This is a genomic window from Lysinibacillus sp. UBA5994 (genome assembly GCF_002429725.1).
GTDB classification, from domain to species: Bacteria; Bacillota; Bacilli; order Bacillales_A; family Planococcaceae; genus Lysinibacillus; species Lysinibacillus capsici.
Window position 1 is genome coordinate 57,672 of the sequence record NZ_DJAU01000038.1, and the last position, 57,671, is coordinate 115,342.

The following is a 57,671-nucleotide window of genomic DNA, read 5'->3' on the forward strand; positions in this document are numbered from 1 at the left end:
AGTATCTAATACTGCTACCTTTATACCTTGTCCTTCAATTCCTTCATTCCAAAGCTGTTCGATGCCGAGGAAAGAAATACTTGTATTCATTTGAGCCTCTAATTGATCTTCCTTAATCAGTTCTGATGATTTCATTGTATTATCTTCAGATGCGTAAACAATTGCATCAGGTTCAATTAATGTTATTCCTTCTATTGAAAGCAGCTTTGGGAGATCATTTGCTTTCACAGTTGCTGCAAAACCGTTTAAAACAGTATCAAATGTGTAGCCTTGAGTCATTTGAACATTTTTAGTAGCTAATTCTTTCTTAACTTGTGCTTGTTGAGATTTTACATTTGATCGAACTTCATTTGCTCGCGCATTAGAGAACTTTTGGCCTTTCAATTGGCTCATTCCTTGCTCTAGTGCCACAGGCTTTTCAGATAAATGTACGATGACTGCAACTTCTTGATTGCCTGATACATTTTGTAAGCTTTCGTGAAGAGTTGGACCATCTTTAGACAAGCTTAGCTGTTCAGCGATAGCCGCCTTTAATTGAAGTATACTTTCACTTTGGCTATCCTGCTTGAATGGCTTCGAATCTTCAGCATTAGCACTCGATAATGGAACCAATAGAAAAAGCACCATAACGAAAGCTATCATACTACTTAAAAACTTCGTAAACTTAAACTTTTTCAAATCTCATTTCTCCCTCCGCTCTTAATTATCACACTTTTCAGTTTAGTGTGATATTTCCAATTTATCACAGGTGAGATAATTCGAATATCGGAATATTGAAAAATCTCAAAATATTGATAATTAGTATTACTTTGTCAAAAACGGATTAATTCTATTTTCCTAGTAATTTAATAAAAAAGTAGAACTTTCAAATGAGTATTGACTTACAGTGATTCATACTTTTTATCATTTAAGAGTTTTATAAAAAATCCATTTGACGTCCTGTATTATTTTTTGTACGATATTGAAGAAAAGAATGCCCGGACTAGAACGGGAGAGGTTCATAGCTGATACCCTCTATAAAAAACTATGGAAACATGACAATATGCCATGTCCATATCGGACGTGGCTTTTTTTATCTGTTTACTTATGTTTTAAATAGAATGATTGGTGATGCCTCTCTTGAAAAGTGTTGGGAAACATTTTACAAGGAGGTTTTTTTATGTCTGGCAGAAGTCATGAAGAAGGATTAAAGGATTTGACCCTATTAGGTAATCAAGGTACAAAGTATTCCTATGATTATGCACCTGAGGTATTAGAGGCAGTGGATAATCTTCATGCTAATCGAGATTATTTTGTTAAGTTTAATTGCCCAGAGTTTACTAGTTTATGTCCGCTTACAAATCAGCCGGATTTTGCAACGATGTACATTTCATATATCCCAGATAAAAAAATTGTTGAAAGTAAATCTCTAAAGTTGTATTTATTCAGTTTTAGAAATCACGGCGATTTCCATGAAGATTGCGTGAATATCATTATGAATGATTTAATTGCATTACTTGATCCAAGATATATAGAGGTTTGGGGGAAATTTACTCCACGTGGGGGTATCTCGATTGATCCATGGTGTAACTATGGGAAGCCAGGAACTAAATACGAAGAAATCGCCAATTATCGTTTAATGAACCACGATCTTAACCCAGAAAAAATTGATAATCGATAAATGAAGCAAGACAGAGGTTTTTAGCTACCCTCTTAAAAAAACTAAGAAGAAAGCAGCACTTTTTCTTAGAGTGCTGTTTTTTCGATATAAGGGAGTCTTTATAGATGAAAAAGGAAAAAGCAATTGTAGTATTTAGTGGAGGTCAGGACAGCACAACTTGTTTGTTCTGGGCAAAAGAACGCTTTGAAGAGATTGAGGCAGTAACTTTCGATTATGGTCAAAGGCATCGTCTTGAAATTGACTGTGCGAAGGTGATAACAGAGGAGCTTGGTATCAAGCATCACATACTTGATATGTCTCTCCTGAATCAACTTGCTCCGAATGCATTGACACGACAAGACATAAAGGTGAAGGACGGAGAAAATGGTGAGCTCCCATCGACTTTTGTGCCTGGCCGCAATCTCCTTTTTCTTTCATTTGCGGGCGTTTTAGCGAGCCAAGTAGGGGCAAAGCATATTGTAACAGGTGTTTGTGAAACTGATTTTAGTGGATATCCGGATTGCCGAGATGTCTTTATTAAATCCTTAAATGTAACGTTAAATTTATCGATGGATGATTCCTTTGTGATTGATACACCCTTGATGTGGCTGAATAAGGCACAAACATGGGAATTAGCTGATCAGCTTGGGGCACTTGAGTTTGTACGGCAAAGAACGTTGACTTGCTATAACGGTGTCATAGCAGATGGATGTGGTGAATGCCCAGCATGTAAATTGCGAAATAAAGGGCTTGATGAGTATTTAAGTTATAGGAAGGAGTCTTAAGGCATGTCAGATTTTAAAATCGTTGAGAGACTCCAGAGAATTGATGTGGATATTCAAAGAAATCAATTGAAATATCATGCAAAGCGTGTTCTCATAAGCAAAGAATTTACCTTCGATGCTGCCCATCATCTACATCATTATGAAGGGAAATGTAAAAATCTACATGGGCATACCTATCGAGCTATATTAGGACTGAGTGGCTACACAGATGAACGTGGTTTGATGATTGATTTCGGCGATATAAAAGAAATATGGAAACATAAAATAGAGATTCATTTGGATCACCGTTATTTAAATGAAACGCTTCCACCCATGAATACGACGGCAGAGAACATTGTTGTTTGGATTTACGAAAAGTTGACTGAGGCCTTGCGTGATGAAGGATATAACGGTGTGCGTGTAGAGTTTATCAGGCTTTATGAGACTCCAACAAGCTATGCAGAAGCTAGACGGGAGTGGATGGAAGTTGAGTAAAGTACCTGTTATCGAGATTTTTGGGCCAACGATTCAAGGAGAGGGTATGGTCGTTGGCCAGAAGACGATGTTTGTAAGAACTGCGGGCTGCGATTATTCCTGTTCTTGGTGTGATTCATCGTTTACGTGGGATGGCAGTGGAAAGCACCTTATTGTCCAAATGACAGCGGAAGAGATTTGGTCTGAGTTGAAACGTTTAGGGGGCAATGGTTTTTCATTTGTCACAATTTCAGGCGGCAATCCTGCACTCAATCCGAATTTAGCAGAGCTTATTGCCATTTTAAAAGAAAATGACATAAAAATCGGGGTAGAAACACAGGGAAGTAGGTGGCAAAAATGGATGTATGAGATTGATGAACTGACAATATCACCAAAGCCACCTAGTTCTGGAATGACCACAGACTACTCGGTGCTCTCTTATATCTTCGAAAAACTTAAAGATCGGAACAGCAATCACCATGTATCCCTCAAAATAGTCGTTTTTAATCAAGAGGATTACGATTATGCTAAACAAATTCACCATCGATATCCAATGATTCCTTTTTATCTTCAAGTCGGTAATGATGATCTCACGGCAACTGATAATTCACAATTAATGATGAATTTATTGGATAAATATCGTGCACTGATTGATAGAGTAATGAAGGATGAGGATTTAAGAGATGTTAAAGTACTGCCACAGTTACATGCCCTTGTGTGGGGAAATAAAAGAGGTGTATAGTGTGCCATTACAAAAATTAAATTTACTTGAGGAGTAATAGTTTGAGAATATTATTTTATTTATTATCTATTGTTATTGCTAATGTGGTAACGGCAGCATTTGCACCATTCCATTTTGGTATGTTTATTGTTCCAATGGGAACGCTTTTAATTGGGGCCACCTTTATTTTTCGGGATCTAGTACAAAATAAATATGGTAGAAAAAAGACGTATTTATTTATTATTACAGCTTTAATTTTATCAGCTGTGGTGTCATTCCTACTAGGTGATACACTTTTAATTGTGGTAGCCTCAGCACTATCATTTGTTGTCGCTGAAACGGCTGATACTGAAATTTATACTCGATTAAAATTACCAATGGCTTGGCGTGTGTTCTACAGTGGTATTGTTGGAGGATTTCTAGATTCTGCAATTTTCGTAGTAATTGGCTTAAGTCCACTTGGTGCCAATATATTGCCATGGGAAGCGGTACCTGCCGCCATTTTGGGGCAAATTATTGTGAAGACGATTATACAAATGATTGGTGCAATTATTTTAAATAAAGTTGGGCCAATGAAAGAAAAATATATTATTCCAGAATAATTATTCCTTATTATGAAGATACGGATCACAAGTAAGCTTTTTAAAAACAGGCCCATTCGCTTTATTCGAATGGGTCTGTTTGATTTATATTCTTTCTAATGTACCTCTTGCATTTTTTATGCTGTTTTCTTTTGTTTAAGGTCTAAATGATAACTAAAGAAAGTTAGTAGACTTGCACCGACGGCAACTATACCACCGACCCATGTGACATTCATCAAATTTCCTTGATGATATACAATGCCGCCTAATGCAGACCCAAAAGCGATGCCTACGTTACTTGCCACTGGCATAAGAGAAGCAGCGAGTCCTTTAGCATCTGGTTTATAAATTTCGGCCAAATCTATTAAATAAAGTTGAGTAGATGTTGTTAAGAGGATGGCCATAAGTGACATTAGTCCGATGTTCGCTAATCCTAAAATAAAATGGTTTGTTGTCCAAAATAAGCTTGTCAATACAATAGCTTGTGCGAGAAAGACAAACCGAAGTCGGCCGATGGCATTGTGAGTGGCAATTTTACCGGCAAGAATGTTGCTGAAAATTGAAAGAAAGCCGTAGCCGAATAAGATTAAACTTATAGAATTATTTGGTGCACCCATTCCCTTTAAAATAGGAACAAGGTACGTAAAGACTGCATAGGTTGCACCAAAACCGAGAGCAGGAATGAAAAAGGCAATTAAAATTCGAGGCTGAATCATTAAAGAAAATTGATCCCGTATTGAGCTTCGTACTTGGCTGAGTCGAGTAGGTAAGACGAAAAAAGATGCCGCAAACGCCAACCCTCCGAGAAGAGTGGTTAACATAAAAGTGGCATTCCAGCCGTACCATTCAGCGATTACAATTCCAATGGGTACTCCAACTACATTGGCCAGTGTAAAACCACCGAAAACAAATGATATAGCAAGGCCGCGTTTATTAATCGGCATGGTTTCGCTTGCAACAATCATGGCTAGAGAGATCAATACACCTGTTACAATCGCGGTCATAACCCGAAGTATAAGGAGCATAATATAGCTCGTTGAAATTACACACAGAGCATTTAAGGCAATGAAGGAACCTATCAAAAACAACATCCATTTACGCTTTGGAAAATGGCTTGTTGCTGACATCACGAGTGGTGTAGCGATGGCAAATGTGATAGCGAACGCAGAAACGAGTGTGCCTGCTTTTGCATTTGTCATATGAAGGCTTGAAGAAATATCAGTTAAGATCCCGACAATAACAAATTCGCTTGTCCCAAGAACAAATGTTAATAATGCAAGTGTTAAGATAAGTAACCAATGTCGCTTGGATAACTGTGTATGATGCATAAATACCTCTTTCTTTGAAGAATGTAACTGTGCTACTTAGTAGACACACAATTTAAACATCATATCATAAAATGCATTTATGAGAAATTAGATTGGTTTCCTGTAAATATCAGTGTTTGTTTCCAACTTTCTACCTCTAAAGAAGGATTTTGTAAATATTACTCGAATTTTTTAATTGGAAGATTAACTTTGCAATTTTATCAATTTGATATCTATACATAATAAGGGGATAAGGGGGATTCACATGATTCAATTCCTTCAGATGGGAGCAAATACAGTTATAAGTTCCCAAAAAGGTAGTGTTACTATTAGCTACGAAATGTCTAATTCGATCGATATTTCGTTAACTACATTCCTTTTAACGGATGTAAACAAGGTACAAGGAGATAGCGGCATTATATTTTATAATCAACCAACTAGCTTATCTGGTGCAGCTACCCTGATACCATCTGAGAATGTAGGGAATATAAAAATACATAAAATGAATTTTGACATGAGTAAAATCCCTGAAGGTATTACTAAAATAGCTATAACACTTACAGAAGATAATAGCCGAGGTTTTTCAAATGTGAAAAATTTAAAGGCAGAAATACGTACTGATAACAATATTATCAATTTAGCACCAGCTAATTTTGCAAATGAAAATGGAATCGTAGTATTAGAATTATATCTAAGAAATAGTCAGACAAAGGTGAGATCTATTTGGCGGGGATTTGATTCTGGGTTAGAGGGGTTATGTAAAAATTACGGTGTTGAGGTTGAACCTGAAGAACAAAACAAGCTTTCTGAATCAACAACTATAACAAAACAAATGCTGATAGAACCTGATCAATCATTAAATGTTCCAGAAAGTACAAATAGAAAAAACATGTTGTCACCGATAAATCTTGAAAAGGTAAAGGGGAATGTCAGTCTCACCAAAGGTCAAAAGCCAGTTATCATTGATAAAACGCCTGAAATTACTGCTACGGTATCATGGCAAACTGGTACTGACTACGATATATATGCTTTAGTCTATACAAAGGATGGTCAGCAGATCGATGTAGCTATGTTTGGGGCGAAAAATACACCTCCACTTAGGAGTTTTCACAACGGGGTAGTCGAACACATGGGGGATGTTGGGAGAGATGCTGGTTCAACAAAAACTGAAGTAATCAAATTGAGATTAAATAATAATGTTTTAGCTGTTGTTCCTGTGGTTTATTCCGCCCAATCAAATGGCACAGGCTCATTCTACAGATATAAGGTGTCTATGAGTATAGATAATCATAATGGAACCTCCGTTACTATTTTTGCTAAAAATGCTAATAATAATGATAGAATTTATTCCTGTGTGCCTGGAATACTTCATAATACTCCAGATGGCGTGATTATCAGCCCATTAGAGCTTTATAGTGAACCAAATTCTGAACGTAGACCTAAGCTGAAGATGGGCTCTTCTAATATGGTAGAAGTTCTAATGGATAAAGGCCCAATAAATGATTACAAGTAAAAGCAAATAAAAAGGAGAGTGGCGAAGCCAATCTCCTCTTATTTATTCTCCTTTAGTTCGTGGGCAATATACGCAGCTAGTAATTCACGGACTTCATCCGTAGAATGTGCACCCAGTAATTGAACTCTCAATTGACTAGCCCCTTTGAAGCCACGTACATATATTTTAAAGAAACGTTGTAATGCTTTAAATGAACGTGTTTCGAATTCCTTGGAATAGTGGTTATGAAGATTAAGGTGTAAGTATAGTAAATTAAGGTATTCTTTGGCACTATGCTCTTTAGGTTCCTTTTCAAAGGCAAATGGGTTTGAAAACACCCCGCGCCCAATCATTACACCATCGATACCGTATTGTTCAACTAGTTTTAGCCCTGTTAAACGATCAGGAATATCACCGTTGATCGTCAGTAATGTGTGGGGAGCAACTTCATCACGTAGTTTTTTGATATCTCCAATTAATTCCCAATGTGCAGCGACCTTGCTCATCTCTTCCCTTGTACGGAGATGAATAGAAAGATTGGCGATATCCTGTTTTAAAATATGTGTAAGCCACTCACGCCATTCTGCTACATCCGTAAAGCCAAGTCTTGTTTTGACACTAACGGGTAAGCCTCCTGCTTTGGCTGCTTGAATAATATCTGCGGCTAGGTCAGGATGAAGAATTAATCCAGCTCCTTTACCTCTTTCTGCTACATTATCAACTGGGCAACCCATATTAATATCAATTCCCTTAAAGCCTAATTCCTTCATACCAATACTCATTTGACGAAAATGTTCAGGGTTGTCTCCCCAAATATGTGCAACAATAGGCTGTTCATCTTCTGTGAAAGCTAAGCGGTTACGTACATTATCTAACCCATCTGGATGACAATAGCTCGTCGTATTGGTGAATTCCGTAAAATATACATCGGGTCTCCCTGCTTCCTGAATGACATGACGAAATACAACATCTGTCACATCCTCCATTGGAGCTAAAATGAAGAATGGCCGTGGTAAATCAAGCCAGAAATTTTTTTGATTCATTGCTAAAAATCCTCTCTTTCCAAAATACTACCTTGCAAAAAGATATCATATTTATTTTATTTCTACATAGTTAATTGGCTTAGCTTAAGGATAGAAATGCATCATTGTAATTAGACTTTGGCTCTCTTAGATTAGAAAGTAATTAAAAATATCCAACAAAATCCTGTATTATCTATAATGATATAATATGTAATATAATGTAGAAATTTAGGAGGAGAGTTGAAGTGGGAAAATATAAATATAAAACAATCGATGTGAATGATGTACCCACAATGGCTGAATTACTCGAAAATAGACAGAGCCTTGAGGGTGAAGTATATTCATTTCTAAACAACAGCTGTCTTAATGCTGAACATATAACAAATATGCTTGAAAACTTATTTGCTCATAATACTATTAAGGGGATTGGAGCATTTATTAAAGATGACTTAGTAGGATATTTAATCGGAGTCATCAAGAATGACTCTCTAAGAGGCAGACATGTATGGGTACCCTATGAAGGGTTGGCAATCAGAAAGGATCAATCCGCTGAGCTTATTAGAAAATTATATGCAGAGATTTCAGTGGTATGGCTAGAGCAAGGTTGCTTTATGCATTACACGATAATCCCTCTTGGAAATCAGGCTTACTATGATGCCTACCAACGATTAAGCTTTTCTATACAACAAGTACATGGGGTCATGAACATTGGGGATTATAAACCATTTGAAAATATATGTAATGCAGAGATTAGGGTTGCAAAGAAAATGGATAGTGAAATGATGGGGAAAATGTCTAGGATCATTCAATCGTATCAAAATTCCGCACCTACATTTGAGCCTGTATTCCCTGAGGTTGTCATGAGCATAAAAGACTCATATAAAAGTATAGTAGAGGAGAATGATGATACATGTTTCGTTGCAGTAAAGGATGGGCAGGAATTAGGATTTCAAAAATATTATCCTATACATTCAGATTTGATGACACCGGAGCATGCAATAGAGCTAACGATTGCAGGTACTTACTCTTCTCAAATGGGAAGAGGTGTGGGAAAAAAGTTGATGAATGAAGGCTGTAGAAGGATGAAAGAGGCGGGCTATGAGAATATCATTACAGATTGGAGAATAACTAATCTTGCTGCATCGGCATTTTGGCCTAAGTGTGGTTTTAAGCCAGTAGCCTATAGAATGGTTAGGTACATTAACAGTGATATAGCCTGGGCAAACTTTAATAACCCAAGTATAGGATTATTGTAAATTTAGTTAGATTTATTAAATTCTGCTGTTATGAAGAATTCAAACAGCTGGCTAGACACTTAAAATTTAGTTTTAGATTGCTTGCCTATACTTCGTAAATATTGACATTTATTTTTTAGACAACTAAGCTTAATGGAAAAATAGTGCTGGGGGGCTGCCAGTGGAATTTATTAAATTAAATTGTCCAAATTGTAATGGGAAAATTGAATATAAAGAAGAGCAAACATTCAAATGTCCTTTTTGTGATACGGAAATCATGTTGAAAGAGAATAAAATTTATTATGTTGATCAAACGATTAATAATTATTATGGAACAGCTTCTCCTCATACAACATCCCGTCCAAAAACAAATTTAAAGCTGCTCTTTATGATACCAATTGTCATGATGTGTGTATTCCTTGGGTATTTTCTTTTAAATAGTAATCAAACAGAGGATGGAAACCGTGAAGAACTATCCGTTCGAACAGTGCCTGAAAGTGAAGTTCTTCTGTTCTTTTTAAAAGATATTTTTGATAAAGGTGGGACGATGCCAGCAAAAGAAGAGATTGCAAGTATTCGATATTTGGCTGCCTACTATTCTGACGATCAATGGCATTTTGATTATAGTCTAGAAGATCCTTTTACAAATAAGGAAGCTAAAATTTCTACTTATATCATTATGGATAAATTATTAAATACGCAAAAAATTGAACAAAAGGACTTTGAGGCTTTTACTGGATTAACGGTTTTAAAGCTCATGAATGATTATGAAATATCACAAAGTGAAAAAGTAAGCTTCCAACATCTTGAAAACTTAAAAAGTTATACAGGTAGTTTTAATGAATCATTTAGTAAAATCGCAGGATATTTTAGTGATAAGTCAAATGTTAAAGAGCTCTCTATCCAAATTAGAAGTAATGATGAACTTGCTTTATTATTAGAGTTCCCCAATCTTCAATCTCTAGAACTATCTTATGTGGCTGAAGAGGTGACAGATTTTCAAATTCTAAATAAATTATCGCTGAAATCACTTTCCTTAAAATCAATTAATGATTTAAAGTGGCTGTCTACACTAACTAATCTAGAGTCGTTAGCAATAGACATTAGTGAAGCTACAGATTTTAGCCCACTTTACTCATTGACTCAATTACAAGAATTGAAGCTTACGTCAGTAAGAAATTTAAAAACGCTTGATTTTATACAAAACATGCCTAAACTACAATCTTTAGATCTTGAAAACATGAATATCATCAATTTAGATAGACTTAGAAATATGTCATCTTTAACAAAGCTACGTTTAGCTTCTCCTGGTCAAGTGGAATTGTTGGATATGGTTAACAGTCTAACGTCATTGACAGAGTTATCGTTAACTGGCTATCATGGTGATATTTCATCGATTGTAGCGCCCCATTTGAAAAAAGCAGAGCTGAAGAGTTCATTTTTACCAAAGCTAGAAGCACCCGCTTTAAGAGATTTGACGGTTTCTATAAGTGGATCGGATTCGCAATTGAATGGTGCAGAACTACTGAAATACCCACAGCTAGAACAGCTTACAGTCATGGAGTATGGAATTCTTACAGGTATTCGTTCATTAAATGACCTACCTCATTTGCAAACAATCAATTTAAATGAGACCCTCTTTTATGAAACCAATGACTTATTCAATTTACAGCATGTAAAAATGTTAAACTGTAATGAATGTAATTTTCAAGTGAATAGCAAGCCATTTACGAACAACGTGCTGGAGCATTTAACTTTAAATGATGTTTCCATTCAAATTGGTAATGGGGAATGGGTGCAAGAAGTAGATAAGATCATGCCTTACTTTGCTGGCTTTACAAATTTACGTTCATTCACTTTACAAGATAGTTCACTACAATCGTTAAATTTCTTGGGAAATTGGCAACAAATAGAGGTGCTTCATTTAGAAAATAATGCTATTTCGAATGTAGAACCCTTAGTGAATTTGCCCAACTTAAAAAAACTATATATTTTAGGGAATCAGGTACAAAATCAATCTGTATTAGACAAGGGAATTATGATTTATTGAAATAATGTGAATTAATAGCAAACTACGAAATTAATATAGTAGAAATAAAAAGAGACAATGACAGGAATATTCTGTCATTGTCTCTCTTGGATTTGTCCTACAGTTTGGATAGTTTTATAATGAATTGATGCTTAACAAGAGGAGTTGAAAAGGATATGTTCGTACGTAATAAAGGTTTGTTTTTTATGCTATCTCTGCTAGCCATTATTGTTGTTTTGACAGGCTGTGGTACAGCTAAGGATAGTGAGAAAACTGAGGGAAAAACAGCTAAAGAAACACAAGAAACAATGGATTATGCGTCAAAAGTGAAGGAAAATCCAATTGTGACGATTACGATGAGCAATGATGAAAAAATTGTTATTGAATTGGAGCCTACTGTAGCACCAAATACAGTAGCTAACTTTATTGCTTTAGTAAAAGATGGATTCTATGATGGTTTTATTTTCCATCGAGTTATTCCTGATTTTATGATTCAGGGTGGAGATCCTAAAGGGAATGGTACTGGAGGACCTGATTATTCGATTGATGGTGAGTTTACCTCAAATGGATTTGAAAATAATATGAAGCATGAACGTGGTGTTATTTCGATGGCTCGTTCAGATGATCCAAACTCAGCAGGCTCACAATTTTTCATTATGGTAAAGGAAGCATCACATCTTGATGGAAAATATGCTGCTTTTGGCAAGGTGATTGCAGGTATGGAAACAGTTGATGCCATTGTTGGAGCAGAGCGAGATGCTACAAATAAACCACTAGAAGATCAGCAGATGAAGAAGGTAGAGGTGGATACAAAGGGCTTTGATTATCCAGCACCTAAGGTAAACAAATAGTTTTCGTCCCAATGCTATTGGTTAAAATCTATACTATAAACATTAAAAAGGCTAAATCAATTGAGATTTAGCCTTTTATATTTGTTAAAAAATTGAAATTATAAATATTTTTGAGTAATATGAGAAGAAATTTAAGATTGAGCGATGTTTTATATAAAGGATCCTTTATGTTTGTGGAAGAAAGGGTGTTTGCATGAGGGTAACAGATGAAAATTTTATAAAACATCTTAAGAAAAAACGAGAAGAAGCACTTCAATATGTCATTGATGAATATATGGGGATTATCAAAGCGATTATTTATAATGCTCTAAAATCCTATAATGATCCTCAAATAATAGAGGAATGTATTAGTGATACATTTCTAGGGGCTTATGAAAATGCTAAACAATTTAGAGGCGATAAAGAGGATTTTAGAAGATGGATTTGCACGATAGCAAAGTTTAAAGCCATTTCGAAACAAAGAAGGTTGTCTAAAACGCCATATTTTTATGAGCTAAATGAAACAGGTGAAGCCGCAATATCGGCTGAAGAGGAATACTTAATCAAGACAACAACGGAGGAAGTGCTCATCATGATGACGCAATTAGAGCAATTAGACCGTGATATTTTTACGATGAAATACTTTTTAAATATGAAAAACGAAGAAATTGCTATTCATTGTGGTTTAACAAAAGCCGCTATTGATAATCGATTATATCGTGGGAAAAAACGATTACAGCAAATTCGTTTGGGGGGAAGTATGACATGAAAAAGCTATATAAACAATTTAATGATTTAAATCTTGATATAAATATAGAGCCGATGGAAGTGAGCACGCTTGAAAAAGAGAGAGTGAAAAGAAATGTCATGATAGTCAAAAAGAAAAGGCATTTCATTAAAAATTTTATTGTTGCAGCTACTTTTTTTATTGCATCCAGTATGACATTGGGTTATACGTTTCCTACATTTGCTGCAAATTTACCGTTTATCGGAAGTATATTCGAATTGTTTATTGATGATGAAAGGTATGTATTTAACAACTATGATCAGTATTCTACAAGTGTCGGAGTGAGCCAAGAAAGTAATGAAGTTGAAGTCACTGTCACAGATGCTGTATATGATGGCGAAAATATTACTATTGCTTACACTATTAAAAGTGAAAAGGATTTAGGAGAAAGGCCAGTTTTATATGGTGACAATCGTGAACTAACTGCTAAGGAATTTGGAAATAGGTATCGATATGGCGGCTATTCAACAAATTATATGGTTCAAAAGATAAACAGCAATGAGTATGCAGTATTGTATATTTTTGAACTCATTAGAGGCTCTAAGCCCGAGGAAGTTCACATTAATTTTCAAGGAAATCAAATTGTTGATTTAAATAATGTAAATAATTCAGTAGCAGGTGACTGGGCATTTGAATTTGCTTTAGAGAAGCTTGAAAGTGAAACAATAAGGGTGGAAAAGGATAGTATGAAAACAGAAGGAAAAGGTATAAAAATTGAAGCTTTTAAAATAACGAAAACACCTATCGCTACAACATTTTATCTTTCCGAAGAAGTCTTGGTAGAAAAAGAAAATGAAGCTTGGCAAGGAGTTCTCATTGACTATATTGTGACAGATGATTTAGGGAATGATTATAATGTCATTCATTTTAGAGGAACTAGTCATAATACAGATTTCAAAGGGCGTGAAAATTTTCCTCGTATTGTTGCAAATAAATTTGATGAACAAGCTACCTCGATTATGATTACCCCTGTAGTAGGTGTATACAAAATTAAGGATAGTACAGGGGCATTAGAACCGATAAAAGAGCCATATACATTAAAGCCTATTGCTGTTCCGATAAAGTAAAAAATTAAAAGAGTATGTAAGAAGAACAACCTTACATACTCTTTTTACTTATCATCTTTCTTTGGGATCGAAATAAGCCATAAAAAATCATCTTCTATTAATATTTGAATGTCTTGCCCCTCACGGATTAGCTGCTCAGCTTTCTGCTGCTTGGCGCTTATACCCCTACGTTTATTACCAAGCACAACGAAATCAGTATGTTGTGTAACAGCTCCCTGTAAATACCCTCCATATGCTTTTACTTGTTTGGAGGCTTCGGATCGTGTCATGGTAGAAAGGGCGCCTGTGAATACAATTTGTTTCTTATAAAAGGGGTGGGTTAGATTTTCAACTGGATCAGAAAAGAAAATGATTTCTGAGTTATCCTTATTGATCATATTCGTTACTCCTTAAAAAATTAATCGATAAATAAATCCACAAAATTTTATATGTATGCTACATTAAAATTAAAAATATAAAGAGGTACATAGACATGAATTCGCAATTGACTGCTTTCATTACTCTTAGCTGCACATCAGGTGTACTAAATTTGTATTTATGTTTATACGTATTTCTAAAACGCTACAATTATACAAAAATTGCTCAATTGTTTATTAGTTATACCGCATTAATTGCGGTATATTGTTTTGCCTCTGCTTTTGGTTTAATCGCTACAACATTAAGTGCCATAAAGGTTTGGACGGCCATCCAATATGTAGGTATGGCTTTTTCAACGCCTCTCGGATTATTGTTTATCATGCAATACCTAGGCTTTCATCTGACAAGGAAAAAGATAATGGCTCTTCTTGCCATTCCATTTATTAGCTTAATCATGGTTGCTACAAATGATATACACCATTTTCATTATAGAGTATTTGAAATAGATCCTATATTAGGGGCACCTTACATTCATCAGGAAATTGGCATATGGTATATCATTCATGGCATCTTTACTTTTGGCTGTATGTTCGTATCTTTTTTATTAGTATTAATCCATTGGAAAGAGACTACTAAGGCCTACCGGCAACAATTAATTGCCTTAATGTGTGGTCAACTTATTCCTATGATAACAGCATTCATCTATTTATTGGGCTTAACACCTCAAGGAGTTGATCCTGTCCCTATGGTATTATGGGCTTCTTCATTTTTATATTTATGGTCTATTAATTCCTCACGGTTATTTAGGGTGATGCCTGTTGCCAAGGATGCAATATTTCATAGTATCAATGATGGGGTTATTGTGTTAGATGAATCTGCTCGATTAATAGAGTTTAATCAAGCCTGTAGCAAGGTATTTCCTCAGCTAACCAGATCAATGATAGGTAGGGATATTGGGGAAACATGGATTGAAGTAACTGGACAACCGATGCCATTTACATTGGAGGCAGTGGTGAATACGCAAGACATCGAGATTGTGCTTTCTGATCATACTTATCAAGTGCGTGTTACAGAGCTGCAACATGTTAATCATGGTAAGGGGTTATTACTTATTTTCACTGATATAACAGAGTTGAAGGAGCTACAAAGACAGTTAGAGCAACTCGCTTTTTACGATGAACTTACACAAATTTATAATCGTCGAGCTTTTTTTCAACAATGTAATCAGGCTTACAGCGAGGCAAGAGAATCATCCTCAGCTTTTACTGTCATTTTAATGGACATCGATCATTTTAAAAACGTCAATGATACGTATGGGCATGCTATCGGTGATCAATTACTAGTTCATGTCGTAAAGGTTTGTCAGAGTGTGTTGAAAAAAGGAGAACTGTTTGCACGGTATGGCGGTGAGGAATTTGTTCTTGCACTCAAGGACTCTACATTATTAGAGGGGCAAGCATTAGCTAATTTGCTCTGTAATAGCGTAGAATCCCAGCCACTTATGACTACTGAGGGAGCAATTCGTGCTACCATTAGCTGTGGTGTAGCAGAAGGCACAAAGGGACAAGAGACACTGTATCAACTTTTAAACAATGCGGACAAAGCACTGTATGCGGCAAAACAAGCAGGCCGTAATCGAGTACATGTTTTTCTAGAATAAAAAAGCTAAAATATACAATCATTGAGGCAATGATGTATATTTTAGCTTTTTACTTACCAATTTGTATGGAAAACACCTTGTGCATCAATTCGTTCATACGTATGCGCACCGAAATAATCACGTTGTGCCTGTAACATATTAGCATTAGATGAACCTGTTCGATAACTATCGTAATATGTGAGAGAAGCACTCAAACAAGGGAACGCGTTTCCTGCTTGGATGCCTTCACAAACTATTTTTCTTAATCCATTTTGATAGTCCATCGACTTTTCTGCAAAGTATGGATCAATTAATAAATTATTTAGAGAAGGTTGCTTTTGATAGGCTTCACTAATAACATTTAAAAATTCTGCTCGAATAATACAACCACTACGGAAAATTAATGCAATATCTTTTAATGGTAAACGCCATTCATAAAGCTCTGATGTCATTTTATATTGTGTAAATCCTTGCGCATAAGCACATATTTTCCCCATATACAGCGCTTGGCGGACGTATTCAATCCAGACATCTTTATCTAGATTTTGTTGTTTATAATTTGGTCCAGATAGTATTGCCTCTGCTTGAATTCGTTCCTCTTTTAAGGATGAAATATAGCGAGCGAATAAGGCCTCCGTAATAATTGATGTAGGAATACCATTGTCTATAGATTGCAGGCTTGTCCATTTCCCAGTACCTTTTTGACCAGCTTTATCAAGTATCATATCAATCAGTGGTAATCCTGTTATCTCATCTTTTTTCCTTAAGATTTCAGCTGTTATTTCGATTAAATAGCTTTTCAATTCACCCTGATTCCATGTTTCAAAGATAGTAGCAATTTCCTCAACGGATAATCCTATATTTTTTCTTAAAAACGTATAGGCCTCCGCAATGAGTTGCATATCTGCATACTCGATTCCATTGTGTACCATTTTGACGAAGTGACCTGCGCCCTTGGGACCAATATACGTACAGCATGGTGTATCATTCACTTGTGCTGCAATCTTTGTCAGTATAGGTGCTACTTTGTTATAGACCTCTTGATCACCACCGGGCATGATAGATGGTCCTGTCAATGCTCCTACTTCACCACCAGAAATGCCAATCCCTAAATACCCAATTCCTAAAGCTTTAAGTTCATCGTATCTACGCTCTGTATCTTTATAATGAGAGTTGCCGCCATCCATAATGATATCGCCCTTTTCAAGGAAAGGCACTACTGATTGAATAACTGAATCAATAGCATTCCCAGCTGTCACCATCAAAAAAATCTTTCTTGGTTTTTCTAAAGCTTGTACAAACTCTTCTATTTCATAGTAAGGAGTTAGCGCTTGTCCTTCAATTTTTTGTAGAAGTTTGTCGGTTAAATCTCGTGTGTAATTATAAACGGCTACTTGTTCGCCCTTATTAGCCATGTTTAAAGCGATATTACTGCCCATAACACCTAATCCAATAACGCCAATTGTATTTAACATTGTACTTGCTCCTTTTTAAACATTTTTTAAACAAATAAACTAAGTAATAAAATAAACCCTAAACCAGCCACAGATACAATTGTTTCTAGCAAGGTCCAAGTAGCGAATGTTTCCTTCATGCTCAATCCAAAATATTCTTTAAACATCCAGAAACCTGCATCATTAACATGTGAAGCAATTAAGCTTCCTGCACCTGTTGCCAACACAACCAAGGCAAGGTTTACATCACTTTGACCTAACATTGGAATGACTAACCCAGCTGTTGTTAAAGCAGCAACCGTAGCTGACCCTAATGAAATGCGTAAAATAGCCGCAATAATCCATGCTAGTAAAATTGGCGATAAGGTAGTTCCATGGAAGAGTTCAGCTACATAATCACCGACACCACCATCAATTAAAACTTGTTTGAAGGCACCACCGCCCCCAATAATTAAGAGCATCATACCGATATGGGATATTGCTGTTGTACATGACTCCATTACTTGCTTAATAGGAATTTTCCTTGCGATACCCATTGTATAGACGGCAACTAATAAGGAAATTAACATGGATGTACCAGCTTCACCGATGAAGCGGATACCTGCTAAGAAGCCATTATCTTCAAAGCCAATTGTTTTTTGTAACAGTGTAATAATAGTAGCAATGGACATTAAAATAACGGGTAATAGTGCAGTAAAAACACTTATTCCAAAACTCGGTGTGTCCTCTAGTTCAAATGTTTTTTGTTCACCTAGAGAGGCAATATTTCCAGTTTTGTTGAATGATTCAGGCACTAACCTTTTCGCTAATTTTGTAAATAATGGTCCAGCTAAAATAACAGTCGGAATGGCGATGATAAAGCCATAAAGCAACACCTCACCAATATTTGCCCCAAATTCGCCAGCAATAACAGTTGGTCCAGGATGTGGTGGCAAAAATCCATGTGTGACAGATAAGGCTGCGGTCATTGGAATTCCTAAATATAAAATAGAAACCTTTAATTGTCTTGAAATAGCAAAGACAATTGGGATTAATAGCACAAGACCTACTTCAAAGAAAAGAGCGATACCGATAATAAAGGATGCTGCTACAACTGCCCATTGAATGTTCTTTTCTCCAAATTTATTCACAAGGGTCATGGCAATACGCTGTGCACCGCCAGAATCGGCAATTAATTTTCCTAGCATCGCTCCAAGACCAAATATTAGTGCCAAGTGACCTAATGTTCCACCTAACCCTGCTTCAATCGTTTTTACGATAATATCCAAAGGCATCCCAAGAGCTAAAGCAACACCGAATGAAACAATGATTAATGAAATAAACGTATTTAATTTAAAGCCCATTATTAAAATTAACAGCGCAATAATACCAATACCTACAATAACTAATGGCATGTATTCTCCTCCTCTTTAGTCGGGCTTAATTAAGCTCCTTTGATACTGAGCAATTGACGTATAGTCGTCTGCTAAAACTCTAGATAAACGAATGAAAATTGGGAGTAGCTGTCTATATTCTTTGGCTGCTTCTTCGATTGGCGTATGTTTATAAGTGTCACCAACCATATCAGCGACAACGTCAAAGGAATCAATTTTTCCTGTAGCATATAAGCCTAAAATACAAGCGCCTAGACAGGAGCTTTCATAGCTTTCAGGTACTACCACTTCGGATTCAAAAATATCCGCCATCATTTGTCTCCAAATCTCAGAGCGTGAAAACCCGCCTGTTGCTTGAATACGAGTGACAGGGCTTTCCATACATTCCAGTAATGCTAAATAGACAGTATATAAATTGTAGATAACCCCTTCGAGGGCAGCTCGTATCATATGTTCCTTTTTATGAGACATAGTTAAACCAAAAAATGAACCACGGACATCTGGATTCCATAAAGGCGCACGTTCACCTGATAGATAGGGATGGAATAGCAGCCCATCAGCACCAGGTCTAACACGTTCAGCAATTTTCGTTAACACTTCATATGGATCAATACCTAGTCTTTTAGCTGTTTCAATCTCAGAAGAGGCAAACTCATCGCGAATCCAGCGTAATACCATACCACCATTGTTTACGGGTCCACCAATGACCCAATGGTTTTCTGTTAGTGCATAGCAAAAAATTCTACCCTTTACATCTGTTTTGGGCCTATCAATTATGGTACGGATAGCACCGCTTGTCCCAATAGTGACAGCAATTTCGCCTTCTCGAATGGCGTTTACACCTAGATTAGAGAGCACGCCATCACTTGCACCAATGACAAAAGGTGTTTGTGGGTCAATACCAATTTGTTTAGCTAAAAGGTCATTGCAATTTAAAAATAGTTGAGTTGTTGGTACGAGTGTGGATAATTGTACTTTCGCAATACCTGCAACAGCTAAAGCTTCTTCGTCCCAATCTAATGTATGGAGATTCATCATACCCATACATGAAGCTAATGAATAATCGACGACATATTGATCAAAAAACTTTTTAAAAATGTATTCTTTAATACCGATATATTTCTTCGTTTTGCGCGCGATTTCAGGATGTTCATGCACAAGCCAAGTAATTTTGCTTAGTGGTGACATTGGGTGAATAGGTGTACCTGTTCTTTTATAAATTTCATGGCCATTCCAGTCAGTTTTAATTTTATGTGCCCATGCTTCACTACGATTATCCGCCCAAGTGATGACAGGTGTTAACGGTTGATCATTTTCGTCCATAGCGATCACACTATGCATAGCACTACTAAAGGAAACAAATAGTAATGGTTTATCAGAATGGACTTTCATAATGTTGGTAATGGCTTGTAGTACAGCTTGAAAGATTTCTTCTGGATTTTGTTCTGCTGTCGAAATATCCGGTGTATATAATGGATACCCAATATTTTCTTGTTGAATAACCTTCCCATGTTGACTAAATAATACGGCCTTAGTGCTAGTAGTCCCTATATCAACACCTAACATATAGTTAGTCATTTTGTGGCTCAACCCCTTTAGATAGCATTTGCTGTGACCGCCATAAATCTTCTACTTTGCCTTGAACATCATCAAAATTTTCATGTAAGGATTTAATCATAAGCTCTCGATCTTTGGCTCTAATAGCGTCAATATAGAGCTCATGATTTTTCACAATACGAGTAAAATCCTCATATTTCTCTTTAAAGCGCATGCGCATAGATAGTAAAATCAAGCCTTCCATTACTGGCTTTAAATTATTCCAAATCATGGTGATATAGGAATGTCCGATGGAACGAATAATTGTCTCATGGAACATAACATCCTGATAAGAAAATTCGTCTGCATCGTTATACTTAATGGCAACTTTCATCATTTCTAATGTTTTGCTAAGTTCTAGTGCTAAGCTAGTTGTATCCATTTTTATGAGACGTTCAAACACAAATGTTTCAATCAGCAATCGAACATCATAAATTTCTTCAATCTCTTTTTCAGATAAACCAATGACAACAGCACCCATTTTCTCTAATCGAATGATATTTTCAGAAGCTAATATTCTTAAGGCTTCACGAATGGGTGAACGGCTTACTTCAAAATCAGCTGCCAGTTTGTTTTCTGAAAGAATGGTACCGCTTTCAATTAAACCTGAAATAATACGCATTCTAAGTTCATATGCTACGCGATCACCTGTAGAAGCCTTAGAAAGCCATTTTTGTGGATATAAATAATCATTATATTCGCTCATAATATCACCCTTTTTGATTTGGAGTATACTTGTATACAAGTATTATAGTCAGAAAGAAAATAAGATTGCAAGCGACTTACTAACAATCAAAAATTGAAAAATCCTCAACTCTATACTTAGCTAAAAAAAATAATTAATGCACATTCTTTTTTCCTCCTTGGACAAACTTTAGAATGAAAAGTTCGTAAACCATATATAAGGTTTTAAAGCTTTTCAAATAATCGATGAAGGATGGTTATGTCAAATATGGATACAAATCGTAACAGATCAAATGGTACGAAAAGTGCAAATAAAACAAATCAACAGCGTCAGACACTTCATCGTGAGGAGTTTGGTGCTGAATTTGAGCTTGATTCAGCTTCAGCACAAATCAATAACTTTGCTGAAACACAAGGAAAAACAGATATCAAGCAACCAGTCAGTGAGAGGACTGCATGGCACTAATTTATATTTGACAACTATTCATGACATTGAGAGAAGGACTAAGGCATATGCCTTAGTCCTTTGATTATAGCCTGGGAAATATTGTGTTTATTTTCTTCCATACATATTATCAGAGCATTTCATAATACTACATCTAGAACAATGAAAACATTTTTAAGAAGGGAAGATATATACATTGGCTAAGCACTCCGATACAAGTTGGAAGCAGGATCATCCTAGCACATTGTTTAGTAACTCCGTGCAAAAGGCGGATCGTCTATTAAAGTATGCAAAATCACATCCAGAGGAAATAGCAATAGAACATGCATTTAATCAGATTAAGCATGCTGAAAATGCACGTTTCAATGCAGAACAATATGGTGAGCATTTGGATACGGTTCAGCAAAATAAAGAATATCTAGAGCAGATTAAACAACAATTACATGAAATAAAAAATGATACTGAATAAAAAATAACAATAAACAACGGCTTAAATTCACGCAGTGAGGTTTAAGCCGTTGTTTAAATGTGATTAAATTAACACCAAACAATGATTTCATAGGGAGTGGTTTGAGCAGGAATACTCCTAGTGGTAGGACCATAAACAACAATGAGGTTTCGATTGGCAGGACTATTGGTAAAAGGCTGCCCATTTTTAAGTGAAATAATCGTAGTAGGAGAAAGGTTTAATTGTAATTGTCCATCACTACTCAGTAATTGTTGATTAAAGAAATCTACCTTTACATTATGATAATTGCTTTCTTTTACAATAATTGTAGCACGGTATTGTGGCGGGTAAATCATCGGTACAGGTGCATCTCCATCATAATATCCTGTTACCCATTCACCAGTTGTGACAATTTCACGATTAACAAAATAGGTGGAGGGAGAAATAATAAAATTGACGACCCCACCAGCACCATCTTCTAAGGTCATTATTTTATAACAACCGTTCTTATCTCCGTTTTGCCCAACAGAAAAATCACTGATTTGAGTGATAACACCCCGAAAAGATTTAAAATTGACCATACCCATTCCCTTCTTACATATTTCTCATTTTTAGCGTATCATTTTAATTTATGTAGCATTGTAAAATTAGGTGACAGACAATGAATAGGATGCTATTTGATAGCAATCAACTTATACTAAACATGCTTACTATTAGGACAGAGGAGTGGCATCTATTGAATTGGATTTCTAAAAATAAGAAAATCTTTCTATTGTTAATTTTCGTTGTTATTGTTGTCGCTGGTATACTGGATATTAAATATGAGGGATTATTCTTTCAGCTATTACCTACATCAATACAAACATTTTTATCTAATTTATTTTGAAATGTGGAGAACCGTACCTAAAAGAGTGCGGTTTTTTCATTACCAGAATTTTTGCCACAACATGCAACCAATTGTTTGGATTATCTACTTTATAAGTAAGAGTACATAAAAGGAGAAAATGCAAATGGACGATGAAAAAATAGTTGCTTTATACATACAACGCTCACAGCAGGCTATTTTGGAAACAAGGAAAAAATATGGAGCATATTGTAGAGTAATAGCAAGAAGAATCTTGGCAAATTTGAGGGATGTTGAAGAATGTGAGAATGATGCCTACCTAGCTGCATGGAACACAATCCCTCCACAGATACCAAGAAAACTATCTATTTTTTTAGGGAGAATCATACGTAATATTGCACTTGATAAGCATAGCTATAATACAGCCAAAAAGAGAAACAATGAGTTTGAGGTCATTCTCACAGAGCTGGAAGAATGTCTAGCTTCTTCTCATACGGTAGAAACATCCTATGAAGCGGGTGAACTTGCTCAATACATTAGCCAATTTTTATATACCTTAGATGAACAATCTAGAAATATATTTATTCAACGATATTGGTACTCCTATTCTATAAAAGATATTTCCTTACACTTTCACATGAGTAGTAGTAAAGTTAAGTCCAACTTATTTAGGACACGTAATAAACTAAGATTTTATTTGGAAAGCGAGGGATTATATATATGAAAAAAGAGGAGTTATATCGTGAAATTGGATTTATAGAGGAAGAGTTAATTGAAGCCGCCAACTATGAAGTAAAGAAGAAAAGTTTTTCTAAAAAATGGCTCGCTGTGGTAATAAGTATGATGATCGTAAGCTCAGTTTCTACTGCCACAATAGCAGCAGCTTACTATAAACATCAAAATAATGAGCTTTATATTCGTTATTTATCAGCAGAGGATATGGAACTAATGCCAGCTACAAAATATGATGCAGATAAATTTCTAAAAGCTCTAGATAGTGACAAAGAGGAGTATATCTATATTGCAATAAATAGACTAGTAGAGAGCTATAATGATGAAAAGTTGAGAAATAAGGCGTTAAAGGCTATTCAGCCATTTATACAAAGTGATAACAAAAAAATTGCAAATTCGGCTATTTTTGCTGTCGATATTTTATCGGGAAGCTTTAAAAGTCAGCAGGTATATAAATTAGCAGATGGGAGCGTCTTCTTTACTTTATTCAATAATTATTCAGATTACGGAAGCCAAAATGTTCTTTGGCGTATAAAAGATGGTGTGCTAGAGGCATATTCTAGCTTCTCCAGTCCATCAATGTATATTAAAGAGATAATTCCTTCACCTGATCAGAAATTAATTGCTATTGTCACGAACTCTAATAAAAGTGAATTTGTTGAAGTCATCAATGTGGAAGAGCGAATGGTAAGCCCAGAGTTAGTAGAATCTTCAAGGGTTAAATATGGTGCTGAGCAAGGGTTAGATACTTGGATTCGAACAGATCATGAAAACTATAGCTATGTGGATCATCTTAGATGGAAGGGAGATGCTACCATAGAATTTGAAGCTAGTCTCTCCTATGATGATACGGCGATTATTAAAGACGTGGTAGTCACTTATGAAGTTAGCCAAAAGAAATTAACTGTTAAAGAAATTAAATAAGAAGCAGATAAAAACAGAAAATGTATTTAAAGGTTTTCTGTTTTTTCAATAGTATTGTAGAAATAAATCAATTAAAAAGGGAGTGAATGATATCAATGGCAAAATGGAAAATAGCCTTAGAAACGTTCCTGAAAGAATGGCAAGATAAAGAGGTTGTAGGAGCGCTCTGATATCGATGTCCATATTATTTTGGCGGATAATGTGGGATGGAGGGAAAGAGGGAATCGTGTTATTGATGGTTTTTTAATTGAATACTTTGCGAATCCACCAAGTCAAATTCGTGGGTATTTCCAAGATGATTTTAAAAAAAGAAGAACCATGTCCATGGTTCAATTTAAAACAGGTAGAATTTTATTTGATTATACTGGAATAATAAAAGAATTGAAATTTGAAGCAGAAGAATGGCTCAAAGAAAAATAAAAAACAATGAATAAAACGGTCTTAGAAATAAAAAAATATGAATTATGGGATGTACTTGTTAATTTAAAGGATTGTTATGAGCAAGATAAAATGGACTTTTCCTTTACCTACCATAACTCATTAGCAAAATTTATTTTTGGTGTACTGTCAGTATTTAAATCTAGAAATGATACCCTTTTATCAAATCTATGCCTATCTTGAAGATCCAACCTGCAAAAATATAGTAAGTAGCATTTCCAGAGGACAATGCTGAAAAGATGATGGCGTCATATGAAGCAGTAGTAGAGTATGTGTTCATACAAATGGGTGGTTTTCATATAGATGGCTGGCATATAAAAAGCCCAATCGAAAGTTAATCTGTGGGAAATTGAAAGTTAGTTCAGATACAAGACGAGCTTCATATTTATATGTTATTATACAGATATAATAATAAAAAGAACCTATTTTTTATGAAAATGTCAACCATTTTTAGGCCGATTATTCCAATAAGCTTAAATAATTCAATTTTTACCTAGAACAAAAAGTGATTTTTTTGCTTGAATTATGATTGGAAAGGCTCGAAAAAAGCTGATAACTCTCATATAAATAGTTGATATTTTATTCTTGAACTAATTGTGATAAACTGCAATAAGGTAATAATTGATACAGAAATGGTGTGCTCCGAGGTTGCTCCATGGCTACAGTACTTCTAAAGTGGGAGTGCTTACATCCTTTCTGCAAATCTTAACATATAAGGAAGGTAAAAATGAGTAACAGACAAATTAAATCAGATGTTATCTTAATTGGTGCCGGAATCATGAGTGCAACTTTGGGAACATTACTCAAAGAATTAGCACCAGATTGGAAAATTACAGTGTTTGAAAAGCTTGAAAAAGCAGGCGAGGAAAGTTCTCACGAATTAAACAATGCGGGAACTGGACATGCTGCATTATGTGAGCTGAACTACACATCAGAGAAAAAAGACGGATCAATCGATATCAAAAAAGCGATTAATGTTAATGAACAGTTCCATGTTTCAAGACAGTTTTGGTCGTATCTTGTAAACAATAAGCTGATCAATAATCCACAAGACTTCATTATGCCTTTACCACATATGAGTTTAGTACAAGGGAAAGAAAATGTTGAGTTTCTAAAGAAACGTCATGAAACGATGACAAAAAATCCTTTATTTGAAGGAATGGAATTTTCTAATGACCCTGAAACACTAAAAAAATGGATTCCACTTATTATGGAAAATCGTCCTGCTGGTGAAGACATTGCTGCAACGAAAATTGACACTGGTACAGATGTTAACTTTGGTGCTTTAACACGTATGTTAATTGATCACTTAAAAGCAAAAGATGTAGATGTTAACTATAATCATAGTGTTGAAAGTTTAAAACAAGCTAGTGATGGTACATGGGAAGTACGTGTGCACGATTTAGATGGCTGTAAAATGGAATATCATTCAGCAAAATTTGTCTTCCTTGGAGCTGGTGGAGGAAGCTTAGAATTACTACAAAAATCAGGTATTCCTGAAGGGAAACATATTGGTGGATTCCCAATTAGCGGTCTATTCTTAGCATGTAATAATCCAGAAATAGCTGAACAACATCATGCAAAAGTATACGGAAAAGCAAAAGTTGGTGCTCCACCAATGTCGGTTCCGCATCTTGACACACGTTATATTGATAACAAGAAATCATTACTATTTGGACCATTCGCAGGTTTCTCTCCTAAGTTCTTAAAAACAGGTTCAAATATGGATTTATTTGCTTCTGTAAAACCGCATAATATCACAACTTTATTAGCTGCGGGCGTGAAAGAGATGGGCTTAACAAAGTATTTAATCCAACAGCTTATGCTTTCAAAAGAACAACGTATGGAAGAGTTACGTGAGTTCATTCCAAATGCAAAAAGTGATGATTGGGATATTATCGTAGCTGGACAACGTGTACAAGTTATTAAAGATACAGAAGCTGGCGGTAAAGGAACACTTCAATTCGGTACAGAAGTTGTAAGTGCTTCTGATGGCTCGATTGCAGCTTTACTAGGAGCTTCACCAGGTGCATCTACGGCTGTACATGTTATGCTTGAAGTTCTTAATAAATGTTTCCCTCAACATATCAAGGAGTGGGAACCAAAAATTAAAGAAATGATTCCATCTTATGGTCTATCATTAGCAGAAAACCCTGAGCTTCTAAAAGAAATAAATGCAACAACAGATAAAGCACTTGGCTTAAAATAAGTCATGGTAAGCGTTTAAGAAAGAGCTCTCAATCTATTCTGATTGAGAGCTCTTTTTAATTTGAATAAATTCTTTCCTGGGAAATTTTAAATCCAATTGCCTTCTTTTTAATAAAAGAACCATCAAATTTGCTATAAATCTTGCCCTGTATTTTATGACACTATAGCTCTATGTCCCATTGTGATATAGATGGTAGTTTTCTATACTTTGTATATACAATAAGAAGGGAGCCAATCTATAGATGATTAAACTACAAGATATTGGAACATTTTCAGAACTACCAGAGCTTGCAATGTATATCTATACTGGCGATATTACAGCTTTGCGAGTTGCGAGGGATAAAGGCTGGAATATTGAAGAAGAGATATGTTTAAGTCAGCATACATCATTAAGCCCATTGGATTTAGCGTTGATTGCACAAAGATTGGATGTAGTAAAATTATTAGTTGGATATGGGGTTAATTTAAATGTGGAAAAAAATCCTTCTTTTTTAAGAGCTGTTCGATATTGTAAAGAAAATATAGTACGTTACCTTGTTGAACAAGGAGCAAAATTAGATGGCTATAACCAAGTGGGATCTGGAGCCTATTCTCAGGCCTACTATGGCAATAAAAGAAATATCCCTCTTATTCATGAACTTGGGCTTGATATAAAGCAGCATGGAGGTCCTGTATTGCGTCAGGCTGTGTCGAATTTTGATAAAAAAACAGTCACTTATTTACTTGATCAAGGAGTAGATATTAATTATCAAAAGCCTGATATGGTCTATCCCTATGAAGCAACACCATTAACAGTTGCAACAAGAATGGGAAATATAGCTATGGTGAACTATTTGATTGAACGAGGTGCAAACGTCACTTTAGCGGAGAAAGATGGTGAGAGAGCTTATACAATTGCTGTACGTATGAAAAATATGGAACTAGCAAATTACTTAAAGGCTTTAGAACCAATAGAACTACATACTATTGAAAACAAAAAAGAGACATTGAAAAAATACAAGTTACCAGATGAATTGATTAATTTTCTGACAGGAGATCGACTACATCTTGAGCTTGCACCAAATGATTATGAAATTCACTTTATCGATTTTTTCAAACTAACTGATACAATTGAGATGAAACTAGGTCATAGAGAGCTCCTCCTTCTTTCCGCAAATATCGACAATTACTCTGATTTGCAAATAGTCTGGAACCCAAAAGGAGAAGGCCATATAGGGTGCTATGATGTGGAGCATGAGGAGTATGCTAATTTATGTAGTTTTAAAGAATTTATTGGTAGACCTGAAATATACCTTATCCGTTTTCTTGAAGGAGAACTATAGCAATGTTTTAAGCTACTGATAAAAATGTGAATCAACTGATTAAATGAGCCTCCCTGCTATTCAACTTAAAAGTCGATGAGAGTAAGCATATTCTTTCTAAGAAATATGCTTACTTTTTATTGCTCTATATTCGAAGAGTTGACAAACAAAAAACAATAGAACGTTTAATATATATGGCACAAAAGAACAACAGTAGGGCTATTAACAGGGCGAAGGGGATGCTGAACATAACAGGAAGTTCTACGCCATACCAAAGGCCCATTTTAATTTGATCCACTCCGAATGTTCGTAAAAAACCAGCGAGTATGGATAAGCCAGCGCTTAAAAGTAATCCAACATAAAGTACAGATAATACCACTAAAGCTAATGAGCAAAAAAAAGTCTTTAGCATTTTTAGAAGGATCATTCTTTTTCCCTCCGTATAATGTGGTGCACCTTTGAACTCGAAGCTATCGAATAATCATCCGTATAGTAAAGTGTCCCAATCACACTATTTTCCCCAACATGGACGACTTCCCCTTCCACAAACTCTGCATTCGTATTAGATAATTGTAGGTGTTTTCCACTAATTGTGTGACAGCGTAATATTTTTTTAAATAACGGAAGAAGGGTTATCCTATCCTTTTCTATTACCACATTTTCAGCCCTTAACCTGTCAATTCCGCTTTCTCCCGATAACTTCAAATGAAAGTGATGAGCGATTATTTCCGCAGCCTTGACTATTCCAATGGCATCAAATTGCTCGCTCTGTAATTTCTCTTCAACCATTAGCTTTCCAGAACTATTGATTTTTTGGATAAAACCATTACGTATTTTAATATTCCCGGCATTTGTAAGTTCTCCGATTTGGCAATAATCCTTTAACTTACACGAGCCAGTACTATTAAATATCTGCGCTGTAACTGGATAATAGAAGGAGCTATGACCATGAGTGGACACTTTTATTAAGTGTACTTCTTGTTGTAACGATACAGCGCCTCGAATGTTTAATTGTTCATAATCAGCATCCAAATGTTTAACGGTGCCATTCGTTTGTGTAAGGGTACGGAGTTTTTGAAACATAAAGTCACCTCATTATAATTTAATTAATATATATTTTAATTATTAAAATATATATTAATTAAATTATATGCTACTTCCATTTGTCAAGAACAAAAGCACAGCTTAAATTAAACAATAAAAAAAGGATTTCAATTTGTTGAAATCCTAAAAAATTTTATTCATTAATTGGTTTACTTCGCGTAAGATGTTGGCCATGTCTATGAGTTTATCCTGAGAAAACTTTAAAAAGATTTCTTGAACCTTCATGTCACCAATATTGGTTAAAGCCATTTTGACCACACGTCGATCATTATTTTCTCTAATTCTTTGTATGAGTTCGAGTTTTTCCAGTTTATCGCACATGGAAGTTACAGCTCCGGGTGTTACACTAAAGAATTCAGCAATTTCTGTTGCCTTCATCCCATTATTTATTTTTAGCTGTAGGAGTAATATTAATTGGTTTTGTGATAACGCTTCTCCTTCAGATAAAAGATCTACAAACATTTTCGACTTCTGCTGTATTTCCAGCATTTCTTTCATAATAATTTCTACATTGTTTAGATTTTCTGGCATATAATCACGTCCACTAAAATATTTAATAATTAAATTATATAGCAATTAAATAAATGCTACCAAGTGTAGAATTACTTTAAGAAATATTTATTTTTTAAAAGTCGTACGCATCCATTCGAAAAATCTCTCTTTTTCTTCGAACTGGGGGTAGTGAGCAGATTGTTCATATGCTATGAATTCTTTTTTCTTCGCGATAATTTGGTCGAAGTACTTTTTAGCGCTATTCGATGATGTTTGATAATCATAATCCCCCATTACAAAATAGAAGGGAAGAGTCAGTGAATTGACTTTCGCAGGAAGTGGGGACTGCAAGACTTCGTTTACTAAGACTTCTTGGGATAGGGATATCCCTTTGCTATATCGAATAATATCTAACAAATTATATTCAGTACTAAAAAGCATCCCTAACATATTTCCATCAAGGTTAGTAATAAGTCTTGTAGCTCCACCGTATTTGCTCACTAAATGACGAGGCGTAAATGTTTTACCACTACTAATTTCCTCCATTAACCTCTGTAAATGTGCAACATCCTCTGTGTTACTCTTAAGCTGAGCCTGTTTGATCGTAAAGTGTAAACTGTCCATCTCACTTTCAACGGTATTACTCATTTGACCAATCCCTACATAGGCCTCATATTTATCAGGAGCTTTAGCAGCTGCTTGTGTGGCAATATAGGTACCGTAGGAATGACCAATTAAGATAATTTTTTCTTTATTTAGATGATTAGCAATATAGTCAGTCAGTGCTAGTAAATCCTCCACAAGCAAATCAGATGAAAGATTTGAGTAGTCCTCAAAAAAATGATAAGACTTCCCACTAGCCCTTTGATCATAATTTACCACTGTAAATTCGGTTTCCAATAAATCTTGATATTTTTTAGCGTAGGGTATTTCAGAGCAACCTGGTCCGCCATGGACAAAGATGATGACAGGATTATTTTTGTTATGGCCCCGTATCATAATTTCATGGTCACTGCCGTTAATTTCTACCTGTTCTAGCGTACTAATGCTGTTCATGTCCTCTATAGATGATGTCCATGTTGGAAATACAAGTGCTAATAATAGTAAGGAGGTCATAATCAAGACAAGATATTTAATGAACTTTTTAATCCTTTTCATACAATACCTACTTTACATGCGTTTCATAAAGCTAGCATGATACATTTTTCTTTTATACACATAAAAATACATACTCAGAGGCCACCAAAGTGTCACAAAAATAGGGTAAATCGCCCATATAACGCTTGGTGAAGAAACAACATTTACTGTAATGAAAAAGATACTAATTAGTATCGTAGCTGTAACGGAGAATGCTACAAAGGTTTTTCGTTGCGCGTGATATAAAGCTAGAGGCCACCATATCACTAAAAAAGCAGGATAAATTGCCCAAGGATATTGAGGAGATACAATCATATTCAATATAGAGTAATAGATGATGGTAGAAGCACATCCAATTAGAGCTGTTTTTAACGTTTTTGCCTTTTCATCTAAGTACATGAGGATTGGCCACCAGATAATTGGATAAATCGCATAGACAAACCATAAATGATCTGGTGCGTAAATATAATTTTCAACTATTAGAAATGTAATAATTAAGGCACTACAAACAATTGAGTATTGTTTATACAATTTTTTAGCCATAAAGAATAACGTAATAGGCCAAAGCAGTAGCAATAAGCATGGATATACAAACCACATTGTTTGAGGAGATGTCGTATAATTAACAACCCCTAAAAAAATCATTGTCATCAAGCTCCCCGCTATAGAAAAGTTAATAAAGTTCCTCATGTTTATTCACCCCATTTCTTACGAGACCACACAAAGTACATCGATAAAGGCCACCAAAGAATGGCGAAAATCGGATAGATTGCCCAAATAGTATGTGGTGTGTAATAAAGATTAATAAAAATAAAAAATGCAATGATTAAGCCACTACCCCAAATTGAAAATTCTAAGTTTAATTTAGCCATGTTTTTCTTTGCTGGTTCTTTAACACCTAACTCTTGCTTTAAGTCTTCGATATCTCCAAATTCTACAATGGCTTTATTAATAGCATCCTCTTGTTCTTTACCTTGGTCCATCAAATAAAATACTTTTTCTTCAAGATTTTCAATGATTTCTTGTTTAACCATTTCCGTTTCGTTAGTTCGAGGAATGTCTTTAAAAAGCTCATCAATATGGTTTTTTATTCTTTTCATTCTAAGCCCTCCATAAATAAATCGATTATTTCCTTTACTTCCGACCATTCATTCACTAGCTCATTTAAATAGGCCTTACCTAATGATGTAATACGGTAATACTTTCTTTTGCCTCCATGTGAGACATCTCCATAATAGGCTTCAATAATTTCTTTTTTTTCGAGACGTTGAAAAACTGCATACAAAGTTGCTTCCTTGATTTGAAACCGATTGTTTGTACGGAGACTTATTTCCTGAGAAATTTCGTAGCCATAACGGTCTTTTTCTGAAATTAACCGTAAAATAATCGAATCCAAATGTCCTCGGATAATATCACTGCGAACCATAAGTCACCTACTTTTTTTATTGCTCTATCTGTCAGAGTAATAGTAGCAAACATTACTCTGTCTGTCAAAGTAATTTATTCCCCTTTTTTTACAATGATGATGAGATTTTCAATAAAAAAACCCATTCACTGAAAAGCCCAAAAGGACTATTTCATAGCGAATGGAGTTCGAGTACTCTTTTTACATATACAATGCAGCAAGGAAAATCCCTAAAGACTCCTCGTAAATGTCATCAAACTGGCTGATTGGTAAAGGATTTGTACCACTTCCTAATTCAACAGTGAAGCCTGGTCTACGCCAATCTTGAATAAACCAATCTTTATAACCAGCATAGCTTCCAGCAGATTGAACGGGCTCATAGCCACTTACTCTACTAAATTCATTTACAAGCACCTCTGATTCTGGGGGCTCTAGATTTTCAAAACCCCAATATATGACACGTCCCTGTGTATGAAAGGCTAATACTCTTGAAAAATCACGTTGCTTGGTCAAATCAGCCATTGCAATGGCTTCAGGTTCAGATAGTGGTCTTTCACCACCATAATCTCTTGGCCCTGGTGTTTTTGGATTACGGGCACTTTCAAGCTCCCATTTGGCAGGGAATTGGTCATTCAAATCAATCCCATGAATATTTGCTTTCCAGCCAGAAAAATCAGCGTTATCATTATTCCATGCAATTAGTTGATTTCTTAATGCTTCATCATTTGGTGGGCCTTGTATTACTAAATCAACGCCATCAGGATTTACCATAGGAACGATAGAAAGGAATGTTTGCTGATAAAGAGAAAATGGAGAAATTCCACGAATACTACTTTGATTGGTGAGGGCGAGCAAATAGTCATTTAAAAATGTTAGAATAATAGGTGTAGTAATCCATTCGTTTGCATGGAAGGAGCCATTATAGTGTACACGTTTTGCACCATGACCAATCGACAGCTCAGGTAGCTCCTTCCCTAAAACGGAACTGCCAATGTTTGAGCTATGAAGAAAAGGATATGCATCAAGGAGCTTTCTGAGATCATTTATCATATGGGTATACGTGTAAGTTTGCTTACCTTCAACTAAACGCCATGTGATACGTTGGGGTATGCGAATCATTTGACCGATTTGTAATCGATTTGGATTGAGATCAGGATTAACAAGCAATAGGGCGACTAGGGGGAGGTTTCGGCTCTGGGCAATCTGCCAAAAAGAGTCTCCTTGTTTAATTTGATAGTTGTTGGTCACAAAACCAGGAATACGAACCCGTTGTCCAACTCTTAAAAATTGGGGATTTATATTTTCATTAGAATCTAAAATGAGTTGAAGAGGAATTTTAAATACCTCACTGAAATGCCAAAGTGAATCTCCTGGTCTTACGATAATATCCAAATGTTTTCTCTCCTTAATTAGAAATGGTTCAATATAAAATGTATATGAAAAATACAGAGACTTATTGATACAAAATCAGCAAAATTTCTTTATGATGAATCTAAAATAGGAGAAAATGAGTTATTTTTACATGTATACTAGTAATCATACTAAAGTAAAAGAAAGGTAAAGGTAGGAAAACCAAATGTTAAATAGATTAAAATTGGGTATACGCTCAAAGATTTCATTAGGTTATATCGTAATCATTCTTTGCCTACTTGCGACGGTTGTCATATTAAATAATCAAATTACATCTTTGCAGAAGGAAAGAAATTTTATTATTAAGTACGATTCCAATGTTCTAACTTTAACGAATGAAATTGAAAAATATATATTGGATATGGAATCAAGTCAGCGGGCTTTCATCATTACGGGTAAGCAGAGTTATCTGGAACCCTATGATAATGCAGCTGAAAATTGGAAAATAGATTTTAATGAACTCTATCAACAAATGAAAGATAAACCAGCTCAGCAGGACAAACTTAAAGAGATAGAGGAAACAATTGAACATTGGGTTGCAACGTCAGGCGAACCAACTATTCAATATAAAAAGGATAATAATATAGAAGCATTAAATGATTTTTTTAAAGTGGATAATGGTCGTCAGGATATGGAAAAAATGCGCAAACTATTCGATTCATTCCGTGCCACTGAAAATGCTTATACACAGGCAAAGGCAAATCAGTTAGACAAGCAAAATAGTAAATTAACTAGTGCTTTATTTGGGATCTTAATTTTAGTTTCTACAATAGCCATTGCTATCGCTAGTGGCATTTCCCGTTCAATTGTAAAAACGATAACGGAAGTAACACAAACAATTCAAGAAATAGCAGCTACAAAAGGTGATTTTACAAGAAGAATCCATGTGAATACAAACGATGAAGTGAATGAACTTGCTAATGCAACGAATACGCTTTTAGAGTCCGTCGAAAAGAGGGAATGGCTACAAAGCAATGTAGCTGAAATCGTGACAAATTATCAAGGTATTTCAGCAATTTCAAAATTAGCGGAGACCTTCCTATCAGAAGTAGCACAGAAAACCCAAGCATCCCTTGGCGCATTTTATGTTCGAGAAGTAACAGAGAATCAAGTACAGTTTGTGAAAAAGGCTGCTTTTGCTGACACGGATGCTTGTGTTGGTATGGAGAGTTTCAAAATAGGACAAGGGTTAATCGGTCAATGTGCATTAGAAAAGAGAGTGCTATTCTATGATAATATTCCGAGAGACTATCGTTTAATCAAAACGGGATTAGGTGAAATTAGACCACAAAATATTTTATTGATTCCTGTCATTTTTGAAAATGAAGTTATAGCGGTTGTTGAAATAGCAACAATGGCTAAATTCAGTAAGTTACAGCAAGAATTAGTGAGACAGGTTACTGAAACCTTTGGACTAACAGTTAATAGTGTTTTAGGGCGTATGGAAATTGTACGTTTATTGAATGAATCTAGAGCAATGACAGAGGAATTACAGGTCCAATCAGAGGAGCTTCAAACACAATCAGAGGAATTACAAATGCAGACAGAAGAGCTGACTATGATTAATGAGCAGCTTGAGGAACGCACGAAAGAGGCAGAGTCCAAATCAAGAGAGCTAGAGAAAGCGAAGAAGGAATTAGAAGAAAGTGCAGAGCAGCTTATCCTTAACTCTAATTACAAATCCGAATTTTTAGCGAATATGTCACATGAATTAAGAACACCTTTAAACAGCATATTAATATTATCTGAAATGCTAGCAGAAAATAGCCAACACAACCTAACAGATGAGGAAGCAGAGTTTGCTAAAGTTATTCATTCTTCAGGAGAGGACTTGCTAGCTCTAATCAATGACATATTAGATTTATCTAAAGTGGAGGCCGGGAAGCTTGATATTATTTTTAATGAAGTGAATATGAGCGAAGTACCTGTACAAATTGAACATACCTTTGCACCAGTTGCGAGGAAGAAAAACTTAGCATTCCATATTTCAAAGGCAGATCATGTAGTGGATGTATTCTATACGGATGAGAAGAGATTTCAGCAAATCTTAAAGAATTTATTATCGAATGCCTTTAAATTTACTGAGCAGGGATCTGTCACATTAGACATTAACCAGCTTACACCTCAACAACTAACAAACAATATGCAGGATATAAGTACGGATTGGTTAGAAATTACTGTTTCAGATACAGGAATAGGTATTCCAAAAGACAAACACCAGCTAATTTTTGAATCATTCCAACAAGCAGATGGAGCTACGGTCCGAAAATATGGTGGAACGGGTCTTGGTCTTTCTATTTGTAAGGAATTTGCAAAATTACTTGGTGGATGGATTACATTACAAAGTACTGAAGGACAAGGTAGTAGCTTTACGTTAACGATTCCGAGTCTACCAAATGGAATTGAAGAGGAGCATTGCCAAAAGCTTGCCATGAACGAAGTGGCAGTGACGACGGTGGAAGAGGAACAAATCAAAGAGCAGCCAGTAGCAATGGAAGAAGCCCTTCAACATGAGGTTGAGGTGTTTCAAGGGAAAAATATTTTAATAGTTGATGATGATAACCGTAATATTTATGCGTTGAAAACGGCATTAGAAAAAAGAGGCATGCACATTCTAGTTGCCAAAGATGGGCTAGAATGTTTAGAGGTCTTGCAGGCTAATCTTGATATCGATCTTGTTTTGATGGATATAATGATGCCAAATATGGATGGCTATGAAGCGATGACTATTATTCGTCAGCAAATGAAACGTATCGATTTGCCAATCATTGCATTGACTGCTAAAGCGATGAAAAATGACCGTGATAAATCATTGCAGGCAGGTGCATCTGATTATATTAGTAAGCCATTAAATTTAGATCAATTAATATCAGTTTTAAGAGTATGGTTAGTTTCTAAGGGGAGTTAATGAACATGGAACAACAATTTCAGCCTTTGGAGCAAAATATACAATTAAATAAGCATACAAATTTAGAAATTGATTTGTTACTAGAAGCTATTTATCGTTTATCGGGTTATGATTTTCGGCAATATAATCGTTCATCCATTTCACGCAGAATCTACAATAGGATGGGGATAAATAACATCCCAACGATTTCACGTGTACAAGAAAAGGTCATTCATGATAAAGAATTTTTAGAGCAGATATTAAACGATTTTTCGATAAATGTAACAGAGATGTTCCGCAACCCAAGCTTTTTTAAGGCCTTTCGTGAAACGGTCATCCCTGTTTTACGAGAATATCCAGAAATCCGTATTTGGCATGCAGGCTGTGCAACAGGTGAAGAAGTATATTCTATGGCTATCTTGCTTCAAGAAGAGGGGCTAATAGAGAGATCTGTAATTTATGCAACAGATATGAACGAGCAAGTATTAGAAAAAGCTAAGAAGGGGGCCTTTCCAATTCATAAAATGCAGGCATATACAAAAAACTATATGCTTGCTGGAGGTGCCCATGCTTTTTCAGAATACTATCAAACAGATTATCAATATGCTTACTTTCATCCAACATTATTGAAAAATATTATTTTTGCTCAACATAATTTAGTAACAGATCATTCATTTAATGAATTTCATGTTGTTCTGTGCAGAAATGTTCTTATTTATTTTTCACCTAAGCTTCAGAGCCAGGTACATCAATTATTTTATGAAAGTCTAAGTGACAAAGGTTTTTTATGCTTAGGGGATAAAGAAACATTACGATTTGAAGAGGTTATTTCAAAGTATAAGGAGATTTCTGGAAACGAAAGAATTTATCAAAAAATGTATTAATGAGTAAGAGGCTATCTTTAACGGATAGCCTCTGCTTTTTTATATAGTATTAGTGCTAGCTTGAATCATTAAAACACACATGTCATCAGGCTGATTCTCTTGTTTATCCTTAGGCAAAAGGTTATCGATTAGGCATTGTGAATAATCCCACTTGGAGGATGTTAGCGTTTGCAAATGCTTTTCTGATTCTAATTCACAGGGTCCCATTGCCTCTAATACACCGTCTGTAAATAACACGATTTGAATGTCATGCTCATATTGAATATATTGCTTTTTCACTTTTATTTCATCGAAGAAACCGACTGCACAGCTACCCTGATCTAATGGAATACATGTTTTTTCATCAATTAGTGCATATCCAGGAGGATGGCCAGCATTTATGTACTCGACTGTTTTTTGCTCTGTATCAATGATTAAATAAATCGCTGTAAAATAATAAAGATTATTCTCTTTCCCATCTTGTAATAGCGTCATATAACGATTCAGTTCTTGGATGACAAGCTCAGGTTCCACCAATTGCTTAACCGCCTCTCTTAGAACAGAGGAGATGAACATACAAACCAACGCTGCCGATATACCGTGACCCATCATATCCAATAATATAATGGCATAACGATGATCGTCTATTTTGTACCAATAATACATATCTCCTGCCAAATTAGAGGATGGTAAATAAGAAACTTCAATACGGATGTCCTTCTCATTTAACGGTGGGCTAAGAAGACTCCTTTGTACATGGGTTGCTAAATCTAGTTCATATTGTATTTTCTTTTCATGCTGTGTGTGCCAGTCTAATTCTGCCTTTAAACGTAAGGCAACACGCATTCTGGCAAGCAACTCTGTTTTATTAATTGGTTTAGTAATATAATCTACACCACCAATGTCTAGGGCTTCTGCCAGTTTGTTTTTATCCTCGAGTGCTGTAACAAAAATGATTTGAATATCTTTTAATCTCTCATTTTGCTTAATGCGTTTGCAGGCCTCAATACCATCTACTTCCGGCATCATAATATCTAACAAAATTAAATCTACTGAATTTCCTGTCGGATTGGGTGCATCTAATTGTAAATAATCAAATAGCTCATAAGCAGATGAAAGAGAAACACAGTTATCATAACCTGCATTTTTTAGTATTTTCTCAATGACAAATAAATTGACTTGATTGTCATCTACTAGAAGAATGGTCATAGTACTTTCCCCTTACTCTGATTGAATTGTGCAGATTATTTTTCACATATATAAAATACTTTCAACTTTATCATTATACAAAACATCAGAGAATAAAGGTATTTTGGCGATTTGAATGTATGGTTTACTAGGTATATGAAGAAGAAGGGCGTTATATTTTCGCTTTTTTAAATCCTTGGTAGATATCAAATGCATTTGCTAAAACAGCAATAATCATACTGACAAGTAGTATTTTATCAATAGTGAAGGCAACTTTAGCTGAGGTTGTTTCTGTAATAGCCGCAATATAAGGGATAGAGGCGCTGTGAATAAAATCTTGGTGTATCGCTATTAAAATAAACACAATTGTTCCTACACTTTGAAGTAGTGCATTAGTGATGGCGATAGGCATTGTCCACTGTCCTGCACGCCATTTTAATAAGGTTAAAGTTAGACTTAGGATAATACATAGTAAGACCATGGGAACAAACGATTGTAAAGTATTTTGATTAAAGATAGGCATAACAAATTTCAAGCTGCCGTTGTCATTCGTTGTATAAATACCTAAAAGACGATAGGCATTCCAGTAAACAAAAGAAAAAATAAGTATTCCTAAAAGGCTAAAAATCGTATCACTTATAGGAATGATTTTATCTTTGGGAATCTTTTTAATTTGTATTAAATCATCAGGTGACCATGGCTTGGTATCTCTCAGAAAAGGGATCGAAAGCTTTTCAGCCCCAGAACGGTCCTTAATGATAAAAATAACCGTAACCCAAAACAAAACGTGAAATAACACAGCAATAATTGCAACAATCATCCCTACAAATGCTGTAATAATGGTTGTGAGAAGTGCTTCTTCTCCAGAATAGAGAACCATCTTCTCTATTATTTGAACAATGATCGTAATAAGAATTGCCCAAGGAATAATTAGCTTGATGGTTCTTGTATATTGTTCAAAATTCTTTGGACCAATTAAAAAGTGGGGAGTATCCTGATAGCGTGCAGCAACTTCTGAAGGGCTTCCAAGCTTCTTAATTACTTCCTTCACCTCAGATTCTGTATATTGCTCTGGCAACATATCCTCAATAGTAGCCTTTAGTTCAACCTTGATTATCTCACGTTTATTTTTATGTAGCCTTTTAGTCACTTCGTGAATATATGAATCAATTAAAGTCATACATTTTCCTCCTTTAATCATTTTCAGTACTCATTAATTAGTCGTGGTAATATATGTTATTATGGGGTATAAAAATTAATATGAAAAATTCGTGAACAACATGCAACAATTTGAAAATGGAGGGGACATGATGAGGGTTGTAGAGAAATTATTAAAAGAGCAAGATTTTGTAGCCTTTGTGAATATCGTTGTAGGAGCGTATCCAGGAAGATTGAATGGAACACAAATAACAAAAGAACAGCTGAAAAAGCTCTTTATGCAAAATCAGAGCAATGATGAATCTCTTCATTATTATGGACTTTGGGAAAATGACAAACTCATTGGTGGTATGCGACTACATGACTTTCAAATGAATCTGTTCTCTAAAATGCTACCAATTGGTGGGGTAGGACTTGTTGCAGTTGATTTATTACATAAAAAAGAGAAGGCTGCAAAAGAATTAATCCAACATTTCTTTAACATCTTTTTAGAAAAAAATATTCATTTTTTGGCCTTGTATCCGTTTAGACCAGATTTTTATAAAAAAATGGGTTTTGGCTATGGACCGAAAATCTATCAATACTTGGTAGAGCCTTCAACAAAAAGCACCTTAAATATTTGACAGTTGAAGATCAACAACAGCTAGTAGATTGCTACAACAGGGTAGTAGCAAAAAAACATGGGATGTTTCATAAAACACAATCGGAACTATCTTTTATTTTTAATAATCCAGATAACTATGTGATTGCAATGGAACAGGAAGGTACAGTTCAGGGCTATATTGCCTTTTCTTTTAATAAACAAAGCGATAGTAATTTTATGCTAAATAATTTGGTCATTAAGGAGTGGATCTATGAAACTCCGGAGGCTTTGCTAGAGCTTAGTACATTTTTAAACAGTCAAGCAGATCAAGTAAACCGAATCGAATGGAATACACAAGAAGAAAATGTCCATTTCTTTTTAGAGGATGTAAGAAATGGCACAAATCATTTAATTCCAAGTGTCTATCACGCAAGTGCCGTGTCAGGAATTGGTCTAATGTACCGTATAATTAATGTGAAGGGCTTTTTTGATGAGCTACTAACACGCAATTTTAACGGTGTCACTTTGACCTTTAAATTGAATGTTATGGATTCGTTACTGGCAAAAAATAATCAGCAACTTATTGTTGAGGCTGTTAACGGTACAATTAAAATGCTAGAAAGTGATAGCTATGATGTTGAAGTAACGATAGATGTAGCTGAGCTTTCATCACTAGTAATGGGCGTAGTAACGGTCCAAGAGCTATTTATGCTGAGTCGAATACAGATTAGTGATAATCAGTATTTACAGGCTTTACAGCAATTCTTCTATGTGTTTGAAAAGCCCACATGTATATCTGCATTTTAGAATGGGCGTGAGGGCTTTTAATCTTTTTTAATGAGAATGGAAGAACGTGTTGGCCTTTCAAGTGGCGTTATATTAATAATAAAGTAGCTTATGATTAGTATGAGGATAATTAATGAATAAATTAACGTATTTAGAGGATGATCATGCTCCACAATAATTAGTCGAATCATTGCTGTGATACCTATATAGATAAAATAGCGAAGTGGAAAATGGTAATCCTCCTTAAAATATTTAATGATCATTGTGATGAATTCGAAATATAAAAAGAAAATAAGAATATTGGCAAGGAATAGTTTATAATCACCATCTTCCTTAGCGAATAGTAATATTTTAAGAAATTCAATTAGCTCCTTAAATAATAAAAAGCAGAGAATCAGTGCTAATAGTACAAGGCAAACATTGAGAAAGAGCTGTAGAGATTTTGGCACAGCTTTAATGAGCTGTAAATAAGTCGTATTTTTTTGATTCATCCAATTCCTCCAATCGGTTTTGTAAATACATCATCATATGGTCGAGTAGTAGTGTATTATGATATAAATATAACAATTTGTCGTAAATCTTTTCTTAGTATTTTGTAAAGTTTTGGTATATTTTAATGAAAGAAAGTTTTCAAAATAATTTAGTGGTATGCTAAAATAGATGTGCATGAATATAAAATATAAAAGGGGTTTTTAAAATGGCAAAATCTGCAAAAACTGATGCGAAAATTACACCAGAACGTTTAGAAGAAGCGTTAAATGTTCGTGATCGACTTATTATCGAGCTACTGGTACAAGTACTTGATGAAAAGCTAGTAATTGAGCGTCCTGTATTACGTGAACGTCTAGGGAACCTTGTAGATCTTGCAGATCACGATGCAGAGCTTAAGGAAACAATCCACGCAGTAATTAACAAACTATAATGTAAAAGAGGAATGCTACGGATATGCGTAGCATTCTTTTTTATATAGTATTTTATCATGTAAAGCGTTCTACCAAGTCGTACATGCGCTCTGCCTCTGTATGAAGCTCCATAGAGGAGTGCATGATAGATGTCACTGCTGACTTTTGTTCGTCAATAGAAGCGTTAATTTGTTCGGTAGCTGCGGCAGATTGTGTAGCGACACTTGCTATTTCATTGATGGCGTTCATCACGACTATTCGATTTTCCGCCATGTCATTCATTCCTTTGTCTAAAGAAACAAGGTGCTTTGTAATGCCATGAATGGAGTCTGCTAGAAAAGTAAAGGCTCCCTTTACTTCCGTAATCGACATGGCCTGATTTTGTGACAGTTGGAGCGTGTGTATCATTTTTGAATCTGAATTAGCGGTATCGACCTCAATACGCTGTAATAGGTTTCTAACCCGATTAGTAGCTTCATTCGTATCCTCAGATAAATGACGGACTTCCTCAGCTACGACAGCAAACCCTTTGCCATGTTCACCTGCACGGGCTGCTTCAATACTTGCATTTAGCGCTAATAGATTTGTTTGTTCAGAAATGGATGTAATTGTTTGTACGACTTGATGAATTTCTTTCATTTGGCTTGTCAAACTTGAGAAAGTTGTTCTTAATTCCTCAATCACTTGCGTAAACTCACTTGAATTTTGAAGTAATACATCTACTTTTTGTCTACCGTTTTCTTGTGATTGATTAATGATATTCATATTTTCTGTAATCTCACTATATTTATCTGTAGCATTTGAGATAAGTGAGGACAGTGTTTCTACTTTACTAATGGCCATTTCTGCTTCCTCAGCTTGTACTACAGCTCCCTTAGATATATCATTGATGGCTTGATGAATTTCATCAGCAGAAGCAGTCGTCTCCTCAGTAATAGCACTCAGCATTTCTGAAGAAACGCGCATTTGGGACGCACTATCTTTTGTATTGTTGACCATTTCGTGTAAGCTATGTTTCATATTATTCACGTTACTAGCTAGTATACCTAGTTCATCTTCTGTAGTAACAGGTATGTCATCACCAGTTAGCTTGCCTTTAGCAATATCAGATGTAATGACCATAATTTTTCGTATATAGGTTGTCATTCGTCCAGAGAAGAACCAGAAGAGTGATACACCAATAATCGTTGCAAGGATGGTCATGCCTAGTGTGTAGTATAAAACGTTATTCGTACCTGCATTAAAGTCCATTTCGTATGTACCAGCTGCTATAATCCAGCCCCAATGCTTGTCCTTTTCTACATACGTTATCTTAGGCGCAACGATTTCAGGATTTGAGGGAAGGGCCCAATCATAACGTACATATCCTCCTCCAGCATTTGCTGCTTCAATCATTTCTCGTACAAAATAGCGCCCATCCTCTGTTTGTAAATCTGAAATATTTTGTCCTTCTAGGGATGGATGAGTTTCAACCATACCACTATCTTGGAAAGCATAGAAATAAAAATTATCACCATATTTAACAGGATTATCAATGGATCTTTTGTTATCTTCAATTTTATTACCAACGATCTGTGTTCTAGCACTTTCCTGAGCTTCTTCTAGCGTTAATTTCCCATTTTGAACTTGAGTATCTAACTGTGCAATTAGTTCAAGTATGCCAAGTGTGCCATTTTTAAGACTATCTCGACCTACCTGATCGAGTTCTCCTTTCACCACCATATAATTGACGGTTCCAACTAGTCCTGTTGATAGTAGAATAACTATAATAGCAAGACTAACAAGTTTATTACGTACTGACTTCATAAGATACAACCCCCGTTCCTTCATTCCTTCAATATAGTTCTATTATAATATATAATTTTTTAATAAAATAGAAAATTCTGAAAATAAATACGGTATTTTAAGTGAAATAGGTCCAAAAAAATCACCCCAATCAAGAGTAAAAAACAGCTCTTAATTGGGGTGATGTTGAAGCTTAATATAGCAGGTTTACATCGATTAATACACTTTATCTCCATTGAAAATAGAGTTCTTTACGATTACATAATCAACATTGCGAATAGCCTCTAGCTTTGTGCCACCAGCATATGAAATAGATGACTGTAAATCTTGTTGCATCTCGATTAACGTATCTTTGATGCTACCTTTATGTTCAACGTACATTTTCTTACCTTCGACGTTTTTACGTTCACCTTTTTGGAATTCAGAAGCAGAGCCGAAGTATTCCTTCACTGTTCTACCCTCGATTTCGATTGTTTCACCAGGTGACTCTTCATGACCAGCGAATAATGAACCGATCATTACCATTGAAGCACCAAAACGTACAGATTTAGCGATATCTCCATGTGTACGAATGCCACCATCAGCAATAATTGGTTTTGTAGCAGCCTTTGCACACCAACGTAGTGCAGCTAGTTGCCAGCCGCCAGTACCAAAACCTGTTTTGATTTTAGTAATACATACTTTACCTGGTCCAATCCCAACTTTTGTTGCATCTGCACCAGCATTTTCAAGCTCGCGCACCGCTTCAGGTGTTCCTACATTACCTGCGATGACAAAGCTTTTTGGTAAATGCTTTTTAATATGCTGAATCATACGAATAACAGCATTTGAATGACCATGTGCAATATCAATTGTAATAAAATCAGGTACCAAATTAGCAGCTGCTAATTCTTCAATAAATGTATATTCCTCTTCTTTTACACCAACGCTAATAGAAGCAATTAAGCCATTTCCTTGCATTTCTAGAATAAAGTTTCGACGAGTTTCTGGTTGGAAACGGTGCATGATGTAAAAGTAACCGTTTTCAGCAAGTTTCTTTGCAAGATTTTCATCGATAATTGTTTGCATATTTGCAGGTACTACTGGAAGTTTAAAAGTGTGACCACCTAAAGTAACAGAAGTATCACATTCTGAACGACTTTCTACAATACATTTTGCGGGAATTAGTTGAATATCCTCATAGTCAAATACGTTATCCATTATATACACTCCTAAAATACGAATATTTTTTAAGATTTAATTTAAATTGTTCGCCATTTGGTAATTTACATGATTTTTGAGTAAATGTCAAAGCTTTTGTGAAAATAAATAAAAAATTTAAAAAGAAAGGAGACAACTTACTTTGAAGATGAAATATTCTAGTTATAATTTGTGTTATGTTTTGTAATCCATGTACAATAGAATTGTTTCAAAAAATGACAAAGGAGTGTTGAAAATGGCAGTAGAGGTTTATTTGAATTTTAATGGAAATTGTCGAGAGGCAGTTGCGTTTTACGAAGACGTTTTTAATACGGACAAGGCTGAAATTATGACGTTTGGAGAGACACCACAAAATCCAGACTATCCATTACCAGAAGAAGCAAAAGATCTTGTCATGCATACACGACTTATTGTATTCGGTAGTAGAATTATGTTCTCAGATACATTTCCAGGCATGCCATTTTCCACAGGGAATAATGTCACATTAGCTGTTGTATCCGATGATGAAGAGCAAATGCGTCAAGCATTTGATAAGCTTAAAGAAGGTGGTAACGTGAGAATGGAGCTTCAAGAAACATTTTGGAGCAAATGTTACGGCTCACTTACAGACAAATTTGGCGTTGAATGGCAATTTAGCCATGAGGTAAATGAATAATTAAATAACAAGATAAAAGCACGATGATAGGGCTAAACCAAGTATCATCGTGCTTTCTTATTTAGTAATTAAAACGATCTACATAGCCTTGTAATTCATCTGCCATATCAAGCAATGTTTTAGCAGAAGAGGCGATTTCCTGCATGGAAGATAATGTTTGTTCCGTTGAAGCGGCAACCTCTTCAGATGCAGCTGCGTTTAGTTTTGCATGATCTGACAGTTCAATAGCAGTAGCGGATACCTCCTCTACAACGGCAGACATTTCTTGTGCTGAAGCTGATATATCCTCCATTTTAGGAGCAATTTCTCGAAGACTTCCAACGATACTTGTAAATTTCTTTTTCGTATCCTCGGATAGCTGTAAACCTTCTTGAACGTCTGCAGAAGCTTTCGTCATAGTTTGTACAGATTTAGCAGTATCTTGTTGTATGCCAGTAATCAGAGTAGAAATTTGCTCTGCTGATTGATGAGATTGCTCCGCTAATTTACGTACTTCATCTGCTACAACTGCAAAGCCTTTACCGTGTTCACCTGCTCGTGCTGCTTCAATAGCAGCATTAAGAGCAAGAAGGTTTGTTTGGTCTGAAATAGCACTAATAATTTCTATAATGGAGCCAATTTCTTTTGTACGATCAAATAGGGATTTAATCATCGTATCGGATTGAGCCACAGAATCATGAATGGATACCATTTGATTAACAGTGTGCTCAACAGATTGACTACCTTCTTCTGCTAATTGGATGGCCTGGCTGGATAGGTCTGAAACTTGTAGGGCACTATCTGCTACCTCTACAACACCTTTTGCAATCTCCTCAATAGAAACAGCATTTTGATCGATTCCTGTTGTTTGTTTTTCCGTACTAATCGCTACCTGTTGCATAGCCTCTGTCACTTGCTCAGATGTAGCGATATTTTGCTCAGCATTCGCTGAAAGGCCTTGTGCCGAGGTTTGAACATGTTGTGAGCTTTGATCAACATTGCGGATCAGTCTTTTTAAGCTAACTTTCATTGAGACAAATGCTTCAGCAAGCTGTCCTATTTCATCTTTGGTATGAATATCAATAAACTCTGTCAAATCACCTTCACTAATTTTAAGAGCACTTTGCTGTAGTTGTTTAATTGGGTTAACAATAGATTTAATCATTGAGAGCATAAAGATAATACCAACAATAATAGAAATACCAATAATAAGTAATGTAATAGTAAAGGTTGAGGTAGCAGCGTTAGTAGCCTCTGCAATGAACATTGTACCAATTATCTTCCAGCCTGTGATTTCATTTGTTTCAAAGCGTAAATGACGGTCACCTTCAGTAATAATACCTTCCTGCTTTTCGTAAACTTTTGAAATATAATCTTCTGTTGCCTCTGTGCCGCTTTCCTTATCTTTTTGAGCAATATATAACTTATTATTATCTAACAGAGAGGCAAAGCCCGTTTCTCCAATACGTGTTTGATCTGTCAGTGCACTTAGAAGAGAGATATTTAAATCTAAGGCAATTACGCCAGAATCATCAGGAAGAGCTTGCATAACTGTTACAACGATGTTATTTGTTGATTTTGAGATATATGGAGAAGTGATGGATACATGCCCTTTATTATCAATGGCTTCTATATACCAAGGACGTTTACGAGGATCATAATCACTTGCATAGTCATGGACAGGTTCATCAATGATTCGCCCATCAGCAGTCCCTATATATACTAGCTCCACTTCTGGGTGTGTATTTACATATTCCTGAAAAAGCCCTTTTAATTCAGCTTTTTTATCATCTTGTAAATAAGACTGATTTATTTTCTTGGCAAAATATTCGATGTCATGAACTCTAGGAGCAATTGTATTGGTAATATTACTATTAAGCATACGCACACTTTCCTTGGCGCTTGCTTGCTGCTCTTCGAGTATTTGATTTTTGGTACTTTTAAAGGAGGTATACCCGATTAAAAGTGCGGGAATGAGAAGTATGACTAAAAATGCAAAGATGAGTTTCTTTCTTAAACTAATTCGTTTCATATAGTATTCCTCCTTAAACGACATTATTGAAGTGTAATAGAATTAACTACGAGATGGGTTATATTACACTAGTAGACTCCTAAGTCGTTCAAATGTTTAATCTGATTCTAAGAGGAAAATGAATAATAATCAACACAATTTTCTGAAAAATCTGGAAAATAAAGTTATGCAACGCTATTATTTGTAGAAAAATATCTTATTTTGTAATTTCCTATCTTTTTGGAATAGAAAAAATCTGAGTTCAATACTATCGTGAACTCAGATCTAGCAGTTAAATAATTAATATTTAAAACGATTAACATAACCCTGCAATTCATCCGCCATATCAAGTAGGGTTTTGGCAGACGAAGCCATATCTTGCATAGAAGATAAAGTTTGTTCCGTGGAAGCAGCAACTTCTTCTGTAGCAGCAGCATTTAATTTTGCGTGATCGGAAAGTTCAATAGCAGTCGCTGAAACTTCTTCTACAACGGCAGACATTTCTTGAGCAGATGCTGAAATATCCTCCATTTTCGGCGCGATGTTTCGAAGACTTTCAATAATGCTCGCGAATTTTCTGCTTGTTTCTTCTGTCAATTGTAAGCCCTCTTGAACATCTGTCGACGCTTTGACCATTGTCTCTACAGATTTTGCCGTATCTTGCTGAATAGTAGTTATAAGCGCAGAAATTTGCTCTGCTGATTGATGAGATTGCTCTGCTAATTTGCGTACTTCATCTGCCACTACCGCGAAGCCTTTGCCATGTTCTCCTGCTCTAGCAGCTTCTATAGCTGCATTAAGCGCTAGTAAATTCGTTTGATCTGATATAGCACTAATCATTTCTAAAATGGACCCAATTTCTTTCGTGCGATCATACAATGCTTTAATCATTGTATCTGATTGCGTTACAGAATTATGGATAGAATTCATTTGCTGTACCGTTTGTTTGACAGATTGTCCACCTTCTTCTGCCAATTGGATAGCATGACTAGATAGGTCAGAAACCTGCATGGAACTGTCTGCCACTTCAACAACGCCTTTAGCAATTTCTTCAACTGAAATGGCATTCTGATCAATACCTGTTGTTTGTTTTTCTGTACTAATTGCCATTTGGTGCATGGCATCGGCAACTTGCTCTGAGGCAGCGATGTTTTGTTCTGCATTAGCAGATAAATTTTGAGCGGCTGTTTGGACATGTTGTGAGCTTTGATCAACATTTCGAATTAATTTTTTTAAGCTCACCTTCATAGAGATAAAGGCTTCTCCAAGCTGACCTATTTCATCTTTAGAATGGATTTCAATAAACTCCGTTAAATTACCGTCACTAATTTTTAATGCGCTTTGCTTCAATTGATTAATTGGGTTAACAATAGACTTTATCATAAAGAGCATGAAAATAACGCCAACGAGAATGGAAACAATAATGATAATTAAATTTATATTCAATGTGGATGCTGCAGCTTTTGCAGCTTCCGCAGTAAACATTGTACCAATTACTTTCCAACCCGTTAACTCATTCGTAACAAATTGTAAGTGACGGTCTTTTTCAATGATAGTACCGCTTTCCTGCTCATAAATTTTTGTTATGTAGCTTTCCGTTGCCTCTGTACCACTTTCTTTATCTGGCTGAGCAATGTAAATTTTATTGTTATCTAAAAGAGAAGCGAAGCCCGTTTCTCCAATACGAATATTATTCGTAATGTCACTTAATGTAGAAATATTTAGATCTAATCCTAATACGCCAGAACCATCCGGTAATGCCTGAGTAATTGTGATGACAATGTCACCTGTAGATTGTGTAACATATGGTGCAGTAATTGAGGTCTTCCCATTATTAGCTAAAGCCTGCTTATACCAAGGTCTTGTCCGAGGGTCGAAGCCATCAGGATACTCTTGAACAGGCTGATCAAACAGTTTGCCTTCAGCAGTTCCAATATATATCAGATCTACTTCAGGGTGCATGTTGACATATTCACTTAATAATGACTTCAGTTCTAAAATGCTCTCATCTTGAAAGTAAGTTTCACTAAATTTCTGTGAAAAATATTGTACATCTTTCAATTTAGGTTCAATCATGTTTGTAATATTGGAATTTAGAATGCGTACACTTTCAGTCGCACTTGCGCGTTGCTCCTCTGAAATTTGTTGTTCAGCACTTTGGTAAGATACTATTCCAATCAAGAGTGTTGGGATGAGAAGCATGGCTAAAAACGAAAAAATAAGCTTTTTTCTTAAACTTAGTTGTTTCAATTGTATTATCCTCACATAATATTTTATTCTATACTTTTCCCTTAAAGGTAAATAATACTCATTCTATCAGAAATAAAATAAAAGTTAAGTACTTTGAATTAATTATTTCTTAGTAATGTATATCATTATCAATTGTTTGAAATTTCCTTAAATTGATGGCGTTAGAAGCTATATAAAGCTGCTTTTTGATGTATACTAATGCTCAAAAGAGGAGGGAATGAAGTCATGATTCATCAAATAGGACAAGTAATGTTATATGTTAATGATCAAGATGCAATTGTTAAGTTTTGGACAGAAAAAGTGGGGTTTGTGGTCATTTCTGAACAGGAAGAGGCAGGCATGCGCTGGATTGAAATTGCACCAACTGAGGAAGCTCAAACATCCTTTGTGCTTCATAACAAAGAAATTATTGCTAAAATGCAACCTGATCTAAATTTAGGAACACCTTCTATTATGTTTTACGCTGATAAAATCGAAGAGATGTACCAAGATTTTCAGGCAAAGGGCGTAAAAGTAGGAGATCTAGTCATGATGCCAATGGGTAGGGTTTTTAACTTTGCTGACCCTGAAAATAACTACTTTGCCTTGGTTGAAAAGAAAAAATAAATAACGGAATCTGCTTGTTTTTTGTTAGAGTTAAGTAAAAATGAGCAGATTCCTGTTTTAGATTATTTAATAGCTAGATTTGTCGTCTATGATAAATCCTCACCAAAAATACCAACCGTTTGCCGATCTATTACAAATTCATGGCCATTCCATTTTAAAATATTTTCTACATAGCCTAATCCATCAGCATGATATCTACCTGCAATTTCTTGATATCCTAAAATTTCATACGTTCCATCTCGGTCGTAATCAACAGGATATAGTCCTCCAAAAGGATCTACCCAACCTTCAATCGGTTGCTTCAAGGTGCCATCTGGATTATAAATTTCAGCTAAGTAGTCGGTTCCTTTATACTGTAAATCAATTGTGTATTTATTAGCAGGATTAAAACTCTGAACAACAGCCTTATAATGATCTACATAATTGACCTTATATTTAAGTTTATTATTAAAAGACTCTGCATCAAAGATGGAACGAACTTGATTGTTGATGGAGGAAAAAATCTCACCATTTACAATTCCGCCGCTACCTCCTGTATCAGACACAACCAGAATATCCTCAATATGATTACCAGTAAAATCGCCCAAGAAAATAGTCGGATTATAGCCCATATTTTGTTTCAATGGAAGTTGCTCCATTTGTCTTGTTTGACCATAAAAAATAGACAGTGTTAGATTTCTCCAGAAAGGACTATCAGGCTGTTTAGTGCCCATTAAAAAAATGGTTTCAAAAAAACCATCCCCGTTAATATCTCCAAACTTAGTTTGAATAACTTGTGGAGCCGAATGGGTTATGATTCCACCGTTTAGTGGCGAATTTAAATTATTGGTCATATATGCACCTCTTTCATTAGTCTTAGCATATGTTGTAAGAAAAGCTTGGTGCATAAATCAAAGGTAAAAGTTGAAACTTTGTAATACATATTAAACTTACAAAAAAACTTGAATTTCACCCATTGACATTTTCTAATGCGAAAAGTATTATAAGTGTCAACGAATCAGAAAATTCAGTACCAAATAGTATCTCACTACATTCATGTAGCAAGAGATTTTTTTTCATTATCAATCCTTAGTAAATTTATACGATTTATATATATTGGGAAGAAGGAGATTCATTTGAAGAATTTATTTGTAAAGACAGAGCGACAACGATATTGGCTAGATCAACTAGCTGCTATAGCTGAGCCAATCAAGGCAGAGGCTGTTGAGGTAGATGAGCAATCTCGTTTTCCGTTCGAAGCTCATCGATTACTTTTACAAATTCGCTATCCTCAACTTACTTTACCGAAACAATATGGCGGAGAAGGGTTATCTGTTTATGATATGGTGCTTGTACAAGAGACGCTAGCAAGCTATGACGAAAATGCCTCTCTTTCCCTTGGATGGACATTAGGTGTTGTTGGGGAAATTTATGAAACTAAACTATGGACTGATGATCTATTAATAGCTTTTTCTGAAGAAATAAAGAGAGGGGCCATGATTAATAGAGCTGTTAGTGAGGCTGCAACAGGTAGCCCAACGCGAGGAGGGCGGCCAGGGACAAATGCCATTTCTACTAAAGGTGGCTGGCTAATAAATGGGCGCAAGATTTTTACGACTGCATCTCCAGTGCTCGATTATTTCCTTACCTCCGCTTGGATTGAAGAAAAGCAGCAAGTTGGCTTCTTCCTCATTCATAAGGATGCAGCAGGTCTATCCATTGAGGAGAATTGGGAGATGTCTGCAATGCGAGGCACAAGCAGCCACGACCTTGTGTTAAAGGATGTGCTTGTTGCAACAGAGTATTTAGTAGAGTTACCAAGTCATCCGAGTGGTGGCAAAATAAATGGCTGGATACTCCATATCCCAGCAACTTACTTAGGTATTGCACAAGCAGCCCGTGATTATGCTATTCATTTTGCTAATCACCATCAACCGAATAGCCTGAATGCGCCAATTAGTACGTTGCCAAACGTACAACAGCTTTTAGGGGATATTGAATTAAAGCTCCATCAAGCACGTTTTGTCTTATACGGAGTGGCTGAGGCTTACGATGATCCTGCTAGACGTGGACTAATAACAAATGAAATGGCTGTTGCTAAACACACAGTAACAAACATGGCAATAGATATAGTCGATAAAGCGATGCGTGTAGTAGGGGCGAAAAGCTTACAACTATCCAATCCATTACAGCGTTTTTACCGCAATGTTCGTGCAGGGCTTCATAATCCACCGATGGATGATATGACGATAATTAAATTAGCGACTGCCGCTATTGAACAGCAGAAATTATATGAAAATCAATCATTAAATCATGTGAACAATAAGGAGAAATGACATATGAAGAAGAATAAGATTTTTCAATTTGCTGCAATTGGTTTGGCCTCTATAGCATTATTAGCAGGTTGTAATTCAGGAGAGTCTGCAGATAAAGATTCTGGTGATGGTGAAAAGGTACGTACAGTAAAAGTAGCCTACGATCAAGCGTCAAAGCCTATTAGTTACATTGACGATAATGGAAATCCAACTGGTTATGATGTAGAAGTAATGAAATTAGTAGATGAATTGCTACCTGACTATCAATTTGAGTATGTAGGTACAACAAGTGATGATTTATTAATTGGTGTGGAGCAAGGGAAATATCAAGTAGGGGTTAAAAACGCATTCTTTACTCAGGAACGAACAGAGAAATTTATTTTCCCGAAGGAATTCTTAGGTTTAAGTAGCGCAGGTTTAGTTTTGCGTAAAGAGGATGAAGGCGTGAAAACATTAGCGGATTTTGCGAAAAAGGGCTATTCTTTAGCACCGATTGCTGCAAATAATGCTCAATATACAATTATCGATGAGTATAATACGGCAAATCCAGATAATAAAGTAAAACTTGAGGCCGGTGACGCCTTTACTGTCGATGTAGTGCAGTGGGTAAATGAAGGCCGTGTTGATGGTGGTGTCATGATTGAAGGCCCATTTAAACAACAAGTACTTGCAGAAGATGGACCATATTATAACCTAAAAGATGACGTTGTCTATAACGAATTTGCTGTTATAAAAACATGGCCACTGTTCAATAAAAAAGAGCAGGAATTTGCTGACGCTTATGATAAAGCAATAGCACAGGTTAAAGAACAAAAGAAAACAAATGAATTAAGTACAAAATTCTATGGCCGTGATTTATTTGAAGTACTGGAAAACGTAAATCGTTAGTTTAAAACGGAACGAATAGTAAGGCTGTTGAGTCAGTAATGCTCAGCAGTCTTTATTCATAAAAACAAAAGTTGGTGAGGAAATGGATAAATATTTTGACGCAACCTACATTTGGAACGCAATCCCAGTGTTATTGCCATTTTTAAAAATTACGTTCTTAGTTGCAGGGTCCTCCATTATCTTAGGTACCCTATTCGGCTTATTGCTGGCGGCTGCTAAGCTATCTTCAGTCAAGTGGCTAACTAAATTCGCTAATCTGTATACAACGATTATGCGTTGTACACCCTCCATTGTTTTGTTATTTCTTGTCTACTATGGCGTCCCAGCATTAGCGGAAAATGTTGGTCTTAATCTCCATTCAATTGAAACGGCCATATTTGTTGTCGTAACATTCACCTTACAATTCACGGCAATAATGTCTGAGGTGATACGGTCTGCCTACTTAGCCATTCCAAAAGGGCAGTTTGAAGCAGCCGTTAGTGTCGGGCTAACACCATTCCAAGCCTACCGTCGAATTATTTTTCCGCAGGCGCTGGTCGTCGCTTTACCGAACTTTGGCAATGGCATGATCGCTTTATTACAGGAAGGTGCACTTGCTTATACAATTGGTCTAATTGATATTGTAGGTAAGGCAAATCTAATTATTGCAAGTAACATCAATGCTCATGCCTTAGAAATTTATATTGCATTGGCTATTATCTATTGGGTGTTATCTATTATTATAGAGAAAATATTTACTATATTAGAAAAGGTATTTGGCAAGGGTAAGAAGACCCTAGAAACAACTTAAGGAGGCGTGAGGGTGAATTATCAATTTTTACTTGAAACATTTTTCGTAGCTTTGTCTGGTGTTCCTATAGCGCTCCTAGTCACAGTTGTTGCTTTGGTAATAGCTTTGCCACTGGGGTTTTTATTAGCACTAACTAGGATCAATAAAATTCCAGTTATTCATCACCTAGCGAAGATTTATGTTTCTTTTGTTCGAGGAACGCCGATTATTATACAAATTTTTATTATCTATAGCAGTATACCTTTAATGTTAAAAATTATTTTTGAAAAATATCATATTGCGTATGATATTTATAAAATCAATCCAATTTGGTATGCGTTTATTGTATTTGCATTCAGCTCAACAGCCATTTTGATTGAGGTCTTTCGATCGGCGTTAAGTACCATTGAAAAGGGGCAACTAGAGGCTGCACACTCAGTAGGTTTGTCAACATTCCAAGCATATACTCGCATCATCATTCCACAGGCATTAGTAGTGGCATTGCCGAATATTTGCACAGCTACAGTTAATCTTATTAAAGCTACATCGCTAGGCTACGCAATGTCGCTTCCTGAAATTACACTGAAGGCAAAAGTAGCGGCAAACGTTGGCTACAATTATGTAGAGGCCTATTTGGATATCTTTATTGTGTACTTAATTTTATGTAGTACGGTTGAATACTTGTTTAAGCGTTATGAGAAATATTTAAGCAAATACAAAATGGCAAATGTCTAAGGGGTGAATTAGCATGTTAGAAATTAAAAATATTCATAAATCATTTGGTGGCAATGAAATCTTAAAGGGTGTTGATTTAGCCATTGATAAAGGGGACGTTGTTGTTATTTTAGGTCCCAGTGGTTCAGGAAAAACAACATTATTGCGTTGTATCAATTTTTTAGAGAAGGCTGATCAAGGCCATGCGACATTTGGAGATATTCAGGTTGATTTTCAACATGTAAAGAAAAAAGACGTGCACGCAATTCGCCAGCGTGTCGCATTTGTCTTTCAAAACTATAATCTATTCACTAATAAAACAGCATTAGAAAATGTAACGGAAGGATTAATCATTGGACGTAAAATTCCTAAAGCACAGGCTGTGGAAATTGGTAAAAAGGCACTTGATAAAGTAGGTTTATCAGACAAATATGATGCCTATCCAAGTCAGTTGTCAGGAGGTCAACAGCAACGTGTTGGTATTGCACGAGCAGTAGCTTTGAATCCTGATATTATTTTATTTGATGAACCAACGTCCGCACTTGACCCTGAATTGGTAGGTGAGGTTCTACAGGTCATGAAAAATATTGCAGCGGAGGGTACAACAATGCTTGTAGTAACACACGAAATGGGCTTTGCCAAAGATGTTGCCAATCGCGTAATTTTCATGGATGGAGGAGTAGTTGTAGAGGAAGGTAGCCCTCATGATATTTTCGTCAGCCCAAAAGAGGAGCGAACGAAGAAATTTTTAAAACGTGTTATTCCAGAAGACTATACGTTCTATATATAAAACAGCAAGAGAACAGGAGAATCTGTAAATAACAGATTCTCCTGTTACCTATTATTGAAGGAAATACGTTAATTTGTTGATGGAGTAAATGTGAAGCTCATGCATAGCTCTCGTACACGCCGTATAGAAATAGTACCTCTCGCTTTCTCTTGAGTAATTAGCGGCAGATGCATTATAGATGATTACCGCATCAAATTCGATCCCTTTCGCCATGTAAGCTGGAAGTAATAAAATACCCTTCTTAAACTGCTTTGAATTATGGTTGATTAATTGAATATCTACTCGATTGTTTAATTGCTTATAAACGGCAGAGCATTCGGCTGCGGTTTTACAGATGACAGCAATTGTTTCGAATTCAATAGATAAATGGTCGATATTTTGAATAATTTGATCCATTAATTCCAATTCATTTGGCACAATAGTAATCGATGGTTCAGGGCCATTTCGGTTAAATGCTTCTACTTCACTACCATCATTCAATATTTTGGCAGTGAGTTGTATGATTTGCTTTGTCGAACGATAGCTTTTGGTTAATATCATTTTTTCTGCCTGCTCACCATATAATTGAGTGTCGAGTAGAGAAGGATTATTAAAGGTATGTGGATGAATCGTTTGGTGGCCATCACCTAAAATGGTCATACGTGCTTTTGGAAATAACTGCTGTAATACAGTAAGTTGAAATGGCGAATAATCCTGTGCTTCATCTATTAACACATGACGGATCATCCTATTGGTCTGTTGTCCTTCAATTTTGTCCTGTAAATATAAAAATGGTGCAGTATCCTCATAGGCAATCAAACGCTTTGCTAAATTAGGGAGTGTTTGTAGACAAATGTCCTCCCAATTGTCTGGCATAAGGTGTTGTAAATCCCTGTTAATAGAACTATTCAAATCAAAGAGCTGTCGATATGTACCCAACATATGGACAAACTTTAACTTGTTAACAGAGTTACGTAATGGTTTAAAGTGTTTTTTGACAATTTGTCTCGCTAATTTATAGCGTTCTTGATCAAAATCGTCAAATGAGTTTTCAGTATAGCGACCCTCATATAAAAGTTCACTATAAGATTTGGAGTAATCTTCTTTATCTAATAGCTCAGTAGCTTCTTCTACCCATTCCTTTGTACGCTCAGCCTTTTCCAATTTCGTTAGTTGCTGCAATAACCATTCTTTTACTAATTGTAGGCGATCTGGTATCGACATAGTAGAAGGGAAAGAATAGAAGTATTCGGTAATTTCCTGTGCAGTAATAATTCGTTCTCCACGAAAAACGATATTTTTAAATAACAAGCCTTTATCGGATAAATAACTCGCATATTGATCGATTAAATGTTTATAAGCGAGACTCGCTTTAAAAGAAATGATGCTTAATTTTGTTTGATACTGGGCATCATCCTTTTCTGTTAACAGTTCTTCAAGCTGCT

At 35.6% G+C, this 57,671-nt stretch carries 57 protein-coding genes and 1 riboswitch (2 of these 58 cut by a window edge); of the genes, 32 read left to right on the forward strand and 25 right to left on the reverse strand.

The window, feature by feature from the left end; genetic code table 11:
• Nucleotides 1–678, reverse strand: the 5' portion of a protein-coding gene (locus B3D98_RS12780) for a S8 family serine peptidase (RefSeq protein WP_288583369.1). It extends 3,066 nt beyond the left edge of the window; the window shows 678 of its 3,744 coding nt (coding positions 1–678); its start codon is at nucleotides 676–678; its stop codon lies off the left edge, out of view.
• A 309-nt stretch (nucleotides 679–987) separates the two neighbouring features.
• Nucleotides 988–1,034: riboswitch (PreQ1 riboswitch) on the forward strand.
• 125 nt (nucleotides 1,035–1,159) lie between these two features.
• Between B3D98_RS12780 and queF the strand changes: the two genes are divergently transcribed.
• The 5 genes from queF to B3D98_RS12805 all read left to right on the forward strand — a co-directional run bounded on the left by queF (nucleotide 1,160) and on the right by B3D98_RS12805 (nucleotide 4,200).
• A complete protein-coding gene (gene queF / locus B3D98_RS12785) occupies nucleotides 1,160–1,660 on the forward strand; it encodes a preQ(1) synthase (protein ID WP_004233404.1) in 501 nt (166 codons plus the stop codon).
• A 104-nt stretch (nucleotides 1,661–1,764) separates the two neighbouring features.
• Nucleotides 1,765–2,424: a 7-cyano-7-deazaguanine synthase QueC gene (gene queC / locus B3D98_RS12790; protein ID WP_054548829.1), complete on the forward strand. Its 660-nt coding sequence runs from the start codon at nucleotides 1,765–1,767 to the stop codon at nucleotides 2,422–2,424.
• A 3-nt stretch (nucleotides 2,425–2,427) separates the two neighbouring features.
• Complete coding sequence (queD, locus tag B3D98_RS12795; RefSeq protein WP_281217177.1) at nucleotides 2,428–2,898, forward strand: 6-carboxytetrahydropterin synthase QueD; 471 nt, start codon at nucleotides 2,428–2,430, stop codon at nucleotides 2,896–2,898.
• Nucleotides 2,891–3,619, forward strand: coding sequence for a 7-carboxy-7-deazaguanine synthase QueE (queE, locus tag B3D98_RS12800; RefSeq protein ID WP_004233410.1), 729 nt, complete (start codon nucleotides 2,891–2,893; stop codon nucleotides 3,617–3,619). Before queD ends, queE begins: the two co-directional genes overlap by 8 nt.
• A gap of 41 nt (nucleotides 3,620–3,660) precedes the next feature.
• Complete coding sequence (locus B3D98_RS12805; protein ID WP_054548832.1) at nucleotides 3,661–4,200, forward strand: VUT family protein; 540 nt, start codon at nucleotides 3,661–3,663, stop codon at nucleotides 4,198–4,200.
• Nucleotides 4,201–4,316: 116 nt separating this feature from the next.
• Here B3D98_RS12805 and B3D98_RS12810 read toward each other — a convergent pair whose 3' ends face one another.
• The gene (locus B3D98_RS12810; RefSeq protein ID WP_259950945.1) at nucleotides 4,317–5,507 is read right to left on the reverse strand and encodes an MFS transporter; all 1,191 of its coding nucleotides are present in this window, start codon (nucleotides 5,505–5,507) and stop codon (nucleotides 4,317–4,319) included.
• Between the two features lie 244 nt (nucleotides 5,508–5,751).
• On the opposite strand from B3D98_RS12810, the gene B3D98_RS12815 reads away from it, so the two are divergent.
• Nucleotides 5,752–6,999 carry a TerD family protein gene (locus tag B3D98_RS12815; RefSeq protein ID WP_288583376.1) on the forward strand — a complete coding sequence of 416 codons (1,248 nt, stop codon included), beginning with the start codon at nucleotides 5,752–5,754 and terminating at the stop codon, nucleotides 6,997–6,999.
• 38 nt (nucleotides 7,000–7,037) lie between these two features.
• On the opposite strand, the gene B3D98_RS12820 is transcribed toward B3D98_RS12815, so the two are convergent.
• On the reverse strand, nucleotides 7,038–8,021 hold the full coding sequence (locus B3D98_RS12820) for a tRNA dihydrouridine synthase (RefSeq protein ID WP_288583377.1): 984 nt from the start codon (nucleotides 8,019–8,021) through the stop codon (nucleotides 7,038–7,040).
• A gap of 224 nt (nucleotides 8,022–8,245) precedes the next feature.
• Here B3D98_RS12820 and B3D98_RS12825 point away from each other — a divergent pair, with 224 nt between their 5' ends.
• The 5 genes from B3D98_RS12825 to B3D98_RS12845 all read left to right on the forward strand — a co-directional run bounded on the left by B3D98_RS12825 (nucleotide 8,246) and on the right by B3D98_RS12845 (nucleotide 13,948).
• A complete protein-coding gene (locus B3D98_RS12825) occupies nucleotides 8,246–9,256 on the forward strand; it encodes a GNAT family N-acetyltransferase (protein WP_288583379.1) in 1,011 nt (336 codons plus the stop codon).
• Nucleotides 9,257–9,416: 160 nt separating this feature from the next.
• On the forward strand, nucleotides 9,417–11,285 hold the full coding sequence (locus tag B3D98_RS12830; RefSeq protein WP_288583382.1) for a leucine-rich repeat domain-containing protein: 1,869 nt from the start codon (nucleotides 9,417–9,419) through the stop codon (nucleotides 11,283–11,285).
• A 155-nt stretch (nucleotides 11,286–11,440) separates the two neighbouring features.
• Nucleotides 11,441–12,115 (forward strand): peptidylprolyl isomerase, encoded by a 675-nt coding sequence (locus B3D98_RS12835; RefSeq protein ID WP_288583384.1) that lies wholly within the window; start codon nucleotides 11,441–11,443, stop codon nucleotides 12,113–12,115.
• A 193-nt stretch (nucleotides 12,116–12,308) separates the two neighbouring features.
• Nucleotides 12,309–12,863 carry a sigma-70 family RNA polymerase sigma factor gene (locus B3D98_RS12840; protein WP_054548839.1) on the forward strand — a complete coding sequence of 185 codons (555 nt, stop codon included), beginning with the start codon at nucleotides 12,309–12,311 and terminating at the stop codon, nucleotides 12,861–12,863.
• Nucleotides 12,860–13,948, forward strand: a complete 1,089-nt coding sequence (locus B3D98_RS12845) for a DUF4179 domain-containing protein (protein WP_054548840.1) — start codon at nucleotides 12,860–12,862, stop codon at nucleotides 13,946–13,948. Before B3D98_RS12840 ends, B3D98_RS12845 begins: the two co-directional genes overlap by 4 nt.
• A 44-nt stretch (nucleotides 13,949–13,992) precedes the next feature.
• Here B3D98_RS12845 and B3D98_RS12850 read toward each other — a convergent pair whose 3' ends face one another.
• Complete coding sequence (locus B3D98_RS12850) at nucleotides 13,993–14,325, reverse strand: BRCT domain-containing protein (protein ID WP_066038338.1); 333 nt, start codon at nucleotides 14,323–14,325, stop codon at nucleotides 13,993–13,995.
• 95 nt (nucleotides 14,326–14,420) lie between these two features.
• Here B3D98_RS12850 and B3D98_RS12855 point away from each other — a divergent pair, with 95 nt between their 5' ends.
• Entirely contained in the window at nucleotides 14,421–15,965 is a 1,545-nt protein-coding gene (locus B3D98_RS12855; protein WP_288583387.1) for a histidine kinase N-terminal 7TM domain-containing diguanylate cyclase, read from the forward strand.
• A gap of 53 nt (nucleotides 15,966–16,018) precedes the next feature.
• Here B3D98_RS12855 and gnd read toward each other — a convergent pair whose 3' ends face one another.
• The 4 genes from gnd to B3D98_RS12875 are packed head-to-tail and all read right to left on the reverse strand — an operon-like array spanning nucleotide 16,019 to nucleotide 21,073.
• Nucleotides 16,019–17,419, reverse strand: a complete 1,401-nt coding sequence (gnd, locus tag B3D98_RS12860) for a decarboxylating NADP(+)-dependent phosphogluconate dehydrogenase (protein ID WP_288583389.1) — start codon at nucleotides 17,417–17,419, stop codon at nucleotides 16,019–16,021.
• 26 nt (nucleotides 17,420–17,445) lie between these two features.
• Nucleotides 17,446–18,792, reverse strand: a complete 1,347-nt coding sequence (locus B3D98_RS12865) for a GntP family permease (protein ID WP_048395286.1) — start codon at nucleotides 18,790–18,792, stop codon at nucleotides 17,446–17,448.
• 15 nt (nucleotides 18,793–18,807) lie between these two features.
• Nucleotides 18,808–20,349, reverse strand: a complete 1,542-nt coding sequence (gene gntK / locus B3D98_RS12870; protein WP_281217172.1) for a gluconokinase — start codon at nucleotides 20,347–20,349, stop codon at nucleotides 18,808–18,810.
• Nucleotides 20,342–21,073 (reverse strand): GntR family transcriptional regulator, encoded by a 732-nt coding sequence (locus B3D98_RS12875; protein ID WP_048395289.1) that lies wholly within the window; start codon nucleotides 21,071–21,073, stop codon nucleotides 20,342–20,344. Before B3D98_RS12875 ends, gntK begins: the two co-directional genes overlap by 8 nt.
• A 237-nt stretch (nucleotides 21,074–21,310) precedes the next feature.
• On the opposite strand from B3D98_RS12875, the gene B3D98_RS12880 reads away from it, so the two are divergent.
• Together B3D98_RS12880 and B3D98_RS12885 are read left to right on the forward strand one after the other, a co-directional pair.
• Nucleotides 21,311–21,517, forward strand: a complete 207-nt coding sequence (locus B3D98_RS12880; RefSeq protein WP_054548846.1) for a hypothetical protein — start codon at nucleotides 21,311–21,313, stop codon at nucleotides 21,515–21,517.
• A gap of 175 nt (nucleotides 21,518–21,692) precedes the next feature.
• Entirely contained in the window at nucleotides 21,693–21,965 is a 273-nt protein-coding gene (locus tag B3D98_RS12885; protein WP_288583392.1) for a hypothetical protein, read from the forward strand.
• A 68-nt stretch (nucleotides 21,966–22,033) separates the two neighbouring features.
• Here the strand turns inward: B3D98_RS12885 and B3D98_RS12890 are convergent, their stop codons facing one another.
• Entirely contained in the window at nucleotides 22,034–22,525 is a 492-nt protein-coding gene (locus B3D98_RS12890; RefSeq protein WP_288583394.1) for a hypothetical protein, read from the reverse strand.
• A gap of 155 nt (nucleotides 22,526–22,680) precedes the next feature.
• Between B3D98_RS12890 and B3D98_RS12895 the strand changes: the two genes are divergently transcribed.
• The 6 genes from B3D98_RS12895 to B3D98_RS12920 all read left to right on the forward strand — a co-directional run bounded on the left by B3D98_RS12895 (nucleotide 22,681) and on the right by B3D98_RS12920 (nucleotide 28,412).
• The gene (locus B3D98_RS12895; protein WP_231595739.1) at nucleotides 22,681–22,830 is read left to right on the forward strand and encodes a hypothetical protein; all 150 of its coding nucleotides are present in this window, start codon (nucleotides 22,681–22,683) and stop codon (nucleotides 22,828–22,830) included.
• A 124-nt stretch (nucleotides 22,831–22,954) separates the two neighbouring features.
• Nucleotides 22,955–23,512, forward strand: a complete 558-nt coding sequence (locus B3D98_RS12900; protein ID WP_274771034.1) for an RNA polymerase sigma factor — start codon at nucleotides 22,955–22,957, stop codon at nucleotides 23,510–23,512.
• Nucleotides 23,509–24,444 (forward strand): hypothetical protein, encoded by a 936-nt coding sequence (locus B3D98_RS12905; protein ID WP_257962072.1) that lies wholly within the window; start codon nucleotides 23,509–23,511, stop codon nucleotides 24,442–24,444. The genes B3D98_RS12900 and B3D98_RS12905 overlap by 4 nt, the downstream gene beginning before the upstream one ends.
• 189 nt (nucleotides 24,445–24,633) lie before the next feature.
• Nucleotides 24,634–24,864 carry a hypothetical protein gene (locus B3D98_RS12910; RefSeq protein ID WP_288583399.1) on the forward strand — a complete coding sequence of 77 codons (231 nt, stop codon included), beginning with the start codon at nucleotides 24,634–24,636 and terminating at the stop codon, nucleotides 24,862–24,864.
• Between the two features lie 745 nt (nucleotides 24,865–25,609).
• Nucleotides 25,610–27,091: a malate:quinone oxidoreductase gene (locus tag B3D98_RS12915; RefSeq protein ID WP_004233452.1), complete on the forward strand. Its 1,482-nt coding sequence runs from the start codon at nucleotides 25,610–25,612 to the stop codon at nucleotides 27,089–27,091.
• Between the two features lie 241 nt (nucleotides 27,092–27,332).
• The gene (locus tag B3D98_RS12920) at nucleotides 27,333–28,412 is read left to right on the forward strand and encodes an ankyrin repeat domain-containing protein (RefSeq protein WP_048395301.1); all 1,080 of its coding nucleotides are present in this window, start codon (nucleotides 27,333–27,335) and stop codon (nucleotides 28,410–28,412) included.
• Between the two features lie 402 nt (nucleotides 28,413–28,814).
• On the opposite strand, the gene B3D98_RS12925 is transcribed toward B3D98_RS12920, so the two are convergent.
• The 7 genes from B3D98_RS12925 to B3D98_RS12955 form a co-directional block, all read right to left on the reverse strand.
• Entirely contained in the window at nucleotides 28,815–29,474 is a 660-nt protein-coding gene (locus B3D98_RS12925) for a hypothetical protein (protein WP_048395305.1), read from the reverse strand.
• 144 nt (nucleotides 29,475–29,618) lie between these two features.
• A complete protein-coding gene (locus B3D98_RS12930; RefSeq protein WP_054548503.1) occupies nucleotides 29,619–30,026 on the reverse strand; it encodes a MarR family transcriptional regulator in 408 nt (135 codons plus the stop codon).
• A gap of 87 nt (nucleotides 30,027–30,113) precedes the next feature.
• On the reverse strand, nucleotides 30,114–31,145 hold the full coding sequence (locus tag B3D98_RS12935) for an alpha/beta hydrolase (protein ID WP_288583404.1): 1,032 nt from the start codon (nucleotides 31,143–31,145) through the stop codon (nucleotides 30,114–30,116).
• Nucleotides 31,146–31,157: 12 nt separating this feature from the next.
• Nucleotides 31,158–31,814, reverse strand: coding sequence for a hypothetical protein (locus B3D98_RS12940; protein WP_048395458.1), 657 nt, complete (start codon nucleotides 31,812–31,814; stop codon nucleotides 31,158–31,160).
• 2 nt (nucleotides 31,815–31,816) lie between these two features.
• On the reverse strand, nucleotides 31,817–32,224 hold the full coding sequence (locus B3D98_RS12945; RefSeq protein WP_048395459.1) for a permease prefix domain 1-containing protein: 408 nt from the start codon (nucleotides 32,222–32,224) through the stop codon (nucleotides 31,817–31,819).
• A complete protein-coding gene (locus tag B3D98_RS12950; protein WP_048395460.1) occupies nucleotides 32,221–32,550 on the reverse strand; it encodes a PadR family transcriptional regulator in 330 nt (109 codons plus the stop codon). Before B3D98_RS12950 ends, B3D98_RS12945 begins: the two co-directional genes overlap by 4 nt.
• 180 nt (nucleotides 32,551–32,730) lie before the next feature.
• Nucleotides 32,731–33,921: a M14 family metallopeptidase gene (locus B3D98_RS12955; RefSeq protein WP_112116916.1), complete on the reverse strand. Its 1,191-nt coding sequence runs from the start codon at nucleotides 33,919–33,921 to the stop codon at nucleotides 32,731–32,733.
• 184 nt (nucleotides 33,922–34,105) lie between these two features.
• Here B3D98_RS12955 and B3D98_RS12960 point away from each other — a divergent pair, with 184 nt between their 5' ends.
• Together B3D98_RS12960 and B3D98_RS12965 are read left to right on the forward strand one after the other, a co-directional pair.
• Nucleotides 34,106–36,847 (forward strand): ATP-binding protein, encoded by a 2,742-nt coding sequence (locus tag B3D98_RS12960; protein WP_288583411.1) that lies wholly within the window; start codon nucleotides 34,106–34,108, stop codon nucleotides 36,845–36,847.
• Nucleotides 36,848–36,852: 5 nt separating this feature from the next.
• On the forward strand, nucleotides 36,853–37,710 hold the full coding sequence (locus B3D98_RS12965) for a CheR family methyltransferase (protein ID WP_026023366.1): 858 nt from the start codon (nucleotides 36,853–36,855) through the stop codon (nucleotides 37,708–37,710).
• Between the two features lie 39 nt (nucleotides 37,711–37,749).
• Here B3D98_RS12965 and B3D98_RS12970 read toward each other — a convergent pair whose 3' ends face one another.
• Together B3D98_RS12970 and B3D98_RS12975 are read right to left on the reverse strand one after the other, a co-directional pair.
• Nucleotides 37,750–38,898 (reverse strand): fused response regulator/phosphatase, encoded by a 1,149-nt coding sequence (locus B3D98_RS12970; protein WP_288583413.1) that lies wholly within the window; start codon nucleotides 38,896–38,898, stop codon nucleotides 37,750–37,752.
• 151 nt (nucleotides 38,899–39,049) lie between these two features.
• Entirely contained in the window at nucleotides 39,050–40,057 is a 1,008-nt protein-coding gene (locus B3D98_RS12975) for an HAAS signaling domain-containing protein (RefSeq protein ID WP_054548508.1), read from the reverse strand.
• A gap of 130 nt (nucleotides 40,058–40,187) precedes the next feature.
• Here B3D98_RS12975 and B3D98_RS12980 point away from each other — a divergent pair, with 130 nt between their 5' ends.
• Together B3D98_RS12980 and B3D98_RS12985 are read left to right on the forward strand one after the other, a co-directional pair.
• The gene (locus B3D98_RS12980) at nucleotides 40,188–40,658 is read left to right on the forward strand and encodes a GNAT family N-acetyltransferase (RefSeq protein ID WP_288583415.1); all 471 of its coding nucleotides are present in this window, start codon (nucleotides 40,188–40,190) and stop codon (nucleotides 40,656–40,658) included.
• Complete coding sequence (locus B3D98_RS12985) at nucleotides 40,655–41,425, forward strand: GNAT family N-acetyltransferase (RefSeq protein ID WP_233732246.1); 771 nt, start codon at nucleotides 40,655–40,657, stop codon at nucleotides 41,423–41,425. Before B3D98_RS12980 ends, B3D98_RS12985 begins: the two co-directional genes overlap by 4 nt.
• A gap of 17 nt (nucleotides 41,426–41,442) precedes the next feature.
• Here the strand turns inward: B3D98_RS12985 and psiE are convergent, their stop codons facing one another.
• Entirely contained in the window at nucleotides 41,443–41,895 is a 453-nt protein-coding gene (gene psiE / locus B3D98_RS12990) for a phosphate-starvation-inducible protein PsiE (RefSeq protein ID WP_004233484.1), read from the reverse strand.
• Between the two features lie 206 nt (nucleotides 41,896–42,101).
• On the opposite strand from psiE, the gene B3D98_RS12995 reads away from it, so the two are divergent.
• Nucleotides 42,102–42,326, forward strand: coding sequence for a hypothetical protein (locus B3D98_RS12995; protein WP_016992248.1), 225 nt, complete (start codon nucleotides 42,102–42,104; stop codon nucleotides 42,324–42,326).
• A 55-nt stretch (nucleotides 42,327–42,381) separates the two neighbouring features.
• Here B3D98_RS12995 and B3D98_RS13000 read toward each other — a convergent pair whose 3' ends face one another.
• Both B3D98_RS13000 and guaC read right to left on the reverse strand, forming a co-directional pair.
• Nucleotides 42,382–44,112: a methyl-accepting chemotaxis protein gene (locus tag B3D98_RS13000; RefSeq protein WP_054548511.1), complete on the reverse strand. Its 1,731-nt coding sequence runs from the start codon at nucleotides 44,110–44,112 to the stop codon at nucleotides 42,382–42,384.
• A 195-nt stretch (nucleotides 44,113–44,307) separates the two neighbouring features.
• Nucleotides 44,308–45,291 (reverse strand): GMP reductase, encoded by a 984-nt coding sequence (guaC, locus tag B3D98_RS13005; protein ID WP_004233490.1) that lies wholly within the window; start codon nucleotides 45,289–45,291, stop codon nucleotides 44,308–44,310.
• A 235-nt stretch (nucleotides 45,292–45,526) separates the two neighbouring features.
• Between guaC and B3D98_RS13010 the strand changes: the two genes are divergently transcribed.
• The gene (locus B3D98_RS13010; protein ID WP_016992246.1) at nucleotides 45,527–45,946 is read left to right on the forward strand and encodes a VOC family protein; all 420 of its coding nucleotides are present in this window, start codon (nucleotides 45,527–45,529) and stop codon (nucleotides 45,944–45,946) included.
• 61 nt (nucleotides 45,947–46,007) lie between these two features.
• Here B3D98_RS13010 and B3D98_RS13015 read toward each other — a convergent pair whose 3' ends face one another.
• Together B3D98_RS13015 and B3D98_RS13020 are read right to left on the reverse strand one after the other, a co-directional pair.
• Entirely contained in the window at nucleotides 46,008–47,957 is a 1,950-nt protein-coding gene (locus B3D98_RS13015; protein WP_288583425.1) for a methyl-accepting chemotaxis protein, read from the reverse strand.
• 279 nt (nucleotides 47,958–48,236) lie between these two features.
• Complete coding sequence (locus tag B3D98_RS13020; protein ID WP_054548513.1) at nucleotides 48,237–50,186, reverse strand: methyl-accepting chemotaxis protein; 1,950 nt, start codon at nucleotides 50,184–50,186, stop codon at nucleotides 48,237–48,239.
• A 225-nt stretch (nucleotides 50,187–50,411) separates the two neighbouring features.
• Here B3D98_RS13020 and B3D98_RS13025 point away from each other — a divergent pair, with 225 nt between their 5' ends.
• A complete protein-coding gene (locus B3D98_RS13025) occupies nucleotides 50,412–50,792 on the forward strand; it encodes a VOC family protein (RefSeq protein WP_054548514.1) in 381 nt (126 codons plus the stop codon).
• Between the two features lie 86 nt (nucleotides 50,793–50,878).
• On the opposite strand, the gene B3D98_RS13030 is transcribed toward B3D98_RS13025, so the two are convergent.
• The gene (locus B3D98_RS13030; RefSeq protein ID WP_288583428.1) at nucleotides 50,879–51,625 is read right to left on the reverse strand and encodes a hypothetical protein; all 747 of its coding nucleotides are present in this window, start codon (nucleotides 51,623–51,625) and stop codon (nucleotides 50,879–50,881) included.
• Between the two features lie 282 nt (nucleotides 51,626–51,907).
• Between B3D98_RS13030 and B3D98_RS13035 the strand changes: the two genes are divergently transcribed.
• The 5 genes from B3D98_RS13035 (at nucleotide 51,908) to B3D98_RS13055 (ending at nucleotide 56,247) form a co-directional block, all read left to right on the forward strand.
• Nucleotides 51,908–53,107 (forward strand): acyl-CoA dehydrogenase family protein, encoded by a 1,200-nt coding sequence (locus tag B3D98_RS13035; protein ID WP_288583430.1) that lies wholly within the window; start codon nucleotides 51,908–51,910, stop codon nucleotides 53,105–53,107.
• A gap of 3 nt (nucleotides 53,108–53,110) precedes the next feature.
• Complete coding sequence (locus B3D98_RS13040; protein WP_048395478.1) at nucleotides 53,111–53,974, forward strand: transporter substrate-binding domain-containing protein; 864 nt, start codon at nucleotides 53,111–53,113, stop codon at nucleotides 53,972–53,974.
• Between the two features lie 82 nt (nucleotides 53,975–54,056).
• Nucleotides 54,057–54,764 (forward strand): amino acid ABC transporter permease, encoded by a 708-nt coding sequence (locus B3D98_RS13045; protein ID WP_048395479.1) that lies wholly within the window; start codon nucleotides 54,057–54,059, stop codon nucleotides 54,762–54,764.
• A 12-nt stretch (nucleotides 54,765–54,776) separates the two neighbouring features.
• On the forward strand, nucleotides 54,777–55,478 hold the full coding sequence (locus B3D98_RS13050) for an amino acid ABC transporter permease (RefSeq protein WP_004233514.1): 702 nt from the start codon (nucleotides 54,777–54,779) through the stop codon (nucleotides 55,476–55,478).
• Nucleotides 55,479–55,491: 13 nt separating this feature from the next.
• Complete coding sequence (locus B3D98_RS13055; protein ID WP_048395482.1) at nucleotides 55,492–56,247, forward strand: amino acid ABC transporter ATP-binding protein; 756 nt, start codon at nucleotides 55,492–55,494, stop codon at nucleotides 56,245–56,247.
• A 51-nt stretch (nucleotides 56,248–56,298) separates the two neighbouring features.
• On the opposite strand, the gene helD is transcribed toward B3D98_RS13055, so the two are convergent.
• Nucleotides 56,299–57,671: the 3' portion of an RNA polymerase recycling motor HelD gene (gene helD, locus B3D98_RS13060; protein ID WP_259420045.1), read on the reverse strand. 931 nt of this gene lie beyond the right edge of the window; the window shows 1,373 of its 2,304 coding nt (coding positions 932–2,304); its start codon lies beyond the right edge, outside the window; the stop codon is at nucleotides 56,299–56,301.

Bases quoted from the DNA above. Each gene is read 5' to 3' on its own strand.
- queF (WP_004233404.1), top strand. From the start codon at position 1,160: ATGTCTGGCAGAAGTCATGAAGAAGGATTAAAGGATTTGACCCTATTA.
- queC (WP_054548829.1), top strand. From the start codon at position 1,765: ATGAAAAAGGAAAAAGCAATTGTAGTATTTAGTGGAGGTCAGGACAGC.
- queD (WP_281217177.1), top strand. From the start codon at position 2,428: ATGTCAGATTTTAAAATCGTTGAGAGACTCCAGAGAATTGATGTGGAT.
- B3D98_RS12810 (WP_259950945.1), bottom strand. From the start codon at position 5,507: ATGCATCATACACAGTTATCCAAGCGACATTGGTTACTTATCTTAACA.
- B3D98_RS12815 (WP_288583376.1), top strand. From the start codon at position 5,752: ATGATTCAATTCCTTCAGATGGGAGCAAATACAGTTATAAGTTCCCAA.
- B3D98_RS12820 (WP_288583377.1), bottom strand. From the start codon at position 8,021: ATGAATCAAAAAAATTTCTGGCTTGATTTACCACGGCCATTCTTCATT.
- B3D98_RS12835 (WP_288583384.1), top strand. From the start codon at position 11,441: ATGTTCGTACGTAATAAAGGTTTGTTTTTTATGCTATCTCTGCTAGCC.
- B3D98_RS12840 (WP_054548839.1), top strand. From the start codon at position 12,309: ATGAGGGTAACAGATGAAAATTTTATAAAACATCTTAAGAAAAAACGA.
- B3D98_RS12845 (WP_054548840.1), top strand. From the start codon at position 12,860: ATGAAAAAGCTATATAAACAATTTAATGATTTAAATCTTGATATAAAT.
- B3D98_RS12850 (WP_066038338.1), bottom strand. From the start codon at position 14,325: ATGATCAATAAGGATAACTCAGAAATCATTTTCTTTTCTGATCCAGTT.
- B3D98_RS12855 (WP_288583387.1), top strand. From the start codon at position 14,421: ATGAATTCGCAATTGACTGCTTTCATTACTCTTAGCTGCACATCAGGT.
- gnd (WP_288583389.1), bottom strand. From the start codon at position 17,419: ATGTTAAATACAATTGGCGTTATTGGATTAGGTGTTATGGGCAGTAAT.
- B3D98_RS12865 (WP_048395286.1), bottom strand. From the start codon at position 18,792: ATGCCATTAGTTATTGTAGGTATTGGTATTATTGCGCTGTTAATTTTA.
- gntK (WP_281217172.1), bottom strand. From the start codon at position 20,349: ATGACTAACTATATGTTAGGTGTTGATATAGGGACTACTAGCACTAAG.
- B3D98_RS12875 (WP_048395289.1), bottom strand. From the start codon at position 21,073: ATGAGCGAATATAATGATTATTTATATCCACAAAAATGGCTTTCTAAG.
- B3D98_RS12880 (WP_054548846.1), top strand. From the start codon at position 21,311: ATGTCAAATATGGATACAAATCGTAACAGATCAAATGGTACGAAAAGT.
- B3D98_RS12890 (WP_288583394.1), bottom strand. From the start codon at position 22,525: ATGGTCAATTTTAAATCTTTTCGGGGTGTTATCACTCAAATCAGTGAT.
- B3D98_RS12900 (WP_274771034.1), top strand. From the start codon at position 22,955: ATGGACGATGAAAAAATAGTTGCTTTATACATACAACGCTCACAGCAG.
- B3D98_RS12905 (WP_257962072.1), top strand. From the start codon at position 23,509: ATGAAAAAAGAGGAGTTATATCGTGAAATTGGATTTATAGAGGAAGAG.
- B3D98_RS12915 (WP_004233452.1), top strand. From the start codon at position 25,610: ATGAGTAACAGACAAATTAAATCAGATGTTATCTTAATTGGTGCCGGA.
- B3D98_RS12920 (WP_048395301.1), top strand. From the start codon at position 27,333: ATGATTAAACTACAAGATATTGGAACATTTTCAGAACTACCAGAGCTT.
- B3D98_RS12925 (WP_048395305.1), bottom strand. From the start codon at position 29,474: ATGTTTCAAAAACTCCGTACCCTTACACAAACGAATGGCACCGTTAAA.
- B3D98_RS12930 (WP_054548503.1), bottom strand. From the start codon at position 30,026: ATGCCAGAAAATCTAAACAATGTAGAAATTATTATGAAAGAAATGCTG.
- B3D98_RS12935 (WP_288583404.1), bottom strand. From the start codon at position 31,145: ATGAAAAGGATTAAAAAGTTCATTAAATATCTTGTCTTGATTATGACC.
- B3D98_RS12940 (WP_048395458.1), bottom strand. From the start codon at position 31,814: ATGAGGAACTTTATTAACTTTTCTATAGCGGGGAGCTTGATGACAATG.
- B3D98_RS12945 (WP_048395459.1), bottom strand. From the start codon at position 32,224: ATGAAAAGAATAAAAAACCATATTGATGAGCTTTTTAAAGACATTCCT.
- B3D98_RS12950 (WP_048395460.1), bottom strand. From the start codon at position 32,550: ATGGTTCGCAGTGATATTATCCGAGGACATTTGGATTCGATTATTTTA.
- B3D98_RS12960 (WP_288583411.1), top strand. From the start codon at position 34,106: ATGTTAAATAGATTAAAATTGGGTATACGCTCAAAGATTTCATTAGGT.
- B3D98_RS12965 (WP_026023366.1), top strand. From the start codon at position 36,853: ATGGAACAACAATTTCAGCCTTTGGAGCAAAATATACAATTAAATAAG.
- B3D98_RS12970 (WP_288583413.1), bottom strand. From the start codon at position 38,898: ATGACCATTCTTCTAGTAGATGACAATCAAGTCAATTTATTTGTCATT.
- B3D98_RS12975 (WP_054548508.1), bottom strand. From the start codon at position 40,057: ATGACTTTAATTGATTCATATATTCACGAAGTGACTAAAAGGCTACAT.
- B3D98_RS12980 (WP_288583415.1), top strand. From the start codon at position 40,188: ATGAGGGTTGTAGAGAAATTATTAAAAGAGCAAGATTTTGTAGCCTTT.
- psiE (WP_004233484.1), bottom strand. From the start codon at position 41,895: ATGAATCAAAAAAATACGACTTATTTACAGCTCATTAAAGCTGTGCCA.
- B3D98_RS12995 (WP_016992248.1), top strand. From the start codon at position 42,102: ATGGCAAAATCTGCAAAAACTGATGCGAAAATTACACCAGAACGTTTA.
- B3D98_RS13000 (WP_054548511.1), bottom strand. From the start codon at position 44,112: ATGAAGTCAGTACGTAATAAACTTGTTAGTCTTGCTATTATAGTTATT.
- guaC (WP_004233490.1), bottom strand. From the start codon at position 45,291: ATGGATAACGTATTTGACTATGAGGATATTCAACTAATTCCCGCAAAA.
- B3D98_RS13010 (WP_016992246.1), top strand. From the start codon at position 45,527: ATGGCAGTAGAGGTTTATTTGAATTTTAATGGAAATTGTCGAGAGGCA.
- B3D98_RS13015 (WP_288583425.1), bottom strand. From the start codon at position 47,957: ATGAAACGAATTAGTTTAAGAAAGAAACTCATCTTTGCATTTTTAGTC.
- B3D98_RS13025 (WP_054548514.1), top strand. From the start codon at position 50,412: ATGATTCATCAAATAGGACAAGTAATGTTATATGTTAATGATCAAGAT.
- B3D98_RS13030 (WP_288583428.1), bottom strand. From the start codon at position 51,625: ATGACCAATAATTTAAATTCGCCACTAAACGGTGGAATCATAACCCAT.
- B3D98_RS13040 (WP_048395478.1), top strand. From the start codon at position 53,111: ATGAAGAAGAATAAGATTTTTCAATTTGCTGCAATTGGTTTGGCCTCT.
- B3D98_RS13045 (WP_048395479.1), top strand. From the start codon at position 54,057: ATGGATAAATATTTTGACGCAACCTACATTTGGAACGCAATCCCAGTG.
- B3D98_RS13055 (WP_048395482.1), top strand. From the start codon at position 55,492: ATGTTAGAAATTAAAAATATTCATAAATCATTTGGTGGCAATGAAATC.